The following is a 54384-nucleotide window of genomic DNA, read 5'->3' on the forward strand; positions in this document are numbered from 1 at the left end:
ATACAGCAATTTGTCATTGGTCATGCACAGGAACCTTGGCAGCCGCTGCTTGAAAAAATGCAAAATCAACCGACGACTTACATAAGTTCTACGCCGACTAAGAGTACAGACATTGCATTTTTAGCTTATACGAGTGGTACAACAGGCAATCCAAAGGCAGCGGTTCATACACATAGCTGGGGTTATGCGCACTTGCGAACTACTGCTCCAAATTGGTTAGGTGTACAAGAAGGTGACATTGTTTGGGCTACAGCAGCACCAGGATGGCAAAAATGGATTTGGACTCCGTTCCTTGCTACTTTAGGAAGTGGTGCAACAGCATTTGTTTTCAAAGGTCACTTTGATGCGGCAACATACCTTGCATTGCTTGAAAAATTTAATATAAATATTCTGTGTTGCACACCGACCGAATACAGATTTATGGCAAGTCTTGAAAATTTGCAAGACTTTAATTTAAGTACGATACGTCAGGCTGTGTCAGCGGGTGAACCTTTAAATAGTGAAGTGATAAAAGTATTTTCCGAAGTCTTTAATTTACAAGTACGTGATGGTTATGGACAAACAGAGAATACATTACTTGTTGGAACAATGGTAGGGATGGAGGCTAGAATGGGCTCAATGGGTAAGCCTACTCCGGGTAATACTGTTGAAATTATTAATGATATTGGAAATCCCACTGTAATTGGAGAAGTTGGAGATATTGCTGTACACTGTGAATCACCCGCGTTATTTAAGAAATATTTAAACGATCCCGAACGTACAAATTTACAATTTAGAGGCGATTGGTATATTACAGGAGATCGTGCATATAAAGATGAAGATGGCTATTTTTGGTTTGAAGGACGTGGGGATGATGTTATTATTTCGTCTGGATATACGATAGGCCCATTTGAGGTAGAAGATGCGTTATTGAAGCATCCAGCGGTAAAAGAAACTGCCGTAGTCGCGAGTCCAGATGAAATTCGTGGAAATCTCGTGAAGGCATTTGTTGTGCTCTCTGATGGTGTAGTTGGTGATGAAACGCTTATTAAAAAACTACAAAGCCATGTGAAAACTTTAACAGCCCCTTATAAATATCCTCGTGCTATTGAGTTTGTTACTGAGCTACCAAAGACTACATCAGGCAAAATTCGCCGTGTCGAATTACGTGAGCAAGAAAAAATCCATTATATTAATCATCGTTAATTTCCTAGGAAATAATGTCGAAAATCAAAGTTCCTGCTTTTTTTATGAACTTTGATTTTTTTTTAATATTAGATAATGTAGTATAAGTTGAATAGGTTGAGTTGGTTAAATTGGTTAAAGCTTTTGCATAGTATTGGTTATTTACTTAAATTAAGGAGTGATATTTGTTAAAACGGAACAGAGATCAACCCCTATGTTATGGTGATAAGCCATATTATTGCAATAAGTATGAAACAAATTAGGATATCAATCGTATAACGTTATGAGGAGATGGAAAGATATGAATGGTAAAAGGTGGACAGCTTTAATAATTGCAGGTGTACTATTAGTGTTTTCATTAGGGATCAACACTATCTTTGCAATATTTAAATCGAATTTCTTTAGTAATTTTGATAGCTTAATGGATGGAAACGATTTAATTGTAATGGAAAAGGTTAAAGAAGGTGGCGATATGGATAAACGTATTGCATACTTAAAGGTTGATGGAACGATTCAAAATGTTGGCTCAAGTACATTTTGGCAATCGGTTTCTTATGATCACCAATTTTTCTTAGATCAATTAGATAATATTTTAAATGACGAGACTGTGGAAGGTATCGTCTTAAGTGTTAATTCACCAGGTGGCGGTGTAAAGGAATCAGCTGAAATCTATAAAAAACTCATGAAAATTAAAGAAGAGCGACAAATTCCAATCTATGTAACTATGGATTCGATGGCAGCTTCAGGTGGTTATTATATTTCAGCGCCAGCAGATAAAATATTTGCGCAACGTGATACAATTACAGGTTCGATTGGTGTCATTATGCAATCTATTAATTATCAGGCGTTAGCAGAAAAAGTTGGTATTAAATATGAAACGTTTAAATCTGGTGAACATAAAGATATGCTTAGCCCAATGCGTGAAGTGACAGCGGAAGAGCGTGCTATGATGCAAGACATGATTAATGAAACTTATCAGGAATTCGTTCATATTGTGGCAAAAGGCCGTAATATGTCTGAAGCAGATGTGAAAAAAGTCGCCGATGGTCGAATTCTTAGTGGTAAGAAGGCTCTTGAATCGGGCTTAGTAGATGAGCTTGGCGATGAGGAAGCAGCAATTACTGCAATGCGTAAAGACTTTGGTTTAGAGGACGCAGAATTATTTGAGTATTCATATGATACGGGTGGTTGGCCATCATATGTTGGGATGAAAATTGGATCCATGTTTGGTCCCTCAGCAGAGGAAAAAATGCTGATGAAAATTATGGCAGAATATAAAGCACCAAAAATGATGTACTTATATGGCGAAAACTAAGGAGGGAGTACAATGACAAACAATGATATTGTTATGCAAGGTTCACCCTCTATGGAGAATACGTTCCTAATAGATAAGCCAATTACGAATAAAAATTATGCGTTGAAAACGGCAGGCTTTTGGATGCGTTTTTGGGCATTTTTCATAGACGGAATTATTATTGCAGCAGTAGGTGGAATTCTCGTTAACCCAATATTTTATTTAATGGATTGGTCATTATCTGACACAGTGTGGTATGCACCGATTTCGATTATATCCGCTATTCTTTATTACAGTTATTTCGTATTAATGACGAAATTTTTTGGGCAAACATTAGGGAAAATGATATTAGGATTACGTGTTATTTCATTAAAACATGAGAAGCTGACATGGTCAGACGTGTTATTCCGTGATTGGATTGGGCGTATCATCAACAGCATTTTTATGCCACTTTATATTCTTGTAGGCATTCTACCGAACAATCAAGGTATACATGATTTTTTTGCGGATACAACAGTCGTTCATGAAAAAATATATATTGAAAAAGATATTGTGCAACCATCTTTGCCAATCAAAGAGGAAAAGGTTGAATCTGTACCTCTAGAGGAAAAATCAGAACCTGAAAAGCTAGAGAAACATAACGAAGAATAATGACTAGAGCTGTCTCATTACGGTGAGACAGCTCTTTATTTTAGTGATGATAGAGGTGATTAATAGTTAGTTCGTTGGGAAAAAGATCCAATAATTAGGATGCATTTATAATAACGTATACCATGGATAAAGTTGATTGTAGTGGAGGCTTGGCGACTCCTTGGGGATTAGCAATAGAGGAACGAAGGCTAAAACCATCACGTCCTGTGATAACGCTTTCGTGACCAACCTCTTGTTGGCCCGAGACCCTGGAGCGAGCAACGCGAGTGAAGCGGCTCATCGGACGCCCCCAGGAAAGCGCCAAGCCGGAACGGAAATCAACCCTACATTATAGAGATAAGCTTGGAAAATGATGCAACCTAAATCAAATATGGATGAATAGGTTCGAAATGATTTTTTCAAAACTATTTTTGATAAGTTGTCTGAGTTGCAATTAATTCCCTCTATTTAGTAATATTATGTACATATGAAGATTAGGAGGCGTTTATATGGCACAAGTAACATTTAAAAATGGCCCAGTAACACTTGTAGGTAACGAAGTAAAAGTTGGAGACAAAGCACCAGACTTTACTGTATTAGCGAATGATCTATCACCTGTTACATTAAAAGATTCAGAGGGGAAAATTCGTTTGTTTAGCGTTGTACCATCATTAGATACTGGTGTTTGCGATGCACAAACACGTCGTTTTAATGAAGAAGCAGCAAACTTAGGTGACAATGTAGTTATCTATACTGTATCTGTTGACCTTCCATTTGCTCAAAAACGTTGGTGTGGTGCAGCAGGCATTGATGCTGTTCAAACAGTATCAGATCACCGTGACCTTTCATTTGGTGAAGCATATGGTGTCTACATCCAAGAATTACGCCTTCTAACACGTGCGGTGTTTGTTGTGGATGCAAATGACAAAGTGACATATGTGGAATATGTTCCTGAAGCAACAGACCATCCAAACTATGAAGCGGCAATTGCAGCTGTCAAAGCACTAGCATAATTTATTGATTTTAGGCTAAGATATTACTAGACAAAGGGGCTGTGACAAGTTTTTGTCACGGCTCTTTTCTGCGTGAAAGGAAGTTGTGTATGGAAAATATCGAAAAGTTATTTGGTATGCTAAATGAACATGCTGAAAAAATAGAAAAAGAACATAATGTTACATTGCTAGAAGGTATTTTAGATGGCTTAGAGGCATGGCTAGATGGGGAAGTTAATTTTTCACAAGAAGGTGCTACAAAGGAAGATGTGCGCAAAGCGATTCAAATTGCTGTTTTAAAGGGGATGAGAAAAGGTTCTCAGCCGAATCACCAAATGACACCTGATACTCTTGGGTTATTAGTTGGTTATTTTGTGGAGCAACTATTTGCGGAGCGTCTAGAAACAGAAAAAATATCTATTTTAGATCCAGCAGTAGGTACAGGAAATTTACTATTAACAGTTATGAATTTATTAGACGGAAAAACAGAAGCAACAGGTGTAGAAGTTGATGAGCTACTTATTCGTATAGCTGCAGCTACAGCTGATTTGACAGAGCAGCCAGTTTCCTTATTCCGTCAAGATGCTTTACAAGATTTATTAGTAAATCCTGCAGATGCTGTTGTTTGTGATTTACCGGTCGGGTATTATCCGAATGAAGATATCGCATTAGATTATGAACTATGCGCTTCAGAAGGAATGAGTTATGCACATCACTTATTTATTGAGCAGTCCATTAATTACACGAAGGATGGAGGCTATTTATTTTTCTTAGCACCAACCCATCTCTTCGAGTCTGAGCAGTCGAAACAACTGCATAAATACATTCAAAAGCATGCTTGGATTCAAGCCATTATTCAATTACCAGATACAATGTTCGCCAATAAAGCACTTGAAAAGAGCATTGTCATTTTGCAAAAGCAAGGTAAGGAATTCAATGCTCCAAAAGAAGTACTGTTAGCAAAAGTACCAAACATGCAAAATAAACAAGCTCTTGCTATGTTCTTTGAAAAAGTGAAGATGTGGCAAGAAGGGAAATAAGCATAAAACAGGCTGGGGCAAAACCGGTCAAAAACCTTAAAAAGCGTGAGAAATCAATTTTGAAATATGATTTCTCGCGCTTTTCTAATGTGAAATTTTTTAATTTTGCTTTAAAATATACTTCTTTAGTTTGTTGATAAAAGAATAAGTGCATTGGTTGATCTTCGTTACGACTGGGCGACTTCTTGAGGATCAGCGATAGAGGAACGAAGGCTAAAACCATCACGTCCTGTGATAACGCCTTTGTGACCAACCTCGTGTTGGCCCAAGTGGCTCATCGGACGCCCCCAGGAAGCTTTGCTCTGTGCGAAAGCGAAGCGTCAGCAACAAATGTTTTCTGTAGCGAAAGCGAAGCGTCAGCTACAAAGCGCCCAGTCGGAACGGAAATCAACCCCTCGTTTTGCAGAAGAGCCATACTTTATTTAATAGGAACTTTAATATCATTACATAATAGTTTTTCAACAATAAGAAAAAGGTATCCGAAATTGGATACCTTTTATGTAAGACAAAATTAAATTTCAGGTGTACGGATTACAAGTACGTCACATTTAGCTGAGCGTACAATTGCTTCAGATACTGAACCGATTAAGAAGCGTTCTACTGCATTTAGACCAGTTGCACCACAGATGATTAAGTCTGCGTCTACAATTTTAGAAAGCTCTTTTGTAATGATATTTTTTGGTGAGCCGTATTCAATTACAAGGTTAACATTTGTTAAGCCTTCTTCTTCAGCTTGTTTTTTGTAACCATTTAATAGCTCTTCAGAGAATGCTTGAGCACGCTCAGCAATTGAACGATCGTATGCTTCGATTGCAGCGAATGAACGTGTGTCAATAACATTTACTAAATTTAATACAGCACCTTCGTTACGTTTTGCTACATCAATCGATTTACGGAAAGCGTATTCAGCTTCCTTAGAACCATCTACTGCAACTACAATGCTTTTATATTTATTAGCCATTTGAATTACCTCCCAGATTTGTATATGTTGATTATACCAAATGATTTTCTAAAGGAAATACTTTCCGGAAGAAAAAATGTGAAGAAGTGAAGGCATTTACATTCACCCCAACAATAAATATTACTATCAAAAAGCATTTTTTTGTTTCTTACAAGGCATTCTTCAGGAAATCTCTTATCAATCGATAATAAACTTATATTTTTGTATGTTGGAAAATTACCAACTTGTTAATTGGAATATTTGCTGTTATTAGAATATTAGGAATTTTATCTATTATTATTTTAATTAAAGCATTTTTTGTTTATGTTTGGTAATATGGAAATGCAAGGGGTGCATCAATACATCGAAGAGTATGTAACAAAATGTGCTTATTTTTTAGGTAATGGAAGGGGATAGGGAAGATGAAGATTGGTATTCCAAAAGAGATTAAAAACAATGAAAATCGTGTAGCCATGACACCAGCAGGGGTTGTTACATTAACAAATGCAGGCCATGAAGTGTACATTGAATCTGGAGCAGGTTTAGGCTCAAGCTTTACAGATGCAGACTACGTTGCTGCAGGTGCTCATATTGTTGAGACAGCAAAAGAAGCATGGGCACAAGAAATGATTATGAAAGTAAAGGAGCCCGTAGCATCAGAATACGATTACTTCTATGAAGGTCAAATCTTATTTACTTATTTACATTTAGCGCCAGAGCTTGAATTAACGCAGGCACTTTTAAATAAAAAAGTTGTAGGGGTTGCATATGAAACAGTGCAATTAGCAAATGGTTCCTTACCACTTTTAACACCAATGAGTGAAGTTGCTGGTAAAATGGCAACGCAAATTGGTGCACAATTCTTAGAGAAAAACCATGAAGGTAAAGGTATTTTACTAGGAGGCGTATCAGGTGTACCACGCGGTAAAGTTACAGTAATTGGTGGCGGTATAGCTGGAACTAATGCGGCGAAAATAGCTGTCGGAATGGGTGCTGATGTAACGGTTATTGATTTAAGCCCAGAGCGTTTACGTCAATTAGAAGATTTATTTGGCCGTGATGTTCAAACATTAATGTCCAATCCTTATAATATTGCAGAATCAGTGAAAAACTCAGATTTAGTAGTTGGGGCAGTTTTAATTCCTGGAGCTAAAGCACCAAAGCTTGTTTCTGAGGAAATGATTAAGTCAATGCAACCAGGTTCAGTAGTAGTCGATATTGCTATTGACCAAGGCGGTATTTTTGAGTCATCTGATCGAGTAACGACACATGATGATCCAACTTATGTAAAACACGGAGTTGTGCATTATGCAGTAGCAAATATGCCAGGAGCTGTACCACGTACATCAACAATTGCTTTAACAAATAATACAATTCCTTATGCACTTCAAATTGCGAATAAGGGTTACAAACAAGCATGTGTTGAAAACGCAGCACTGAAAAAAGGTGTTAATACTATAGATGGACATCTTGTTTACAAGGCTGTTGCAGATTCTCAAGGTCTACCATATATAAATGTTGATGAATTAATTCAATAAATGCAAATAAGGGAGCGGTTCAATTTGATACGCTCCCTTATTATTCTAGCATTTCAATATAATATTCCAATACTAATAGATTTCCTCCCTTTAAAAGAGCGTATAGTGAATCGTTTAGTACATACAAAAAACAGAATATTTAAATTAATTGATGTTTTAGATAAATTATTGAAAGTTAAAGAGGATGAAATATGTATGCAACATGAAATAACTCAAAAAAAATCGTTTGTCGATAAGATGCTCGACACAATTGAACGTACTGGTAATAAATTGCCGGATCCGATTACATTATTTGTTATTATGGCATTATTAGTACTCATCTTATCTTGGGTTTTAGATGCTATGGGTATTTCGGCTGTAAAACCAGGAACGAATGAAACGATAGAGGTCGTTAATTTATTGAGTCGAGAGGGCTTAATTTTAATCGTTACACAAATGCAAAGTAATTTCACAGGATTTCCGCCACTTGGCTTAGTTATTGTGTCAATGATTGGAATTGGTTTGGCGGAACAGACAGGTCTGATTTCTGCGATTATGAAAAAGACTGTTATGAGCGCACCTCAGAAATTGATTGTACCAGTGATTATTTTAACAGGTTTAGTGGGCAATTTGGCTGCAGATGCGGCTTTCATTATTTTACCTCCAGTGGCGGCACTTATTTTTATGAGTATAGGACGTAACCCTTTAGTAGGTTTAATTGTGACGTATGCGGCTGTTGCTGGTGGCTTTAGTGCAAATTTATTAATTAGTTCACTCGATGTATTATTATTAGGTATTACAGAATCCGCTGCTCGTATTGTAGATCCAGATTATACAGGTCGCGCTACAATGAACTACTATTTCTTAATTGCTTCAACATTTGTTTTAATATTTATCGGTACATGGGTGACAAAAAAGTTTACAGAACCCCGCTTTGGCGATTATAAAGGAGAAATTAGCGTACTCGAACCATTAACACCGCTAGAGATGCGTGGTTTAAGGTGGGCAGGGATTGTTGCTATTATATATTCTGCAATTATTGCATATACAGTTATACCATCAAACGGTCTACTACGAGATCCTGAAACAGGCGGCTTTTTAAATTCACCATTTATGACGGGTATTGTACCAATTATGCTGTTCTTTTTCCTATTACCAGCGTTGGCATATGGTATTGCAGCAAAAGAGGTTAAGAGTGACAAGGATGTAGCAGAAAAAATATTTAAATCAATTGCAGATATGTCATCGTTTATCGTACTTGCATTTGTTGCTTCTCAAATGATTGCTTACTTCAACTGGAGTAATATTGGCTCAATTGTTGCAATTAAAGGAGCAGAATTTTTACAGGCATTGAATTTCACAGGTTTACCAATGATTATTGGATTTGTTGTGATCTGTGCACTCGTTAATTTACTGATTGCGAGTGCCTCTGCAAAATGGGCATTATTAGCGCCGATTTTTGTACCAATGTTTATGTATCTTGATTATTCACCAGCAGTTACACAAGTAGCGTATAGGGTAGGAGATTCGATTACAAATCCTATTACACCGATGCTTGCATATTTTGCTATTTTATTAGCATTTGCAAGACGTTACGATAAAAATATCGGAATCGGAACGCTAATTTCGGCGTTATTCCCATATACTATATTCTTTGCTATTGGTTGGGTTATATTATTTGCCATTTGGTTCTTATTGGGATTACCACTTGGACCAGGAGATTACATTAATATTCATTAAGTAACAGAATCCCACCTCTATAGGTGGTTTAAGTTACTTTTCAGCTGGTGTCCAAACACCTGTACCTGTCGCTACGCTTTCGGTACAAAAGACATTTGCTGAAATAGAGGAACTCACTCTAAGAACGCCACGTCCTGTGGGAACGACTGAGTGATGCAATTAGGACAAGGCATAATTGATAATAATAGGAGGGGTTTGAATGATTGCACAACACGTACAGCTTTCAACATTACTTGAACAATTTGAGGAGGAAATGATTACACTGCGTCGTCATTTTCATGAAAATCCAGAGCTTTCTTTTGAAGAGGTAGAAACCCCTAAAACAATTGCCGCATTTCATCGTGCATTAGGACATGAGGTGCGAGAAGGCGTAGGGGGTAATGGCGTTGTCGCAAAGCTTGTTGGGGACAAACCAGGTAAAACAGTGGCACTTCGGGCAGATTTCGATGCATTAGCAATTACGGAAGAGACAGGGCTACCATTCCAATCTAAAATCAAGGGTCGAATGCACGCTTGTGGGCATGATGGTCATACAGCAACACTACTTGTATTAGCGAAGGCATTAAACAAAATGCAAGCAGATTTAGCAGGAACGATTGTTTTCATCCATCAACACGCAGAAGAATTAGCGCCGGGTGGAGCAAAGTCTATGATTGAGGATGGCTGTCTAGAAGGTGTTGATGTTATTTTCGGGACGCATTTATGGGCTCCTGCAGAACTTGGTAAAGTGCAAATTGCATCTGGACCATTTATGGCTGCGGCAGATTCTATTGATATAACAATCAAAGGGAAGGGTGGGCATGGCTCTACTCCAAATGAAACGAAAGATTCGATTGTACTAGCTGCACAATTTATTACGAATTTACAACAGCTTGTAGCACGCCGAGTAAATCCGCTGCGCCCAGCTGTAGTGTCAATTGGACATATTGAGGCACTCAACCCATTTAACGTTATAGCAGATAAAGTGTATATGAAAGGAACGGTCCGTACATTTCATAACGAAGAGCGTGATCTCCTTGAACAAGAAATTGAAGAAGTACTAATAGCTACTTGCTATTTAACAAAGGCTGAGTATGAATATGAATACCGTAGAGGCTATCCACCTGTTGTGAATCATCTAGCAGAAACTGAGCATGTTATCAAGGCAGCCGAAAAGATATCTATTGTCGAAGCTGTTGAAATTGTCGATCCTACGATGGGGGGAGAAGATTTTGCTTACTATTTAGAAGAAAAACCAGGTGCATTCTTCTTTGTAGGTGCACAAAACCCTTCTTGGACGGAGGTATATCCTCATCACCATCCTAAATTTGATATTGATGAACGCTCGCTCCGCATTGCAGCAAATGTTTTAGGACAGGCAACTCTTGATTATTTGGAAAAATAATAAATGAACATAACGAAAGGAAGCACCACTGCTATAATGGTTGCTTCCTTTTTATTTCGCATTAAGGAGCATTAATTTAACTTCTTTCAGCAAATATTTTATGTAGCGAAAGCGAAGCGTCAGCTACAAATGTTTTATGTATGTAAAGTAAGGTGGAGATTAACTGCCCGTAAAAGCCCGATTGGTGAAGACTAATAATCAGTGAGGATGAAGAAAATCCCCACTGATTAAAGTTTCATTTTACCTGAGTAAATATTTTCAATTACAGTACAATCAAATCTTTAGGGAATTTTGTTAGTACTTCTACTCCGTCTTTTGTTACGACTACATCATCTTCAATACGGACACCTGTCACATCGGATTTATAGACACCTGGTTCAATTGTGAAGACCATGCCTTCTTCCATAGTCATTTCGTTTGCGCCTGTAACAGAAGGGAATTCATGTACAGAAATGCCGAGTCCATGACCAAGTCGGTGTGTGAAATATTCGCCATAGCCTGCGTCTGCGATAGTATCACGAGCGATTTTATCTAAATCCATTGCGCGAACACCTGGTTTTACAGCTGCAATTGCATTTGTGTTAGCTGATAGTACTGTGTTGTAGATTTCCTTTTGTGCCTCACTAGGTTCACCAAAGGCAACCGTACGTGTAATGTCAGAACAATAACCGTCGTAAATTACGCCAAGGTCGAATAATATCATATCGCCTTTTTCTATTTTTCGAGCACCTGGTTTACCGTGTGGAGAAGCTGTTTTGGGACCGCTCAATACCATTGTTTCAAAGGACATCTTGCAGCCTTTATCCTGAATAGCGTTTTCGATCGCAGTTAAGATTTCCATTTCTGTTTTGCCTTCAGCGATTTCTTTACAACCGATTTCAATAGCATAGTCAGCTAGTTCTGCAGCTTTACGTAATTTTTCTAATTCAGTTTCATCTTTAATTACTCGCATAGCATTGATTTTTTCGTCGAGACGAACAAAACTTGCCTGTGGGAATGATTGTTGTAGGGCTTCTAAACGCTCTACGATGAGCTGAGCTTTTTCAATAGCAAACGTTTGTGGGTTAACATTACGAGCTTTAATAGCTTGGGCAAGAACTTCCATTGAATTTTCAGTATCTTGGTGACCGATGACCTCATAAGGCCAACCTGCATCCTTCGCATCTGGGATTTCCATTTTGGGGCAAATTAAAAAAGGTTCTGCCTCTTTAAAAATCATCACGCCAAGTAATCTCTCATGCGGATTACTTTTAAAGCCTGAAACGTAAAAAACATTGTCAGGTGTCGTTACGAAAGCGGCATCAATTTGGTTTTGTTGTAAATAGTTTTGAATTTCTTCAACCTTTGACATACACAGTTCCTCCTCTTTTTGCATTGAAAAAAATTTCAAGTGCTTGGCTAAATTTATAGCCTCCCCGGTATGGGGCTTCAACGGAATGAATAATTGTTTCCTACAAGGTATACCTCTGTTGGGAAAGAATCTATTATTCTCTGTACTAGCATATCAAAAAAAGGGAAAAATCGCATGGATAGCGAATAAAAATGATGTAGCACAATATGTACTGCTAGGAGGAAATTTAGATGGAAATTAGTTATCATGGACATTCAGTTGTTAAAATTCAATCAAATGGGAAAACAATATTAATAGATCCATTCATTAATGGGAATGGGCTAACAGATTTAAAGGTAGCTGATGAAGCACCAGATATCATTTTACTGACACACGGCCATAATGATCATGTCGGTGATACAGTGGAGCTTGCGAAGAAAAAAGATGCGCTGGTCATTGCACCAAATGAGCTAGCCAATTGGATTTCTTGGCAAGGAGTGAAAGCGCATCCAATGCATATAGGGGGAGCTAAGGAATTTGATTTTGGTAAAGTGAAGTTTACTCAAGCGTTCCACGGTTCGTCATATGTAACAGAAAATAATGAAATTATTTATATGGGAATGCCTGCTGGAATTTTATTATTTATCGAAGGATTAACAATTTATCATGCAGGGGATACAGCTTTGTTTAGTGATATGAAATTAATTGGAGAACGCCATCCTATTGATATTGCGTTTTTACCAATTGGTGACAATTTCACGATGGGACCAGAAGATGCAGCTTGTGCAGTTTCATTTTTGAAGCCGAAAATTGTCGTACCAGTTCATTACAATACATTTCCTCCAATCGAGCAGGATCCACAAATTTTTGCGGATTTAGTGCAAAATGCAGAGGTTCAAATATTAAAAGCGGGTGAAAAAGTAAACTGTTCCTAATTAGTGACACTGCTGTACTATATGAGTTGGCACCACGTGCGTAGTTGAAACGATGGGAAAAGTAAAACAAATTCATCACTTTATATTAAATATTTTTATAAAAAATATGGTACACTAAGAGCAGAATTTGATGCTTGAGAAATAGGTGATATTTTGTCTACAAAACATGAGAGAATTTTGCAATACATCGAATCATTACCCGTGGGTGATAAAATTTCAGTACGTCAAATTGCAAAGGAAATGCAAGTGAGTGAAGGAACGGCATACCGTGCCATTAAAGAAGCGGAAAATCGCCGTTTAGTAAGCTCTATTGAACGTGTTGGAACAATTCGTATTGAGAAGAAAAAGAAAGAAAATATTGAGCGATTAACCTTCGCTGAAATAGTTAACATTATAGACGGCCAAGTTTTAGGTGGAAAAACAGGTCTACATAAAACGTTAACGAAATTTGTTATTGGTGCCATGCAATTAGAAGATATGATGCGTTATACAGATGCAGGAAGCTTGCTCATCGTTGGTAACCGTATTAAAGCACATGAAAATGCACTGCGAGCTGGTGCAGCTGTTTTAATTACAGGGGGCTTTGATACAACCGAGGAAAACAAGTTACTCGCAGATTCTTTGGACTTACCGATCATTTCAACAAGCTATGATACCTTTACTGTGGCAACAATGATTAACCGTGCAATTTATGACCAATTAATCAAAAAAGATATTTTATTTATTGAAGATATTTTTGTGCCAATGACGGATACTTCTGTTCTTCGAAATGATGAAACAATTCAACATTTCCATAAGTTAAATGAACGAACAACTCATGGTGCATTTCCTGTTGTGACAGCAAACAATAAGCTTGTTGGGATGATTACCGTAAAAGACGTTATTGGTCGAGAAGAAAACGAGCTTATTGATAAGGTTATGACTAAAAATCCGATTGCTGGATCGATGAAAATGAGCGTTGCCTCTGCAGGACATCGTATGATTTGGGAAGGGATTGACCTATTACCAATTGTTGATGATGACAATGTTTTGCAAGGTGTGATTAGTCGACAAGATGTACTAAAAGCGCTTCAGCTTGCTCAAAGACAACCGCAGCATGGTGAAACGATTGATGATTTAGTGAAAAACGAGATGAAGGTACTTGGCGATGAAGAATTAATCGTAGAATTTAAAGTAACACCACAAATGACAAATCAATATGGGGCAATTTCTTATGGAGCATTTACAACTTTGTTAGCGGAAGTTGGCTCATTCGCATTAAAACGCCGTAAACGTGGGGATGCAGTTGCCGAAAACATGACGATTTATTTCATCAAGCCTGTGCAAATGGAAAGTACACTTACTGTAAAGCCTCGAATATTAGACATGAGTCGTAAGTTTGTGAAAATGGACTTCGAAGTGTTTAATCAACAAATGCTTGTTGGGAAGGCTATGATGATGTTCCAACTACTGGAACGTTAAGAAAACACAAAAAGGGATGGTCTAGGGTAAATGCTAGACCATCCCTTTCACTTCTTTCAGCGGGTGTCCAAACACCCGTCGGAGGCATATTTGATTATTTATTGGTTAATTCGGTACTCTTCGTCAACAAATTGACCGTAGTGACGAACCCTTTTAATATTTTCCATAACAACAAAGATGCCTAAAACGACAAGAATTGCTACAATAATAAATGTATATAACCCAGGGAATAAATAGGCTTGGTTTAAACCAAATAAAAGAATAAATGCACCGAAACTTACATTAGCTTTACTTTTGTACCAATTTTTAGCGATTGGTAGTGAAGAACGAAACTGTTTTGTTTTAAAATAAAAATAAAAAACAAATGATATGATTATTGTAAACACAAATATTAAATTGAGCATAGTAAACCTCCTAGCATAACTAGTCATTATTGTAACGATAATTAAAGAAAAATGCTAACGGTTATTACTATCATTTTGGGGGAAATTAATTTGAAAAGACAAATCATCGACACAATTGCTTCATATGAAACAATCATTATTCATCGCCATGTGCGTCCAGATCCAGACGCATATGGATCTCAGCAAGGGTTAAAAGAGCTTATTTTAGCAAATTATCCAGAAAAGAAGGTTTTTGCTGTAGGTGAGCATGATGAATCTTTATCATTTTTAGCAAATCCAGATCATATTACGGATGATAAATACGACGATGCTTTAGTTATTGTGACAGATACGGCTAATACTGAACGTGTAGACGATCAACGCTATACAAAAGGTAAAATGATCATTAAAATAGATCACCATCCAAATGATGATCCGTATGGCGATTTACTTTGGGTGGATACGAATGCGAGCTCATGTAGCGAAATGATTTATGAGCTTTTTGAGGAAGGAAAACAAGTAGCAAACTGGATTCTACCTGATGCCTCCGCTAGATTATTATTTGCCGGTATTGTAGGGGATACAGGACGTTTCCAATTCCCTAGCACGACCGTAAAAACGTTTAAAATTGCAGGAGAGCTTATTACATATAATTTTGATCGAAATCAAATTTTCGATGGAATGTATGAAATGGAGCAAAAGCTATTAAATTTACAGGGCTATATTTATCAAAATTTCAAAATGGATGAGTATGGAGCAGCACATATCAAGCTGACAAAGGAATTGCTGGCAGAATTCAATGTTGTACCGTCAGAGGCGTCACTGTTAGTTGGCTGTCTTGGAAGTGTGAAAGGTATTTGTGCATGGGTGGTCTTCATTGAAGAGGCCGATCAAATTCGTGTGCGTTTACGTTCAAAAGGTCCTATCATTAACACTTTGGCGAAGGAATTTAACGGTGGAGGACATCCGCTTGCATCTGGGGCTACAGCTTACACATGGGAAGAAGCAGAGCATGTTATAACGAGATTACAGGAAATTTGTAAGGCATATCAATAAACATGATTATTTGGGCTCATCACTAAAATTTATGGATGACATTTGTTAAACGTATGCCATATATAAGTTGATTGGAGTGGAGGCTGGGCGACTCCTTGGGGATTAGCGTCACAGATGAGACCCTGCAGCGAAGCGAAGCGGCTCATCGGACGCCCCCAGGAAAGCTCTGCTCTGTGCGAAAGCGAAGCGTCAGCTACAAAGCGCCCAGCCGGAACGGAAATCAACCTCTCATTATGGTGATTATCCAATATTTGGCGATGATTTGTAAACTCAATAGAATAAGAACGTGCTTCTACCATAATAATAAAGCTTTGAAATTAACATTTTTTAATACCTAGAAAGGAAGGGATTCATTTGACACATGTATACACGAAAATGCATACGAGTGCGGATTTATTGAAAAGTACGATTCGGCTTGAACAATTGATCCCTTTTTTACAAGAGCAAAATACTCAGGCCTGTGCAATCGTCAATTCAAAATTGTACGGGCTTTTGCCTTTTTGTAAAGCATTGCAGCAAGCGAACATTCATGCTGTATTAGGGCTCACGATAAATGTACAGTGGCAAGCAAGAAAGGTTCCACTTGTGCTCTATGCTCAGACCCAAGAAGGCTACCGGCATCTTTTAAAGATTAGTAGCGCAGTTTCAATTCGAGAGGACGATGCACTTCCTTGGAAATGGCTTGAAGGATATGCAGCGGGCTGTGTGGCATTACTTTCTTCGGATGACTTAATAGAAATTGAGGATTGGACAGAAGTAGCAAGTGCTCTAAACAAGGTGTTTGGTAAGCGTTTGTTTATGGGGATAGCAAGACCTGCAGGGATGATAACTGAAAAAGAGGAAACGTATGTAGCATGGTGTGAAACTATGAACATAACACTGGTTGCCTCTCAGAGCTGCTATTTTTTACGCCCAGAAGATCATTTTGCCTTTGAGGTTGCAAGAGCGATAGATTCAGGTGACAAGATTACCGATACAATGTTATCAGCTCATTTACAAGGTTATTTCGCTCCAACGAAAGAGGAATGGCGAAGTTGGTTTGCTGATCATCCAGAATGGCTTGAGTCTAGTGCAATGATGCTTGCTAGCTGTACGGCGGAAATTCCTGAAATGCACGTTCAAATGCCTAAATTTCCTGTGCCAACAGGGGAAACGGCTGAAAGCTTGCTTGTCAAAGAGGTTTTTGCAGGATTGGCAGAACGTTTAAAGCAAACTGAAATTCCTCAAGTTTATCGGGAGCGACTTCAATATGAGCTTGAAATTATTTGTTCAATGGGCTTTGCAGATTATTTTTTAATTGTTGCAGATTTCATGCGTTTTGCTAAAGAAAATCGTATTTTAACAGGTCCTGGTCGTGGTTCATCGGCAAGTTCTCTTGTTGCTTATAGCTTATCTATTACGCAAGTAGATCCATTAGTTTACGGCTTATTATTTGAACGGTTTTTAAACCCTGAACGTGTTACACTGCCAGATATAGATATCGATTTTGTCGACAGTAAAAGACAAAAAGTTATCCATTATGTCACTCAAAAATATGGGAAGGCAAATGTAGCGCAAATTATTACGTTTGGCACTTTATCTGCTAAGGCGGTTGCTAGAGATGTTGCCCGTGTTTTTGGTTTTGACGCTGAAACATTGGAGAAAATCTCAAAAATGATTCCGAATAAACCTGGGATAACATTGCAAAAAGCACTGGCTGAATCACAAAGTTTACAAGGCTGGCTAGCCGAGGATGAAAAACATCGTCGCTGGTTTGAAGTGGCGTTAAAACTAGAAGGGTTGCCAAGAAATTCTTCTACTCATGCGGCTGGGATTGTGCTGTCACCTGCACCATTAGTCAATACGATACCGATTGAAGAAGGACATGATGGAATATATTGTACGCAATGGCCGATGGGAGATGTAGAAGCTAGTGGACTTGTCAAAATGGATTTTCTAGGATTGCGCAACCTGACAATTTTAGAGCAGATACGTTGGTCGATTTATAAAGCTGGTGGTCCTTGGATAGAGTTTGAGCTTATTCCAATGCAAGATGAAAAGACATTTGAACTTCTTCAAAAGGGAGATACACTAGGGATTTTTCAATTAGAATCGGAAGGTATGAAGCAAGCTTTACGTGATATTCATCCAAATCATTTTTTAGATATAGTGGCAGTCAACGCGTTATATCGCCCTGGTCCGATGGATTTTATTCCTGTATATGCAAGACGAAAAGCAGGAAGGGAATCGGTTACTATGCCACATCCAGCTTTAGAACCCATTTTACGAGAGACGTTTGGTGTCATAGTTTATCAAGAACAGATCATGCAAATTGCTTCGGTGATGGCTGGTTTTACGATGGGACAAGCGGACTTACTGCGTCGGGCGGTAAGTAAGAAAAATCGTCAAGTATTAGAGGAGCAACGTGCCGCATTTGTAAAGGGGGCAATGAAGCAAGGCTTTGACGTTCATGTGGCAGAAGAAGTGTATGCATTAATTGTGCGCTTTGCAGACTATGGTTTCCCTAAAAGCCATGCTGTCGCATACAGCGTTATTTCCTACCAAATGGCTTATTTAAAAGTACATTTCCCACAAAGCTTTTATACAGCACTTTTATCAAATGCTACAGGGAATGTGGAGAAAATCCTACAGGTTGTGAGTGAGGCGAAAGAGAAGGGGATTCCATTTTATCCACCGTCATTGAAACAGAGTACAAAATTTTTTACTGTTGAAAAGGATGGAATTCGCTATAGTTTATCCGGAATAAAGGGTGTACCTCATACATTTATAGAGACAGTGAATGCCTTACGCCAAACGAATGTAGAAGCATTTGATAATTTATTTGACATGGCAGTTGCCTTAAGTGCACAGCAATTTAAACCAAAAGTAATGGAAGCTTTAATTTTCGCCGGAGCTCTCGATTATATAGGGAAAGATCGTGCTGTACTAATAGCAACATTGGAGGCAGCCTTAAAGCAAGCTGAGCTGCTAAGACCAACTGAGGATATTGATATAGAATCGGCTACTGCCTTTAGCTTTGGTAAGCCGAAGTATATGGAAGCGGAAGCGATGCCACAAAAGGAAAAATTACTTCATGAAAAGGAAAGTCTTGGTTTTTATATTTCTGCACATCCGGTCTCAGAGGAAAGAGCTTTTTGGAATGAAGTAAATAGTACATGCCGAGAGTTGAAGCATGCTCGTGAGGGAACGTATGTAAAAATGATTGGCATAATAGAAGAAATAAAAAAAATACGCACAAAAAAAGGTGAGCAAATGGCTTTTGTTCAGCTTCAGGATGAGTTTGGAACGGTATCTGTAACCTTATTCCCGCAAGTCTTTCATCTTGTTCAAGAGCTGTTACTCGAAGATGAATTGCTTTACATTGAAGGAACGCTTGAAAGACGCTTTGGTAAACCTCAAGTGAAAGTAAAACATGCACAGACGACGAAAAGAATATGAAATTGAAGAAAATTATAGAAACTGCATAAATTTTTATGCAGTTTTTTCTTTACTTTTTAATAATTATTTTGTAAGCTAGAGTCAATGTTAAAAAGTGGTCAGACCACTTTTGCCTTCATTCGGTAGGAGATGCCATCTTCTGAAGGTGGTGGATTTAGTTAGGTATCCAAACACTTACTGAAATAGAGGAACTTAGTCTAAGAACGCCACGTCCTGTGGCAACGACTGAGTGACCAACATCATGTTGGCCCAAGCCTTTGGACGCATTGATTATCTGAGCGAAGGATAAGCGACAGCAACAAATGTTTTCTGTGCGAAAGCGAAGCGACAGCAACAAATGTTTTCTGTGCGAAAGCGAAGCGACAGCAACAAAATGTTTTCTGTGCGAAAGCGAAGCGGCAGCAACAATTAGGCCAAGGCGAAATTGATAGAACGAGGAGTTGATCGTATGGATAAAAAAACCGAACAAAAGAAAGTTTTTTTAGATATCGTCCAACAATTACGACAACTTATTAAAATGGAAAAAATACAGGCTGGTGAAAAGCTACCTTCCGAACGAGTCCTTTCAGAACGTCTAGGTGTCGGGCGATCCTCCGTGAGAGAGGCATTGCGAAGCTTAGAGTTGTTAGGTCTTATTGAAACGAGACATGGGGGAGGTACCTTCCTAGCTTCCACACAAAAGCATCAGCTCGTAGAAATATTGTCGATGTTTATATTAGAAGATGAAAAATCAAAAAAGGATGTCGAATTAACGCGAGAAATTCATGAAAAGGAAGCCATTCGCGTAATAAGTTGTACAGAGACTCTGAGAACACTGCCTGTGTGGGAAAGTTTTTTTGTAAAGCTTGAGATAGAAAGCGCGATTAATTGTCGAGACGTTTTACGGGAAATAATAATCACGTCAGGAAATCGTCTTTCACTAAAAGTATGGTTTCAGTTAGCAGTTTATGACGGTGACCGTTTAAATCGAAACTCAACAGAAGAAGAAAAATTAATCATTCAAACTATGTTGAAATCGATGCAGCTCGGCTATGAAAAAGAAGCATTACAAGCTTACGAGCAGTGGATGAAGACTGTACGAAGTAATTAGACAACAAAGGGGGAGTCAAACATGGCAATTCGCAGCCTATTTACTAAAAAGAAAGAGGATGGACAAGAAAAGGGATTTCCAGAAGGACTTATGACAAAATGTCCAGAATGCCGTCATATTCAATTAACGAAGGAATTAGAAAAAAATCATAAAGTATGTTCAAAATGTGACCATCACTTCAAAATGACAGCGCAGGAGCGCGTAGCGGATTTTTTAGATGAAGGTTCATTTGTTTCAATGGACGATCATTTACAAACAAGTAACCCTCTTAATTTCCCTGCTTATGTAGAAAAAATTTCAGCGGATCAACAAAAAACGGGATTAAGCGAAGCTGTGATAACTGGTTTAGGTACCCTGGACGGAGAAGAAATTGTTGTAGCAATTATGGATTCTCATTTCCGTATGGGCTCAATGGGCTCAGTTGTCGGAGAAAAAATCACACTCGCAGTTGAAAAAGCTACTGAATTACGTCTACCATTTATTATCTTTACTGCTAGTGGTGGAGCGCGCATGCAAGAAGGTATTCTATCATTAATGCAAATGGCAAAAACGAGTGTGGCATTAAAACGCCATAGCGATGAAGGGCTATTGTTTATTTCTATCTTAACGCATCCTACAACAGGTGGCGTTTCTGCAAGCTTTGCCTCTGTTGGAGATATTAATATTGCTGAACCACAAGCATTGATTGGCTTTGCTGGTCGCCGTGTCATTGAAGAAACAGTAAGAGAAAAACTGCCAAGTGATTTTCAAACGGCAGAATTTTTATTAGCTCATGGTCAGCTTGATGCCATCTTCCATCGAAAAGATTTACGAAACCAAGTAGCAGTGCTTGTGAAAATGCATACGAAAGGCGGCGTGCAACATGTCTAAAAATTTAGCTTTTGAAGAACCAGTAGTACAATTACGTGAAAAAATTGATGAGTTAAAAACGATTGCTGCCGATGCAGATGTAGATATGACAGGCGAAATCGAAACTTTAGAAACACGTCTAACACAGTTAGAACAATCCATTTATGCCAATATGAAGCCGTGGGATCGTGTACAGGTTGCTAGACATCCAGAACGACCAACGACATTACAATATATAGAGGCTATGTGTGAAAACTTTATTGAGTTACATGGTGATCGTACGTTTGGTGATGATGCGGCTATTCTTGGAGGAATTGCTCTTTTTGAAGGTCAGCCAGTAACAATTGTTGGACATCAACGCGGAAAATCAACGAAAGAAAACATTCGTCGGAATTTTGGTATGCCACATCCAGAAGGATATCGTAAGGCATTACGTTTAATGAAACAGGCCGAAAAATTTAAGCGCCCAATTATTTGTTTTATTGATACGAAAGGTGCTTATCCCGGTAAGGCTGCTGAGGAACGAGGTCAAAGTGAAGCGATTGCCAGAAATCTAGTTGAAATGGCGGGCTTAACAGTGCCAGTTATTAGTATTGTTATTGGAGAAGGCGGTAGTGGAGGTGCGATTGCATTAGGTGTAGCGAATCGTGTCTTTATGTTAGAAAACTCAACGTATTCGGTTATCTCGCCGGAAGGGGCTGCATCGATTTTATGGCGTGATGGTAGCCTAGGAAAGCAAGCAGCAGAAGCAATGCGTATAACAGCACCTGACTTAAAAGAGCTTGGCGTTATCGATGGAATTATCCCTGAGATAACAGGTGGAGCTCATCGCAATGTAGCGAAGCAAGCACTTTATATAAAAGAATGTATAAGTGACACACTAAAAGTATTGAGCTCTTTAAATGGCGAACAATTAATTGAGGACCGTTATGAGAAATTCAGAAAGATTGGACAATATACAGAAGCTTAAATTACAGTTTTAGGTTTTTGGATATGTAAATTTGCTCGAAAATAGTTAAAAATTGTGATTCGTATTAATAAAAAAAAATAGAGTGAATAGCACGAGAAATAAGGAATAAATGTTAAATTTAGGATGTTTTTGACTAGAAAGAGTGTGTGAAAGCGCATTCTTTTTATTTTTTATGTAAAAGTTATGTTTTTCTAGCCTCAGAACCCTTACATAGTTTGTTTTTTCATGTTAATGTGAATAATAATAGTATCTGCAGGAGGTTCGACAATGAAAAAAATTGCGGTATTAACAAGTGGTGGAGATGCGCCAGGAATGAATGCAGCTATTCGTGCAGTCGTTCGTAAGGCAGCATATCATGGAATTGATGTTGTCGGAATTAAGCACGGCTATGATGGCTTAATAAAAGGAAGTATGGAAAATCTTGATTTAGGTTCGGTAGGTGGCATTATTCAACGTGGTGGTACACATTTAAATTCTGCAAGATGTCCCGAATTTAAAGAAGACGCTGTTCAGCAGCGAGGCATTGACAATATGCGTGAAGCTGGCATTGAAGGACTAGTCGTTATTGGCGGTGATGGTTCTTACCGTGGAGCTATGGATTTAGTGAAAAAAGGCTTTCCTGTTGTTGGCGTACCAGGAACAATTGATAACGACGTACCAGGAACCGAGTATACGATAGGATTCGATACTGCACTAAATACGGTTGTGGAATCTATTGATAAAATCCGCGATACAGCAACTTCCCATGAAAATTCCTTTATCGTTGAGGTGATGGGGCGAGATGCAGGGGACATTGCTTTATGGGCAGGTCTTGCAGCTGGAGCTGAAACAGTTTTAATTCCAGAAGAAGATTATAATTTGGATGATATTGTGGCACGCTTAGACCGTGGTGCAGCTCGCGGGAAAAAGCATAGCATTATTATCGTCGCTGAGGGTGTCATGTCTGGTAACGAATTGGCAAAGCTATTATATGAAAAAACAGGAAAAGAAACGCGTGTTTCTGTTCTTGGACATATCCAACGTGGTGGTTCACCTACTGCGCGTGATCGTGTTCTAGCGAGTCAATTTGGTGCACATGCAGTTGAATTGCTAATGGAAGGAAAGTCTGGCAGGGCGGTAGGTATCCGTAATCATCAAGTGATTGACTATGATATGCCTGAGGCTTTCGAAAAAAATCATGAGGCAGATGTAAGCTTATATACTTTAATGAAAGAACTATCAATATAATTTGTTATAAAAACGGAGTGGGCAGAAAATGAGAAAAACAAAAATCGTATGTACAATTGGTCCAGCAAGTGAGTCACCAGAAATTTTAGAGAAACTAATTGAAGCAGGTATGAATGTTGCCCGCTTAAACTTTTCGCATGGTTCCCATGAGGAGCATGAAGTACGTATTAATTTAATTCGCGAAGTAGCACAAAAATTAGGGAAACCAGTTGGGATTTTACTCGACACAAAAGGCCCTGAAATTCGTACACACAATATGAAAAACGGAGAATTGCATTTAGCAGCAGGGCAAGTCATTGATATTTCAATGACTGAAGTGGAAGGAACGGAGTCAAGCTTCTCTGTAACGTATGATCGTTTAATCGAAGACGTTGAACAAAACTCCATTATTTTATTAGATGATGGACTAATTCAACTACGCGTATTAGCAAAAGATATGGAAAAAGGTCTTATTCATACGATTGTAGAAAATTCAGGTGTCTTAAAAAATAAAAAGGGTGTTAACGTTCCAGGTGTTTCTGTACAACTTCCTGGAATTACAGAAAAAGATGCACAGGACATTCTATTCGGTAGTAAGCAAGGTGTTGACTTTATTGCAGCCTCGTTCGTTCGTCGAGCAAAGGATGTACTAGAAATTCGAGAATTACTTGAACAAAATGGCGGTAGCCACATTCAAATTATCCCGAAAATCGAAAACCAAGAGGGTGTCGATAATATCGATGAAATCATCTTAGTTTCAGATGGATTAATGGTAGCACGTGGTGACCTCGGTGTAGAAATCCCAGCAGAAGAAGTACCACTTGTACAAAAGAAATTAATTTTAAAATGTAATCAAGTAGGTAAACCAGTTATTACAGCTACACAAATGCTAGATTCGATGCAGCGTAATCCACGTCCGACACGAGCAGAGGCTAGTGACGTAGCAAACGCAATTATTGATGGTACAGATGCAATTATGCTTTCTGGTGAAACTGCAGCAGGGCTTTATCCAGTAGAGTCCGTACAAACAATGAATAAAATCGCACTGCGTACAGAAAATTCATTAGACTATAAGGCAATCGTCTCTACACGTAGTCGTGAAAAAGAGGCAAATATGACTGAGGCGATTTCTCAGGCAGTAGCATACACTTCGATTAACTTAGGCGTAAAGGCAGTACTTGCACCAACAGAAAGTGGTAACACAGCTAGAATGATTGCAAAATATCGTCCTGGTGTACCGATTGTCGCTGTAACAGGTTCAGCTAATACAGCTCACGCATTAACACTAGTTTGGGGTGTGAACCCAGTTGTTTGTCAACGAGTTACGACAACAGATGAAATTTTAGAGCTAGCTGTTGATGAAAGCTTGAAACATGGATTTGTAACGCATGGTGATGCAGTTGTCATTACAGCAGGTGTACCAGTAGGTGAAGCAGGTACTACTAACTTAATGAAGGTACACATCATCGGCGATTTATTAGCTCGTGGTCAAGGAATCGGTAAAGCTTCTGTAGTAGGTAAAACAGTTGTTGCTAAAAATGCAGCAGAGGCACTAGCTTATGACACAGACGGATGCATTATAGTAACGGTTGGTTCCGATCGTGATATGATGCCAGCACTTGAAAATTGTATTGGTTTGATTACAGAAGAGGGCGGGCTAACAAGTCATGCAGCGGTTGTAGGACTAAGCCTTGGTATCCCTGTTATCGTCGGGGTAAAAGAAGCCACTACATTGATTCGCCACGGTCAAGAAATTACAATGGATGCTGAAACAGGAGTTATTTACAAAGGGCATGCAAGTGTTCTTTAATCTATAATAAAAAGCTCTAGTGCAACTTATTTGCACTAGAGCTTTTCTTATAGTAAAGAAGTAATTGCGGTCTTTCAACGAAATCTAGGGATGACATTTTATTAAAAAGTATGTCGTGTGTATAAGTTGATTTGAGTGGAGGCTGGACGCCCTCAGGAAAGCGCCCAGCCGGAACGGAAATCAACCCCGCGTTATGGTGATGAGCTAATTTTGCCTAGTTTAAACTTACTTTACTAAATAAAAATTATTCCCTTTCTCTCATGGAACGAGATTTACTATAAAAAGAATAGCGTCGTCATCTCTTAAATAGGACCCATTGTTTTTTTAATGAAACTTATTGGGCTATAATAACGTATATAAGGTATAGCTTTTTTTAGCTAGAAAGGAGAAAAATATGAGAAAAGTTTTTCTTGGTTTCATTGTCTATGCATTAGCCGAGTTGGCGTTATTAATAGTAATTGGTCAAAATATTGGTGTTCTAAATACATTATTGCTTATAGTCGCTACGAGTATTATAGGTATTTATATAGTGAAAAATAAAGGTATGAATTCTGTACAAAAGGTAAAAAATACGATAGCACGCGGAGAAGCTCCGGGACCAGTATTAGTTGACACAGTATTAAATTTCAGTGGTGGTGTACTTCTAGCATTACCAGGTTTTATAACAGATCTTGTTGGTTTATTACTGCTCATGCCTTTTTCTCGCAAAATGTTCCAGCCAATCTTTTATTATTGGATGCGGAAAAAAATGAAAAAAGGTCAATTTATCATCGTTCAAAAATAGCATTATCCTTTAGTTTAACCGCCAAAAATAAAAATATAGGGCTCAGTAAGATGCCGTAAAAACCAAATAATAAAATAGAGGCAGCACTGATGAAAAAAGTATGGAATGTACGTAATTGTAATGTATTTGACCAAAGCATGGATTCAGCTAGCTGCCTTGTTAATTGAACGAAGAGATACAAAAGTAAAATAGCTACACATAAAAAGGTATTGCCTTTTAAGTAAAAATAAATGCTCATAGGTACAAGAAATACCCCAATCCCAAAGAACGGAAGTACATCTGCAAATGCAACTATAAAAGCTTTAATGATGGCTTGTTCAAATTGGAGAATCATAAATCCCGCACAAAGGATGAGCAGTGTAATCGTGAATAGCTGAAACTCCACGTACAAAAAGTAATGAAATAGCTGCATTATTTTAGAAAAATGCTTCTGCCATTCATTGCGGAATTTTTTTGGCACATATTGAAAAAACCAATATCGGGATTTGCGAGTTTCCAATAGGGCGAAATAGTAAGCAACAAGGAATATAAATACTTCAATTACATGCTTCATGAATAGTTGGAAAATATTGGCTGTATATAAAAAGATTGAATCGAAAATGGAAAGCGATTTTTCCTTTAAAACTTGAATGAACATTGATTCATATTCATTGAAAAGTGGGAAATTTTGCAATGTATCTCTGATTTCAGGGAAGACAAGAATAATACTGTTTATCGATATGATAACGAGAAGAAAAACGCAAGCTAGTATAAGTGCTTCCACAATAATTGCTGCAAGCCAATAGGTGATTTTACAATAAGAGTGAAGGAATTTTATGATAGGATAAGTAGAAAAAGACAAAAATATCGCAAGTGATACAGGTAATACGAACCACAATATCACTAAATAGAATATAAAAAACAAAGCACTTGTAGTTCTTTCGTATGAAAAATATTTAATATTCCTCATTTTTACAAATTCACCCCGTTTCAATTGATAAATCAATATTGAAATATGCAAAAGAATCTCTTTGAAGCCCATTTATAATCGCTCGTGCACCTTTTTCTTTATTCGGAGGTTTTTCATTCACAAAGCTGTCAAAAATGATTATAATAGCAATGTAAGCGATTAACTTAATGGTTCATATGAGCAAAAAACGTAAATGCGAGCTAATAATTGCATTTACCACAAAAAAATATATTATGAGGGAGCGATAATTTATGTCAGCAACTAAAGGTTTAGAAGGTATCGTAGCAGCGGAATCTAAAATCAGTTCAATTATCGATGACACACTTACATATGTTGGTTACAACATTGATGATTTAGCAGAGAATGCGTCATTCGAAGAGGTAATTTATTTATTATGGCATACTCGTTTACCAAAAGCGGACGAGCTAGCTGAATTAAAACAACAATTGGCAGACAACATGTCTATTCCACAAGCAATCGTAGATCAATTCAAAACATACCCACTTTCAACTGTACATCCAATGGCTGCACTACGTACTGCAGTATCTTTACTTGGTGTATTCGATGAAGAAGCGGATGTTATGGATACAGAAGCTAACTACCGTAAAGCAATCCGTTTACAAGCTAAAATTGCAACAGTAGTTACTGCATTTGCGCGTGTTCGTAAAGGTTTAGAGCCAGTTGCACCAAAACCAGAATTAGGATATGCAGCAAACTTCTTATACATGCTTAAAGGTGAAGAACCAGCAGCAATCGAAGTTGAAGCATTCGACAAAGCATTAGTATTACATGCTGACCACGAATTAAATGCATCTACATTCACAGCACGTGTATGTGTAGCTACATTATCAGATGTTTATTCTGGTGTAACTGCAGCTATCGGTGCATTAAAAGGACCACTTCATGGTGGTGCAAATGAGCAAGTTATGAAAATGTTAACTGAAATCGGCTCACTTGAAAACGTTGAATCTTATATTCAAAATAAATTAGATAACAAAGAAAAAATCATGGGCTTCGGTCACCGCGTATACCGCAAAGGCGACCCACGTGCACCACACTTACGTGTAATGTCACAAAAATTAACTGAGCTAACTGGTAAACCAGAGCTTTATGAAATGTCAGTTAAAATCCATGACATGATCGTAGAACAAAAGAAATTACCTGCAAACGTAGACTTCTTCTCTGCGTCAGTGTATGATTCTTTAGGTATTGATCATGACCTATTCACACCAATTTTCGCAGTATCACGTACTTCTGGTTGGGTAGCTCATATTTTAGAGCAATATGCTAACAACCGCCTAATCCGTCCACGTGCAGAGTATGTTGGACCAGGCATGCAAAAATATGTTCCAGTCAGCGAGCGCTAATTCGGAAAATATGCTAGAATATTTGGGACTGTGTTACTGAAAACACAGTCCTATGATTATGAATTTAGGAGGCAACATCAATGTCAAACAAAATTGTAGTTGAAAATGGCGTACTTAATGTACCAAACAATCCAGTAATTCCTTTCATCGAAGGTGACGGAATTGGTCCAGATATTTGGGCTGCAGCATCACGCGTAATCGACGCAGCAGTAGAAAAAGCTTACAATGGTGAAAAGAAAATTGAATGGTTAGAAGTTCTAGCTGGTGAAAAAGCATTCAACCAAACTGGTGAATGGTTACCACAAGAAACTTTAGACAAAATTAACGAATACCTAATCGCAATCAAAGGTCCTCTTACTACTCCAATCGGTGGTGGTATCCGCTCTCTAAACGTAGCATTACGTCAACAGCTTGACCTATATGTATGCTTACGTCCAGTACGTCACTTTGATGGAGTACCTTCTCCAGTTAAACGCCCAGAAGACGTTGAAATGGTTATCTTCCGCGAAAACACAGAAGACATCTATGCTGGTATTGAATTCGAATCTGGCTCTGAACAAGCACAAAAAATCATCAACTTCCTACAAACTGAATTTGGTGTTAACCAAATCCGCTTCCCAGAAACTTCTGGTATCGGTGTAAAACCTGTATCTAAAGAAGGTACTGAGCGTTTAGTACGTTCTGCTATCGAATACGCTATTAAACATAAACGCCCATCTGTTACTTTAGTACACAAAGGTAACATCATGAAATTCACTGAAGGTGGATTCAAAAAATGGGGTTATGAATTAGCTGAAAAAGAATTTGCTGATCAAACATTCACTTGGAACCAATATGATGCTATTAAAGCTGAACAAGGTGAAGAAGCAGCAAACAAAGCACAAACTGACGCTTTAGCAGCTGGTAAAATCTTAGTTAAAGATTCTATCGCTGATATCTTCTTACAACAAATCTTAACTCGTCCAACTGAGTTCGACGTAGTTGCTACAATGAACTTAAACGGTGACTATATCTCTGACGCATTAGCTGCACAAGTTGGTGGTATCGGTATCGCTCCAGGCGCAAATATTAACTATGTAACTGGACACGCGATCTTCGAAGCTACTCACGGTACAGCTCCAAAATATGCTGGTCAAGATAAAGTAAACCCATCTTCAGTATTACTTTCAGGTGTATTAATGCTTGAACACTTAGGATGGCAAGAAGCAGCTGACATGGTTACTAAATCTGTAGAGAAAACAATCTCTTCTAAAGTTGTAACTTACGACTTCGCTCGTTTAATGGACGGCGCTAAAGAAGTAAAATGTTCAGAATTCGCTACTGAATTAATCAAAAACCTATAATTTTTTATTCTAAAATAGAAATTATAGTTAAAGCGGAAGTATATTCTGCCGATATAATTAGGGTGAAATGTAAATTTCTATTGACCTTAGCTTAATAAAATATTTACGATGAACTTGTTTAATCGAGGGAGGAGAATTTATTCTCCTCCCTTTTTTAAAGTATATAACCTAATTTTAAAGGAGCGTATTCGAATGTCTCTGAAACGAAAAAAAATCTCAGTAATCGGTAGCGGTTTTACTGGCGCTACTGCAGCATTTTTAGCGGCTCAAAAAGAACTTGGTGATGTAGTGTTAGTGGATATTCCTCAAGCTGAAAATCCAACTAAAGGTAAAGCTCTAGATATGTGGGAAGCTGCACCAGTGCAAGGCTATGATTCTTATGTTAAAGGTACTTCTAATTATGCAGATACTGCAGATTCTGATGTAGTAATTATCACTGCTGGCGTTGCTCGTAAACCAGGTATGAGCCGTGACGATCTTGTTCAAATTAACCAAGATGTAATGAAAGCTGTTTCTAAGGAAATTGCTAAGTACTCACCAAATGCAACAATCCTCGTTCTTACAAACCCAGTTGATGCAATGACTTACACAGTATTCAAAGAAACTGGTTTCCCTAAAAATCGTGTAATAGGTCAATCAGGTGTACTTGATACAGCTCGTTTCTGTGCGTTTGTAGCTGAAGAACTGAATATCTCAGTAAAAGACATCACAGGTTTTGTGTTAGGCGGTCATGGTGATACAATGGTGCCACTTACTCGCTACTCATTCGCTGGTGGTATTCCATTAGAATCATTAATTCCAGCAGATCGTCTTGAAGAGATTGTAGACCGTACACGTAAAGGTGGCGCTGAAATCGTTAACCTCCTTGGTAATGGTTCTGCATATTATGCTCCTTCAGCGGCGCTTATTGAAATGGCGGAAGCTATCATTAAAGACCAAAAACGTATACTTCCATCTATTGCATACTTAGAAGGCGAATATGGCTACAATGATTTATATCTAGGTGTTCCGACATTATTAGGTGCAAATGGTATAGAAAAAATCTTTGAGCTTGATTTAACAGACAATGAAAAAGCAGCTTTAGATAAATCGGCAGAGGCTGTCCGCGACGTTATGAAAGTTTTAGCTTAATAAGAGTTTATGAAATCGAGTAGGATTCATTCCTACTCGATTTCATGTTGTTGAAAAACTATTATGTCAATGAAATTAAAGTCATATTAATTAAAGTATGACTCTTTTGCAAAGCGAGTGGTTGATTTCCGTTCCGACTGGGCGCTTTGTTGTTGCTGTCGCTACGCTTACGCACAGATAAAACAATTGCTGCCGCTTCGCTTTCGCACAGAGCAAAGCTTCCTGGGGGCGTCCGATGAGCCGCTTCACTCGCATTGCTCGCTCCAGGGTCTCGGGCCAACACGATGTTGGTCACGAAGGCGTTATCACAGGACGTGATGGTTTTAGCCTTCATTCCTCTATTGCTGATCCCCGAGGAGTCGCCCAGCCTCCACTCCAATCAACCACTTCATATAGCATGTATTTTCTGACATATCTATTAAGCGATAAAACGAAACCTTTGCAATGTTCTGTCTGTGTAAAAGTAAAGTGCTAACGAAGCTATAGCAATAGATTTACAATTGCGTCACTGTTATATGTCTGTTCGATTTTGGTGAGTAGCCATGGCGATAATAAATGCGCTTGTAAGTATGCTCGTATAACAATGTACATTTTTGCTCACCAATGTATATTACAACTTTACTTGGATTGGCTAGCATGATAGCCTTGTTCGGCTATGTAGTCGCTGGTTTTGGCTGATATTTATGAGAGTAGAGGTTTCAATGTCAAGTTGTAAATATTCATACACATGAATATTTGAGAGAAAGTGTACATACTAAGACAAACAAAAATGTACATTTCGATGCGAACATTTATAGCGTTGAAATATATAAATTTATAAGAAATTCTACGCTATCGCTGATTGTAGTGGAAGGCTACTCGACTCCCGTGGGAAAGCGAGACAGGCGAGACCCTGCACGGAGCGAAGCGTAGGAAGCGGCTCGGCGCTCGCCCGCAGGAAAGCGAGTAGCCTGGAACGGAAATCAACCCCACGTTTTGGTAGTAAACTTTTATCAATTTCGCTTTGGTGTAATGGTAGCTGTCGCGTTCTATTTGTTACAAATAAAAAATGCTAAATGAAGATAAAATGGTTCTTCTGCTTTTCGTTGTACTTTTGGAATAAAATTGATACTATGAAGGTATATGATAGAAAAGGGGTTGGCGTATTTTTGCTTCAAAAAAACAGTAAGCTTGGTCTCACTATTGATGAAATTACAGTTGGCGAGAAGATTCATATTACCGAAAAGATAGAAGATAAGGATTTACTGCTTTATTTAGGACTTACGAATGATAATAATCCGCTTTATATTCAACATGATTATGCAGCGATGACACCTTTTCAAAAGCCAATCGTACCAACAATCATGTTAAATGGCATTATTACTTCAGCTGTGTCAAAGTATATCCCTGGACCAGGTGCACGAATTATTGAGCAACATATAAAATATTTAGAACCGCTCTATCATTACGAATTATTTGATACTCTTTTAGAGGTAACAGAAGTAAATAAATTGCAAAATACAATTACTGTATCGGTACACTCTTATAATGAGCAGAAGCAGCTTATGATTGAGGGTACTTTGCTGGTGACACCACCGCTTACTTTATAGACGTCTTGAGATTTGAAATGGGGGTTTCAAATCACTAACGGAGGCTTTAAACATGACAAAAACGATTTTAGTTGTAGAAGATGAATTTTCGATTGCGACATTATTGAAATATAATTTAGAACAGGCTGGATATCTTGTAGAAACAGCCGCAGACGGTCAAGAGGGTCTAGATAAGGCAATCGACTTACAACCAGATTTAATTTTATTAGATTTGATGCTTCCAAGGCTTGATGGTATGGAGGTTTGTAAACAGATCCGTCAACAACGTATGAATACACCTATTATTATGCTAACAGCAAAGGATGATGAGTTCGATAAAGTACTTGGTCTAGAGCTAGGAGCAGATGATTATATGACAAAGCCCTTTAGTCCGCGCGAAGTGTTAGCACGGGTAAAGGCGGTTTTAAGACGTTTTACACAAAATGTAGTGCCAGAAGAGAAGAATGGGCCACAAGAGAAAATGTTTGAATTTGGACAATTGCGTGTTTTTCCAGAGCGTTTTGAAGTATTTTTACAGGATGAGGCACTGGAATTTACACCAAAGGAATTTGAGCTACTCATTTATTTACTTGAAAATAAAAACCGGGTTTTAACACGTGATCAGCTATTAAGTGCTGTATGGAAGTATGACTTTGCTGGTGATACTCGAATTGTAGATGTACACATTAGCCACCTTCGCGATAAAATCGAAGAAAATAGCCGTAAGCCGATGTTCATCAAGACAATTCGTGGCCTTGGCTATAAATTCGAGGAGCCGAAGACGACATGAAATCAATGAGCAACCGCTTATTCTTGACATTCATGCTATTGCTTGGATCGATATTAGCTGTCCTAATGATTGTTATAGGTCAGCTTTTTCCTGTTTATATAGAACAGTACAATGAGCAAGCTAGTTCACAGGTGCAAGAATCCGTTAACCAAGTATTAGATGAACGAAAGATTGAACTATCAAAAGAAGATAGAGAGGCACTGTATACTGCTCAAAACATTGAGGCAACAGATTCTCTAATATCGACTGTTCATGCGCGACTTTATGTTGTGCTAGCGATTCTTTTTTTAATAGCGCTTATTTTAATGGCTATTGTAAGTCGCTATATGATTCGAAATTTCACTGCTCCTATTGATAACGTGACAGATACAGCACTTGAACTGGCGAAGGGAAATTACCGTGCTCGTGCCCATGAAAATGAGCATGAACGCATGATGCCACTTAGTCACTCCATCAATATTTTAGCGCGTAACTTACAGGATATTACGGCGATTCGCGAGGTAGAAGAGGAAAGGCTTAAAACGTTAATTGAAAACATGGGAAGCTCCCTCATGATGATTGGACGTGAGGGGAATATATCTATCGTGAACCGTGTATTTTTAGAGCGTTTCGGTATGCAAATTGACGATGTACAAGGGAAAGTTTTTCGTACAATTGGCTTACCTAAATCCCTGGAGCAATTTATCGACCATGTGTTTCTAACTGAAATGCCTTATCGACAACAAATTAAAATGGAGGTCCAACAGGAGCTGTACAATAAGGAAGTGTATGGAGCACCTGTTATAGGGGATCATGGTCGATGGCTTGGTGTTGTTATCGTTATGCACGATATTACAGAGCTTGTTCGTTTAGAGCAGATTCGTAAGGATTTTGTAGCAAATGTATCCCATGAATTGCGTACACCTATTACATCTATTAAAGGCTTTTCTGAAACTTTACTGGATGGTGCATATAAGGATGAAAAAATGCTGCTATCTTTTTTAGAGATCATTTATAAGGAAAGTAACCGTCTGCAGATGCTTATCCAGGATTTACTAGAATTATCGAAAATTGAACAGCATGGTTTTACCGTTAATATTATGCCGATGGGCTTGCAAGATGTACTTATACGTGGAGCAGAGCTGACTGGACCTCGTCTGGATGAGAAAAATATGAGCTTTCATGTTGATATAGAACGTGATGTTCAGGTAATGGGTGATGCGAATCGTATCATTCAAATTGTCACTAATTTAATTACTAATGCTATTACGTACTCTCCGGAAAATACAATCGTTACGATTCGATTAAAGGAAAATGAAACGTACGGTATTCTTGAAATTGAAGACCAAGGTATAGGAATTGAAAAGAATGAAATTGCCCGTGTCTTTGAACGGTTTTACCGTGTGGATCGTGCACGAAGCAGGAATTCTGGGGGTACAGGTTTAGGGCTTGCTATTGTGAAGCACTTAGTAGAGGCGCATCACGGTCGCATTCAGGTAGAAAGTGAAGTTGGCGTCGGGACAAAAATGATTGTCATGATTCCGAAAAATTAACGAATTCTTTACAATAGCACAATTTTAGATTCACAATGGGGCCTTATACTTGTCAGTAGAAACCCCTATATAATTGTTAAGACTTTAAAATAGCCAAAAAAATCTTTATATATGAGGAATGTTTAACTTCTTTCAGTGGCTGTCGAAACATCCGCTGAAAGAAGTCAAACCTTCCAGACGCAATTATGCCGATGCATAACTTATTTGTGTTGCTTAGTTATCGCCAATAGGAAGAATCTATTACCAAACTTTTTGGTGGTAGATTCTTTTTCTGTTTTACACGTAACGTAAATAGGTGTAAAGTATAGTAGCATAATATTCAACTAATAAACAATGTACTTGTTAGTTGAACCAATCGGGCTTTTACGGTCTGCACTTAGCAGAAGTGATCTATATTCTGACCGTTAAGCGGGATAAAAAATTGAAAGAAGGATGACCATGAAAATCGTCAATAGTATCGTGCAAATCGGCTATCTTTATGTAATTTTATTTATTGGGAATAGTATTGCACGTCTACTTCACTTGCCGATTCCAGGGAGCATAATTGGACTAGTCTTATTGTTTTTACTTTTGCAGTTTCATATTATTAAGCTTGAATGGATTGAGCTAGGTGCAGGTTTATTACTTAGTGAATTATTACTATTTTTCATTCCATCTGCTATCGGAGTAATCGATTATACTGCATTATTCGGTGTGCAAGGTGTGAAAGCTGTGCTTGTTATTGTATTGAGTGCCATAGTTGTAATGTTTGCAACAGGTTTCACAGCACAATTGCTAGGGCAACGAAAGAAAGGTGATACTGCATGAGCTTGTTAATAGCTATAGTAAGTTTACTAGGTACTATCGCAGTTTTTTATACTAGTAAAATGTTTTATAAAAAGTATCAGAAGGAATGGTTAACACCTATACTAATCACACCATTAGTGGCAATTATCATCTTGCTACTAACGGGTACATCCTATAAATCCTATACTGCTGGGGCCGGTATTTTATCAAATTTACTAGGGCCAGCAACAGTTGCATTTGCGGTACCAATTTATAAAAATTTTGACCTATTAAAGAAACATGCTTTTGAAATTGTTCTAAGTATTGCAGTTGGCTCAGCTGTTGCTATTACATCATCATTTATCTTTGCTGTATTAGTTGGATTAAATAATGAGCTTGTGCATAGCATAGTTCCACGCTCAGTTACTACACCAATAGCGATGGACATTTCCAATATGATTGGTGGCTCTCCTACTCTTACTGCAGTTTTCGTTATGGTAACTGGTATTTTAGGGAGTCTAATAGCACCATTAGTTATTAAAGTATGTCGTTTCCATCGACCATCCTCTAGAGGTCTACTGTTAGGAATGGGAGCACATGGTACGGGTACCTCTAAAGCATTTGAATTTGGTGAGCTAGAAGGTACTTTTGCAAGTCTTGCTATGATTGTAGCTGCATTAATTAGCATTGTTTTATCAACAACATTTTTCCCAGCATTTGAACATCTAGTTGTCAATATCCTGTTGCCTTAAATGGTAGCAGGATTTTTTTCAGTTCTATTTTATTTGGATGGTCAGTGCAGGAACGTTTGGTGAACTTGCTCCTTATGTCAAACTGCCTAAAATAAAAAATTGGTTTATTAAAATATTTTGAAACTTTTTAAGAGGTGCCCCGTATACATAAGTACTAAGCTTAAGGGAGGATAAGACATGAGTGTGAAAAGGTCACTAATGATGGTGGGACTTGGCATTTTCGGGATTGTTGCACTTATTTCGGTATTTACATCATGGTACACGGTAGATGAATCAGAACAAGCAGTTGTCATTACGTTCGGTCGTGCCGATAATACAGTAACAGAACCAGGTTTACATTTTAAATTACCTTGGCCTGTACAATCGGTTGAGGTATTATCGAAGGAAACATTTAGTTTAAAGTTTGGCTATAAGCAAGATAAAAATGGAGAATTGGAAGCTTATGATGCTGAAACGAAAATGATTACAGGGGATGAGCATATTGTTTTAACAGACCTTGTCGTTCAATGGAAGATTACAGAACCGAAAAAGTATTTATTCAGCTCACAAGATCCAGAAAAAATATTACATAGCGCTACGTCGAGTGCAATTCGATCAATTATTGGGAGTTCAAAAATCGACGCTGCGTTAACAGAGGGAAAAGCGGACATAGAAGCAAAATCACGAGATTTACTCGTTTCTCTTATTGAAAAATACGATATTGGTATTAGTGTTTTAGGGGTAAAACTACAGGATGTTGAGTTACCGAACGCAGATGTGCGAGCAGCCTTTACAGCTGTTACAGACGCACGTGAAATGAAAAATACAAAAATTAATCAAGCAAAAAAATATAATAATCAGCGTACTAATGAGGCTGAAGGTGAAAAGGATGCTATTATCTCGAAGGCTCAAGGTGAAAAAACAGCCCGTATTGAGCAGGCTCAAGGGGATGTAGCTGTCTTTAATAAAATGTATGAGCAATATAAGGGAAATAAACAAATTACACGCGAGCGTTTAATTTTAGAAACGCTTGAAAATGTTTTACCGAAAGCACAAATTTATATTATGAATGATGATGGCAGTACAATGAAATACTTGCCTCTTCAAGCTTTGCAACCTGGGAAACAGGAGACACCTGCTGCACAGGAAACACCAAAAGAGGAGAAAAAAGAAGGGGGCGGTAACTAATGGACCAAAAAAATAAGGATCTTGAAAAATTCCTCAATTTTTTATCAGGTAAATCCAAAAATACTGCTCCAAAAGAAGAGGGTACAGTGGATAATGTGGTCAAAATGTCGAAAAAAGGCCCGTTGAATCCGAAAAAATATATTTCTCTTGCCGTAACATTTACAGCGGTTTTTGCTATTGCTTTAATATTATTTACTAATGTTTATATAGTTAAAGAATCCGAATACGCAGTTGTTAGACAGTTTGGAGAAGTAGTGAAATTTCAGAGTGAGCCTGGCTTGAAGATAAAGGTTCCATTTATTCAAAGCGTAACGAAGCTACCAAAAAACCAAATGACGTATGAAGTTTCTGAAGAAGAAATTAATACAAAGGATAAAAAACGAATTATTATTGATAATTATGCAGTTTGGCATATAACAGATCCAAAGCAACTAATTTCAAACGCAGGAACAATAGAAAAAGTTGAATCACGTATGGAAGAGTTTATTTATTCAGTTATTCGTTCAGAGCTTGGTCGAATAGAATATAAGGCGATTATTAATGATGAAGATTCTTCACGTGGGAGTATCAACGATCAGGTAACTGCACGTGTCAATGAGTTGCTTTCGAATGATAAGTATGGAATCGAAGTAATAGATGTTCGTATTCGTCGTATCGACTTGCCAACTGTAAATGAGCAATCCGTTTTTACAAATATGATTTCGGATCGTGAATCAATGTCGCAAAAATACCTATCAGAAGGTGATGCGGAGAAACGCCGTATCGAAGCTCAAACAGATAAGGAAGTTCAAGAAATGCTCGCAACAGCGAAAAAGGATGCAGCATTGATTCAAGCGGAAGGTGAAGCAGAAGCGGCTAAGATTTACAATAAATCATTCTCTCAAGACCCTGAATTCTACTCATTGTACCGTACATTAGAATCATATAAGAAAACTGTAGGGGAAGATACGGTCATTATTTTACCATCCACTTCACCATATGCAAAAATATTATCAGGCTATATAAAATAACACTATTATTCTTGCAGGGATAAGCATATGAAGTCGTCTCAAACTTTTTGAGACGGCTTTTTTACATTTATGAAACTGGCGATATATTTCTACATATTAGTTACTGGTTTAAGACTCATTAACCATAACGTGGGGTTGATTTCCGTTCCGACTGGGCGCTTTGTTGCTGACGCTTCGCTTTCGCACAGATAAAACATTTGCCGCTGACGCTTCGCTTTCGCACAGATAAAACATTTGCCGCTGACGCTTCGCTTTCGCGCAGAGCAGAGCTTCCTGGGGGGCGTCTGATGAGCCGCTTCACTCGCTTTGCTCGCTCCAGGGTCTCGGGCCAACAGATGTTTTTTGCGCGAAAGCGTAGTGCTAACGTAGCGGCAGCAAAAGGGTTTCATTCTGTGCGAAAACGTAGTGCAACAAAGTGACAGCAACAGCACCGATGTTGGTCACGAAGGCGTTATCACAGGATGTGATGGTTTTAGCCTTCGTTCCTCTATTGCTGATCCCCAAGGAGTCGCCCAGTCTCCACTCCAATCAACTTATGCATGGCATACGTTTACAATAAATATAATCTCTAATGAGCAGTTTATAGAAGAAATGTTTAATGAATCCGATAATATATCTCAGTTTTCATGATATTTAGAAGGTATCGGTACTTTCGTTGATAAAAAATTCTTCAAAATAAGAAAAGTGAAGCTGCTTTTTAAGAGTGATCTAGTTATAATTGCAATCTTATATACTATTTAATTTTTCTAGTCTGGTTTTAGGGATTTTTAATCATGTTTTTATAAATATCTTTCAATTATAGATGTTATGTTATGAAAATGATAGAAATATATAATTTTGTGTTTCGTTTATGACTATTATCTGATAGAATGATATTGTTCGAGAAATAAAAAAAGGGGGTAATAGTTGTGAAGTTGCAAATTAGCAAGTGGCTCCAAAATTTGGGAATAGCCTGTAGTATTGCATCGTTATTTACACTTTTCTTCCGTCTATCAGATTTTGCATGGATCACAAAAAGTGTTTATCATATACCAGTATTTTTTGTCATTTTGTTTTTATTAGGTTTAGTTATTGCTGAGGATGTACGCAAGATATTTAAAAGAATATTTTTGTACGAGAAACGCAAGGTTAAACGTCCTATATGGCAAGTAGGGATTGGCTTTATTTTCTTCTTAGCGCAAATCGGCACTGTCATGGTGTTTAATACAGAGCTTACACATCCACAGCTTGGTGGTATGCCATTATTTTTAGTATTTGCCTTTATGAATGCCTTTATTTTGACAGTCCTATATGAAGAGATTTTTTATCGTAAAGAAAAAACTAATAAAGCCAGTGAATAACATAGATGAAGTCAATTACAACGCGTGATTGGCTTTTTTTGTGCAGTCAATCCTAAGCTATTGATGTAGAAAATTTGGCGATTTTCAACGTTATGATTGGTAAAATACCCGTTTTCTCGATAAAGTAAAAGGAAGAGGCATTTTCAAACATACGTTTTCGTTTTACAATTAAGAAGACGAAAACGCAGGAGGATAAAATCATGACAAAGGAAAAATTGCTATTATTGGACGGCAATAGTTTAGCATATCGCGCGTTTTTTGCGTTGCCATTATTGACGAATGATAGTGGAATTCATACGAATGCAGTGTACGGCTTTACAACAATGCTACAAAGAATATTAGAGGAAGAGCAGCCAACGAAAATTTTGGTTGCCTTTGATGCGGGTAAAACAACCTTCCGACATGAAACATTTACGGAATATAAGGGTGGTCGACAAAAGACTCCACCAGAATTATCTGAGCAGTTCCCTTATATACGTAAGCTTATCGATGCTTATGGTATTAAGCGATATGAGCTTGAACTGTACGAAGCGGACGATATTATAGGGACACTTGCCAAAGAAGCTTCATCACATGATATGGACGTCATCGTCGTATCAGGAGATCGTGACTTAACACAGCTCGCGACTGAGCAAGTAACAGTATATATTACTAAAAAAGGCATTACTGAAATTGAAAGAAATACACCAGAATTTATTGCAGAAAAATACGGATTAACTCCCCAACAAATTATTGATATGAAAGGTTTAATGGGGGATTCTTCAGATAATATCCCTGGTGTACCAGGTGTCGGTGAAAAAACGGCTGTTAAATTACTTAAAGAGCATGGTTCAGTGGAGTCCCTTTATGCGGCAATGGATACAGTGAAGGCTTCTAAAATGAAAGAAAAATTAGTTGCCAATGAAGAACAGGCACTAATGAGTAAAAAGCTAGCTACCATTTTTACAGAGGCACCGATTGAAATAACGCTTTCGGATCTTATTTATAATGGTCCGAATGAAGAAGAATTAATTAGCGTGTGGCAAGAGCTTGGCTTTAAATCATTGCTAGAGAAAAGTGATTTTACTGTCCAAGAAGAGGAACAAGCACCTTTTGACTATAAAATTGTACAAGAAGTAAAACAAGAGCATTTAAAAGATGTAATGGCAGTGCATTTGGAGCTAGAGGATGAGCATTATCATACATGTCAGCAACTAGGCATTGCACTAACAGATGGAGCGAAAACAATGTATGTGCCGTTTGATATTGCGGCTAAATCAGATGTCCTTCGTCTTTGGTTAGAAGATGCTACTAAAATAAAGTATATGTCTGATTCAAAAGCATCTCAGGCTGCGTTAAAACGTGCGGGAATTCGTTTGGCTGGTGTGGAATTTGACTTATTACTTGCTTCTTATATTAATAATCCTGCGCTAAGTGGAGATGATGTGGCAACACTTGCGAAAGAACTAGGTTATCGTAACGTGCAGGCAAATGAGACTGTTTATGGTAAAGGCGCGAAACGAGCTATACCTGCCATTGACGCACTTTCTGAGCATGCCAGCCGCAAAGCCTTTGCTGTGTGGTCTTTACAGCCGAAGCTTGAGGCATTGTTAAAGGAAAACGAACAGTTTGAACTCTATAAAAATTTAGAGCTTCCGCTTGCTTCTATTTTAGGGGAAATGGAAAGTGAGGGAATCACGGTCAATCGTGCCACATTAGAGAAGATGGGTCAGGAATTAAATGACAAGCTAATTGTTATCGAACAAGCAATTTATGCTGAAGCAGGAGAAGCCTTCAATATTAATTCACCAAAGCAATTAGGTGTCATCCTCTTTGATAAACTTGGTCTTCCTGTTATTAAAAAGACAAAGACTGGTTATTCCACTGCAGCAGATGTATTGGAAAAATTAAAACCAGAGCATGCCATTATTGAGCATATTCTTTTATATCGTCAGCTTGGGAAATTACAGTCAACTTACATCGAAGGCCTGTTAAAGGAAATCCATGAAGAGGATGGAAAGGTGCATACTCGTTTCCAACAAGCACTAACTGCTACAGGACGTTTAAGCTCGACGGATCCGAATTTGCAAAACATCCCGATTCGTTTAGAAGAAGGTCGAAAAATTCGTCAAGCATTTGTGCCATCGAACGAAGATTGGATATTATTTTCTGCCGATTATTCGCAAATCGAATTGCGTGTATTGGCCCATATGTCAAAGGATGAAAACTTAGTCGACGCTTTCCGTGAAGGTATGGATGTTCATACACGTACTGCTATGGATGTATTCCATGTCTCAGAAGATGAGGTCGACAGTAATATGCGCCGTGCTGCAAAAGCAGTAAACTTTGGTATTGTCTATGGTATTAGTGATTACGGCTTATCGCAAAACTTGGATATTACCCGTAAGGAAGCTTCTACATTTATCGAGAAATATTTTGCGAGTTTCCCGGGTGTAAAACAATATATGGATGATATCGTCCAAGATGCGAAGTTTAATGGTTATGTGACAACGATTTTAAATAGACGTCGATATTTACCTGACATTACGAGCTCGAATTTCAATCTGCGAAGCTTTGCAGAGCGTACTGCGATGAATACGCCAATTCAGGGAAGTGCAGCAGATATTATTAAAAAAGCAATGATTGATATGGATGCTCGTTTGAAAAAAGAAAATATGCAGGCAAAAATCCTCTTACAAGTGCATGATGAATTAATTTTTGAAGCACCTAAAGAGGAGATTGCATTGCTTGAAAAAATAGTACCAGAGGTTATGGAGAACGCAATCGAGCTTTCAGTACCATTAAAAGTAGATTTTAACTACGGTGCGACTTGGTACGAAGCAAAATAAGGAGGGGTTAAAATGCCTGAATTACCAGAGGTTGAAGGTGTCGTCCAGGCATTAAAACCTAAAATTGAAGGGCGTACAATTCAACAGGTTCAACTATCTGAAATTATTCGTTTTTCCTTTGGAGAGGGAAAGCAATGTATCGTGAAGCAAGCTGAGCCTGATGCATTTGAAATATCCTTGTCTCAAATGACGATTACAAAAGTCGAACGACGTGCGAAATACATCTTTTTTCATTTGCTAAAAGCGGATGTCCCTTATGTGCTTGTTAGTCATTTAGGGATGACAGGTGCATGGTTTGTGGTGAACTCGCCTGAGGAAATCCTTGAGGCAAAATTTAAAAAGCATATTCATGCTACATTTCAAATGGCAGATGGTGGCTATTTAATTTATTCGGATATACGCCGCTTTGGTGAACTACGTTTTTTAACAAAAATTGAAGATCATGTACCATTAACCAAAATGGCGCCAGAGCCATTCGATGAAATAGCGTGTGATTATTTTATTGCGAAATCAAAGTTACCGAAATATGAGAAAAAGGCCGTTAAGGATGTCATTATGGATGGGCAGGTTATTTCGGGCTGTGGCAATATTTATGCTACCGAAGCATTATTTGCTCAAAAAATTCATCCGGCACGCACGATGAACCGCATCAGTGAAAAGGGTAAGCGTGCATTATTCGAGGCAATTGTCGCGATTTTACGTCAAAGCATTGAAGCTGGGGGTTCAACAATTTCAGATTATCGTAATATTAATGGTGAGGCTGGAAGTATGCAGAATCGACTGCAAATGTACGGAAAGAAGATATGTTCTACGTGTGGTACTGCAACAAGCCAAATGACGATAGGTGGGCGCACATCAGTCTTTTGCCCAAATTGTCAACATTAAAGGGGATTTAACTATGATTATCGGATTAACAGGAAGTATTGCAAGCGGAAAAAGTACAGTAGTAAAAATGATGACAGCACTTGGTTTACCGATTGTCGATGCAGATATTGTTGCACGTGATGTTGTAGAACCAGGAACGGAGACTTTAAAGTTAATAGCTGAAAATTTTGGACAAGATATATTGCTAGAAGACGGTAGTTTAAATCGTGCCAAGCTTGGCGATATCATTTTTCACGAACCTGCCAAGCGTAAAATGTTAAATGATATTATGCATCCTGCTATTCGTCAGGAAATGCTACGCCAACGCGATGCTTATTTAGAGGCTGGCGAAAAGCATGTTGTGATGGATATTCCGCTTTTATTTGAAAGTCAGTTACAGCATTTTGTCGAGCGTATTATCGTGGTATCGGTCAGTGAAGAGGTACAGCTTCGTCGATTAATGGAGCGTAACAACTTATCGAAAGAAGATGCACTAGCTCGAATGCGTTCTCAGTTACCTATGTCAGTCAAAGAAAAAGGTGCCCATGCGGTTATATATAATAATGAAAATCTAGAACAAACAGAGCACCAATTAACAAAAATCCTGACATATTGGAACGTAATTAATTAAAAATTTGTAAAATCATTTGATGCGTAGCAATGACATATTGCTACGCATTTCATATTTTTTGAAAAACTATTGTGTTAATGAAATTAAGGTGTCACATTAAAAATAGTATGGCTCTTCGGCAAAACGAGTAGTTGATTTCCATTCCACATGACATACGTTTTAACAAAATGTCATCCAACTTTTGAGTTTTATCGGAACACTTTTACGTTTTATCACCAAACTTTTGAGTTTTATCGACTAACATTTACGTTTTATCGCCCAACTTTTAAACTTTATCGACTAACTTTCACGTTTTATCACCAAACTTCTGAATTTTATCGACATCCACCCGCCAAAGAGCAAAAAAAGGATTCATACACAAAACTGTGTGTGAATCCTTTTACTTTATTATGTCGGCAGTCGGAACGGAAATCACCTAATTCACATAGCATGTATCCTCTGACACGTCGTTTTATAGCAAAAAGGTTTTGTCTGTGTGAAAGCGGAGTGTTAATGAAGCGGCAGTAGCAACGCTAGCGGAGGAAGCGGCTCGACGCTCGCCTACAGGAAGCTCTGCTCTGCGCGAAAGCGAAGCGTCAGCGACAAAGCGAGTAGCCTGGAACGGAAATCACATTAAAGAGGCATGCCATTCACCGAGATTTCCTTGCCAATTTTGTTTTTTTAACAACACGAATGCGTAGCAAGAACACTTTGCTATGCATTTTTTTGTGGATTTATACCATAATAAGGATTAATTTAAGCGATTTTATTTTTCAGAAAATAAGAACTTTAATATTATGAATATATAATGTTCATCTTTTTTGAAATTGTGTTATACTATTCGCATAAAGTATATAATTAATTTGAGTATGACTCACAGGAGGATTTTATAAATGACAGTATCAGTTGCTATTAATGGTTTCGGACGTATCGGACGTATGGTTTTCCGCCAAGCGATCGTGCAAGAAAGTTTAAATATCGTTGCGATTAACGCTAGCTATCCAGCTGAAACTTTAGCACATTTGATTAAGTATGACACAAATCACGGAACATTCGAGGGTACAATTGAGCCAGCAGGCGATGCTTTAATTGTAAATGGTAAACGTGTTCAAATTATTAGCGAACGTGACCCATTAAAATTACCATGGGCAACAATGGGTGTGGATATCGTTATTGAAGCAACTGGTAAATTTAATGATCGTGAAAAAGCAGCAATGCACTTAGAAGCAGGAGCAAAGAAAGTTATCTTAACAGCACCTGGTAAAAACGAGGACGTAACAATTGTTTTAGGTGTAAATGATGAGAAACTTGATATCGCAAAACATGATGTTATTTCAAATGCTTCTTGTACAACAAACTGCTTAGCACCAGTTGCCAAAGTATTAAATGACACATTTGGAATTGAAAGCGGATTAATGACAACAGTTCACGCTTATACAAATGACCAAAAGAATTTAGATAATCCACATAAAGATTTACGTCGTGCACGTGGTTGCGCACAATCAATCATTCCAACATCTACAGGTGCTGCAAAAGCATTAAAATTAGTGTTACCAGAATTAGAAGGCAAAATTCATGGTATGGCACTTCGTGTTCCAACACCAAACGTATCATTAGTTGACCTAGTAGTTGATTTAAATACTGACGTAACAGTAGATTCTATCAATGCTGCATTTGTGAAGGCTGCTACTGAAGGTCCAATGAAAGGTATCTTAAACTTCTCAGTTGAGCCTCTAGTATCTTCTGATTACAATACAACAACTTACTCTTCTACAGTAGATGGACTTTCTACAATGGTAATGGGTAACCGCAAAGTGAAAGTGCTTGCTTGGTACGACAATGAGTGGGGCTATTCTGCACGTGTAGTTGATCTTGTTAAAAAAGTGGCAAAAGCTTTAGAAACAGTTAATGCATAATAAATCAATTATGCCTCGGCATAATTGCGTTCGAAATCGGCTTTGTGCTTGCACAAAGAACTCCTTTTTTCCGATTCAGTGACATTCATCAGAGGCTCTAACTTCTTTCAGCGGATGTTTGGACACCAGCTGAAAGAAGTTAGGCTGAAGCACATTGAAATCCAAGTGATTTCAATGTGCTTTTTTTGTTAGACAACAGAATCTATGCTTGTACTTTCTCCTTTCAAGGTTTATCATGAGCACACTAGCGTCAATGCGCTTTTCTTATACATAGGAAATTTGTTATAATAAAGATATTAAATTGTTGTGAAATCAGGAGAGTAATTATATGAGATGTCCATCTTGCCAATTTAACGGAACGCGTGTTGTAGATTCGAGGCCAGTTGATGATAATAAAGAAATTCGTAGACGTCGTGAATGTGAGTCATGTGGCTTCCGCTTTACAACGTTTGAAAAAATTGAAGAGACACCTTTAGTTGTCGTGAAAAAAGAAGGTTCGCGAGAAGAATTTAGCCGTGAAAAGGTACTTCGTGGACTTATTCGTGCTTGCGAAAAACGTCCTGTTTCTCTTGAAGTACTTGAGGGCCTAGTAATGTCCATTGAAAAAGATCTTCGCCGCATTGGGAATTCCGAAGTCCAATCTGAGGATGTTGGAGAAATGGTAATGGATCGCTTAGCGAAAATCGATGAGGTTGCATATGTGCGCTTTGCATCGGTTTATCGTCAATTTAAAGATATCAATGTCTTTATTGAAGAAATTAAAGAAATTATCCAACGTCAGACAGAACAGAAATTATAAGGTAAACAGAGAGGGTGAATGACGTTGAACCATTTGTATAAGGAATTGCAGCCAGCTGATTCTTTTGACATTCGTCTACCTCATGCACTTTCTACGCAGGAACGTCAATTAGTAACGCTTTTTTATCAGCCTTTAATTGGAGCGGAGCCAATCAGCCTTTATTTAACACTATGGGCAGAAGCTGAACAAATGTCTAAGCAGCAAATGACACATTATTATTTAATGAATGTGCTAGGGCTTCCTATTGGTAAAGTATTTGAGGCACGTATTGCGCTCGAAGCAATTGGTCTGTTACGCACATGGAAAAAAGAAGATGCTGGCCAGCGAAGCTTTTTATATGAGTTGATACGTCCACTTGATGCAGATAGCTTTATGAAAGACCCACTGCTCTCGATGTTTTTATTTAGTAAAATAGGGGAGCAAGCTTATCGGAAGTTACGTCAGCGTTTTATTCCATCTACAAGAGATGCAGAATTTAAAGATGTATCGCGTGCCTTCATAGATGTTTTTAAGCCTGTAAGTACAAATATTCCAGATGATTTACAAGTTGATACTAGTCATAAGGATAAACAGCAAAAGGTATATCCGTTTTATTTTGATCAGTTTGACTTTGAACTACTGCAAACGGGCTTATCGGAGCAACTAGTGCCGGCAAGCCTACTAACATTTGAGGTACGTGAATCAATCGCAAAATTAGCGTTTTTATATCACTTAACGGCACTTGATATGCAAAAAGTAGTGATTCTTGCATTAGATGATGATTTAGGGATTTCATTGGAACGTTTACGTAAGGCCGCTGCGGATTTTTATAAGCTAACGGTATCAAAAGAACCACCAAAACTTGCTAGAGTGAGTAAACAGCCGTCATCCATAGAGGAATCAAGCCAAAAAACAAAGGATCAGGAGCTTCAGCAATATTTAGAAACGACTCCTCCAGTGCAAGTACTGCGAGATATCAATAATGGCAAAGAACCTTTGCAGACCTCCGTGCAGCTTGCTGAGAGTTTAATTGTCCAGCATGGAATGCCAGTAGGTGTTGTTAATGCTCTTTTGGAATATGTCATGCTAACAACTGATATGAAGTTACCTAAAAAATATGTGGAAACGATTGCGGATCATTGGGTACGTAAAAATATCCAAACAGCAAAAGAAGCAATGGAACTAGCACGCCAAGAGCATGATAAATACACTACGTGGAAAAATAAGCCGCAGACACCGAGGAAAAGTAATCAAAGTGCTAGAGGGCGTTCAGGAAATCAACGTGAAGAGAAGGTACCTGAATGGTTTTACAAACGTAACGAGCAACAAGAAGAAAACACTTCAAGCACGATAGATTTTGAGCGAGAGCGTCAAAAGATATTAGAGATGCTTGGGAAAAGTGATAAGTAAGGAGGGTGAACGACAATCGAACCAATTAATGGACCATTAAAAAGAGCAATTAATGTACCATCATTTCAAGAACGTTACGAAGCGATGCGTCGAGAAATTTTAGAAAACCCTCGTGTGCAAGAATTTTTAGCAGAGCATGCAGATGAGTTAAGCTATGAATCAATTGAACGTAATTTACCGAAGCTCCACGAGTTTATTAGTCAATCTACAGTATGCTGTGGCTGCGATAATACGGAAAGTTGTACAAACTACTTAAAAGGTTTTTTACCATCTTTACGAGTAGTCCGGGGTACCGTTGAAATTGATTATGTACGATGTGAACAAAAGATGCGTGAGGAGGAACGTCGTGATGTAGCCAATATGATTGCGAGTATGCATATGCCGAAGGATGTGCTACAAGCAACCATTCAAGATTTACTCATTGACGATGAATCTCGTGTCATGATTGCTCAAAAAGCGGCACAATTTGTAAAGGCAACATTGGAAACAGGAAAGCTTCCTGCAAAGGGTTATTATTTATACGGTAAATTTGGTGTAGGGAAGTCCTTTGTACTGGGCGCACTTGCGAATGAATTAGCCTCTATCAAAATTCGTTCTGTAGTCGTTTTCGTGCCTGAATTTTTACGAGAAATGAAAAATGCAATTGGCGATAATACGTTGAATGAAAAAATAGATTATGTAAAAAAGGCACCAGTGCTAATGCTCGATGATTTAGGAGCCGAGACACTGACTGCTTGGACGCGAGACGAAATTCTAGGGACTATTTTCCATTACCGCATGGCGGAGCAACTGCCAACATTCATTACATCTAATTTTAATTATGATGAGTTGGAGCATCATTTAGCACAGTCGCAAAAGGGTGACATTGAAGTCGTGAAGGCTGGACGTATTATGGAACGTGTTAAAGCCTTGACAGAGCCAATTGAAATGCGTGGCAAAAATCGCCGTATGTAACATTGACTGTTGCATTTTGCGACAATCGAGCGTATACTGTCACATATAATAAATTACAAAATGCATTGATGAGGACATGAATTTTGTGTAGCGGCTTTTAGAGAGGGAAGTCATTGGCTGTAAGCTTCCTAGTTCGAGCACACTATTTACTACCAACTGAGCAGCGAAAGGGATAATCTTTCGCCGGTCCCTAGCCCGTTAGCTAGCCTTGAGCTTCGTCTGACTATAAAAAGTCGGAAGGAAGAAGGGTGGAACCACGAGCATACGCTTCGTCCCTTTCGTAGGGACGGAGCTTTTTTTATTTCCATTCAATGGAAAATAGTGGTGAGATGAATGCGGATGTAGTTCCTTTTCAGTGGGTGTCCAAACACCTGCAGAATAAGGATAAATTCCGGGGATTCTTGGACTTCAATCATGCATCACAACAAAACTAGAAGGAGTGCAAAAAAATGTCAGATATAATTAAATTAACTTTCCCAGATGGCGCTGTAAAGGAATTTGCAAAAGGTACATCTACTGATGACGTAGCATTATCAATTAGTCCAGGACTTCGTAAAAAAGCATATGCTGGTAAAGTAAATGGTGTCTTAGTCGATTTAAAAACACCAATTGAAGAGGATGCAACAATCTCAATTATTACACAGGATGATGAGGAATCACTGGAAATCCTACGTCATTCTACTGCACACTTAACAGCACAAGCGATTAAACGTTTATTCCCAGAAGTTAAACTTGGTATTGGTCCGGTTATTGAAGGTGGCTTCTACTACGATATCGATGCACCAACGCCAATCACTGCTGAAGACCTACCAGCAATCGAAAAAGAAATGAAAAAAATTATCGCTGAAAACCTAGAAATCGAGCGTAAAAATGTTAGCCGTGCAGATGCACAAGCGATTTATGAAGAAATTGGCGATGAGTACAAATTAGAATTACTTGAAGCAATTCCAGAAGATGAACAAGTTTCTATTTATTATCAAGGTGAATTTTTCGACCTTTGCCGTGGTATTCACGCACCATCGACTGGCAAACTTCGTGAGTTCAAACTTCTTTCATTAGCAGGTGCTTACTGGAGAGGTAACTCAGATAACAAAATGCTACAACGTATTTATGGTACAGCATTCTTTAAAAAAGAAGAATTAAAACATCACCTGCAAATGCTTGAAGAAGCCAAAGAGCGTGATCACCGTAAAATCGGTAAAGAATTAGAGTTATTTACAACTTCTCAAAAAGTTGGTCAAGGCTTACCGCTATGGCTACCAAACGGTGCAACAATCCGTCGTGTTATTGAGCGCTATATCGTGGATAAAGAATTATCTCTTGGTTATAAACATGTTTATACGCCAGTACTTGGTTCTAAAGAGCTGTACCAAACTTCTGGTCACTGGGATCACTACCAAGATTCTATTTTCCCACCAATGGAAATGGACAATGAAACATTAATTATGCGTCCGATGAACTGTCCTCACCATATGATGGTGTACAAAAACAGCATGCATTCTTATCGTAACCTACCATTACGTATTGCGGAGCTTGGTACAATGCACCGTTACGAAATGTCAGGCGCTGTTTCAGGCTTACAACGTGTACGTGGGATGACTTTAAACGATGCGCATATCTTCGTTCGTCCAGACCAAATTAAAGCGGAGTTCCAAAAAGTAGTACAGTTAATTTTAGAAGTATACAAAGACTTCGATTTAAAAGATTACTCATTCCGTTTATCTTATCGTGATCCAGCAGATACTGAGAAATACTTCGACGACGATGCAATGTGGGAAAAAGCACAAAGTATGTTAAAAGAGGCAATGGATGAGCTTGGCTTAGATTACTTCGAAGCTGAAGGTGAAGCTGCATTCTACGGTCCTAAACTTGACGTACAAGTGAAAACTGCCATTGGTAAAGAAGAAACTTTATCAACAGTTCAGCTTGACTTCTTATTACCAGAGCGCTTTGACTTAACTTACGTTGGGGAAGATGGTAAACCACATCGTCCAGTTGTTATTCACCGTGGTGTTGTATCAACAATGGAACGCTTCGTTGCCTTCTTAATCGAAGAATATAAAGGTGCATTCCCAACATGGTTAGCACCAGTACAAGTTGAAGTTATTCCAGTTTCAAATGAAGCACACTTTGATTATGCAAAACAAATTGAAGAGCAATTAACTGCAGCGGGCTTACGTGTTGAAATGGATGACCGTGAAGAAAAACTAGGCTACAAAATCCGTGAAGCACAAATGAAAAAAATCCCGTATATGCTTGTTATCGGAGACAAAGAAGTAGAGGCTGGTGGCGTAAATGTACGTCGTTACGGCTCAAAAGACTCAGAAACAATTAGCTTCCAAGACTTCTTAGCTAACATTAAAGCAGAAATTACAAAATAATTTTAATGATTTTGCCGTTGATGCGATTAATTAGAATTCGCCGGCAATTTTTGAAGGGTAATCTTAATTTTATCAAAACAATATTATTGATTTTATTACCAAATGTTGGGGTGACACTTGTTAAAACAAATGCCATTTATATAAGTTGATTGGAGTGGAGGCTGGCGACTCCTCGGGGATCAGCGATTAAGAGGAACGAAGGCTAAAACCATCACGTCCTGTGATAACGCCTTCGTGACCAACATCGTGTTGGCCCGAGACTCTGAAGCGAGTGAAGCGGCTCATCGGACGCCCCCAGGAAGCTCTGCTCTGCGCGAAAGCGAAGCGGCAGCGGCAAATGTTTTATCTGTGCGAAAGCGGAGCGGCAGCAACAAAGCGCCCAGCCGGAACGGAAATTAACCTCACGTTATGAAGATGAATCATTATAATAGTTTAGATTATAAATTTTTAGGTTACTTTATTAATAATAAGCTAAAAAATATTTGACAGCTTATAAAGTACATGCTATTATAGTTAAGGTTAATGAATACAAAGTTTGTGGTTGAAGTAGAGGCTGCCCGCTTCTCACCTGATACAACGCTCTTAGGCTGTGAACAGGTATTACACGTTGAATTGTTTTGCGCAGACTTGCGCATGCACATATAGCGGGCGGACATCTTAGTGTCCGTCCTTTTTTTATGGACATGACAAGAGGATGTACCGTTCAACCGGGCAAGGCTTTGCCCAAACCATGTATTCGCGACAACTACTTGGAGGTGGATTACTATTAGCAAAGACATGTATGTAAACGAAGGCATTCGCGCACGTGAACTTCGATTAATCGATCACAATGGTGACCAGCTTGGTGTAAAGACACGTAATGAAGCGCTAGAAATCGCCACTCGTGTAAACTTGGATCTTGTCCTTGTGGCCCCTCAAGCCAAGCCGCCAGTCGCTCGTATCATGGACTATGGTAAATTTAAGTTTGAACAGCAAAAGAAAGACCGTGAAATTCGTAAAAATCAAAAGGTCATCGTAATGAAAGAGGTTCGTCTGAGCCCATCAATCGATGAGCATGATTTCCAAACGAAGCTACGTAATGCGATTAAATTCCTTGAAAAAGGCGATAAAGTAAAATGTAGCCTACGTTTCAAAGGTCGTGCGATTACACACAAAGACATTGGTCAACGTGTATTAGATCGTTTTGCTGAAGCTTGTGCTGAAGTATCGACGGTTGAACAAAAACCGAAGATGGAAGGCCGAAGCATGTTCTTAGTTCTTCAACCAAAGAACGAGAAATAATATTAGACGAACAGTTTAGGAGGAATTCGACATGCCAAAAATGAAAACTCACCGTGGAGCTGCGAAACGTTTCAAAAAAACGGGTTCAGGTAAATTAAAATATGACCGTGCTTATGGAAGCCACTTATTCGCAAACAAATCTACAAAACAAAAACGTCACCTACGTAAAGCAAACATCGTTTCATCTGGTGACTTCAAACGCATCAAATCTTTACTTGTTTACATGAAATAATTGACTAAAAAATACTAACATTCATTTTTAAATGAAAAGCAGGAGGTAATTCATATGCCACGCGTAAAAGGCGGAACAGTGACGCGCAAACGTCGTAAAAAAGTATTGAAATTAGCTAAAGGTTACTATGGTTCAAAACATACATTATACAAAGTTGCTAACCAAGCAGTGATGAAGTCAGGTCAATATGCATACCGTGACCGTCGTCAGAAAAAACGTGATTTCCGTAAATTATGGATCACTCGTATTAACGCAGCTGCTCGCATGAACGGTCTTTCATACAGCCGCTTAATGCACGGTTTAAAAGTTGCTGGTATCGAAGTTAACCGTAAAATGTTAGCTGACCTAGCTGTAACTGATGCAGCAGCATTCACTCTATTAGCTGAATCTGCTAAAAAAGCTGTTGCTAAATAATTAGTGATATAATGCTTTCACAAGACTGATGGATTTATTCGTCAGTCTTTTTTGTGTTAGAGTAGTAGTAAATAGTAAAAATAAAGGAGTACTTAACAATGGGGCAAGTATTATTGGCCTATATGGCAGTTGTTTCTATAGTTCTGCTCGTGATGATGGGTAACTAAACTGTTACAACAAATTTAAACCAAACTATACAAACCTGTATAGAAACATAGATTTATAACAGAATACCCTTCGTATCAAGCGATTGGTGCGAACTCCACGTTAATTGCTTTTAACTCCTAAAGCCTTGTGACCAAAGCGGAGCTGGAAACGGCAGACGTAACGGTGCGAAAGCAGAAAAAACAACAAGGATGGCATAAGCTGAAAAAAATTACTCAGTGTCCGTAAAGGATCATCGTGACAACGGAAAACGGTAGCGCTAAGTGCTTTGGCAATGGATGTTTAGCAGCGAAACTCCTAAATCTCTAATGAGATAAGGAAGACGTTCAACGACTATCTCCTTGAGGGAGAGTAAAACCGCAAGCGAATGGCGGAAGAAAAATGTGGCTCTTATTAGAAGATAAGATGAAGATATAGTCTGCACTTATGTGAAAGCATAAGAGGTCTACTCGTGAGAGAAAGACTGCATGAAGGGTTGCGCCTTCGTGTGAACAAGAAAAATATATACAACTATAAAAATGTTAGCAACCTCTCTAAATAGGGTAAAGTGATTTTATCATATTGAAAGAGAGGTGGTACGCATGGAATGAATGTCCATTGGGAAATTTGCTAAACGTGTTGGTGTAAATGTTGAAACGCTAAGAAGAATGGAAGCGAAAGGCGATTCGAACAAATCATTTACATCAATGTTCTAATGAGATTGTGAAAACCAAGCCATCTCGTATTGTAATGGAACATTTAAATGTAAAAGGGTTGATGAAAAATAAACATCTGGCGAAGGCGGTAGCCGAGGAAAAGATATATGAATTCAAACGGCAAATTCA

The 54384-nt window shown here is 38.3% G+C and carries 47 protein-coding genes and 2 pseudogenes (1 of these 49 running past the window's edge); 44 read left to right on the plus strand and 5 right to left on the minus strand.

Features of this window, described 5'->3' with window-relative positions:
• From mbcS to ACQKOG_RS11705, 3 genes are all read left to right on the plus strand, one after another.
• On the plus strand, window positions 1–1185 hold the 3' portion of the coding sequence (gene mbcS, locus ACQKOG_RS11695) for an acyl-CoA synthetase MbcS (RefSeq protein WP_402868360.1). Its footprint begins 405 nt before the window's first position; only the last 1185 of its 1590 coding nucleotides appear in the window; the start codon falls outside the window, past its left edge; the stop codon is at window positions 1183–1185.
• 280 nt (window positions 1186–1465) lie between these two features.
• A complete protein-coding gene (gene sppA / locus ACQKOG_RS11700; RefSeq protein WP_370075715.1) occupies window positions 1466–2479 on the plus strand; it encodes a signal peptide peptidase SppA in 1014 nt (337 codons plus the stop codon).
• A 12-nt stretch (window positions 2480–2491) separates the two neighbouring features.
• A complete protein-coding gene (locus ACQKOG_RS11705; protein ID WP_370075713.1) occupies window positions 2492–3109 on the plus strand; it encodes an RDD family protein in 618 nt (205 codons plus the stop codon).
• Between the two features lie 94 nt (window positions 3110–3203).
• Here ACQKOG_RS11705 and ACQKOG_RS11710 read toward each other — a convergent pair whose 3' ends face one another.
• Entirely contained in the window at window positions 3204–3389 is a 186-nt protein-coding gene (locus ACQKOG_RS11710; protein ID WP_402868363.1) for a hypothetical protein, read from the minus strand.
• A 208-nt stretch (window positions 3390–3597) separates the two neighbouring features.
• Here ACQKOG_RS11710 and tpx point away from each other — a divergent pair, with 208 nt between their 5' ends.
• Together tpx and ACQKOG_RS11720 are read left to right on the plus strand one after the other, a co-directional pair.
• Window positions 3598–4101: a thiol peroxidase gene (gene tpx / locus ACQKOG_RS11715; protein WP_337989065.1), complete on the plus strand. Its 504-nt coding sequence runs from the start codon at window positions 3598–3600 to the stop codon at window positions 4099–4101.
• A gap of 89 nt (window positions 4102–4190) precedes the next feature.
• Window positions 4191–5120, plus strand: coding sequence for a class I SAM-dependent methyltransferase (locus ACQKOG_RS11720; RefSeq protein WP_370075711.1), 930 nt, complete (start codon window positions 4191–4193; stop codon window positions 5118–5120).
• A gap of 511 nt (window positions 5121–5631) precedes the next feature.
• On the opposite strand, the gene ACQKOG_RS11725 is transcribed toward ACQKOG_RS11720, so the two are convergent.
• Window positions 5632–6081, minus strand: a complete 450-nt coding sequence (locus ACQKOG_RS11725) for a universal stress protein (protein ID WP_100544912.1) — start codon at window positions 6079–6081, stop codon at window positions 5632–5634.
• A 401-nt stretch (window positions 6082–6482) separates the two neighbouring features.
• On the opposite strand from ACQKOG_RS11725, the gene ald reads away from it, so the two are divergent.
• The 3 genes from ald to ACQKOG_RS11740 all read left to right on the plus strand — a co-directional run bounded on the left by ald (window position 6483) and on the right by ACQKOG_RS11740 (window position 10701).
• A complete protein-coding gene (gene ald, locus ACQKOG_RS11730) occupies window positions 6483–7598 on the plus strand; it encodes an alanine dehydrogenase (RefSeq protein WP_402868365.1) in 1116 nt (371 codons plus the stop codon).
• 195 nt (window positions 7599–7793) lie between these two features.
• Window positions 7794–9317, plus strand: coding sequence for an AbgT family transporter (locus tag ACQKOG_RS11735; RefSeq protein ID WP_427446604.1), 1524 nt, complete (start codon window positions 7794–7796; stop codon window positions 9315–9317).
• 199 nt (window positions 9318–9516) lie between these two features.
• Entirely contained in the window at window positions 9517–10701 is a 1185-nt protein-coding gene (locus tag ACQKOG_RS11740; RefSeq protein ID WP_402868369.1) for an amidohydrolase, read from the plus strand.
• A 262-nt stretch (window positions 10702–10963) separates the two neighbouring features.
• On the opposite strand, the gene ACQKOG_RS11745 is transcribed toward ACQKOG_RS11740, so the two are convergent.
• Window positions 10964–12052 carry a M24 family metallopeptidase gene (locus ACQKOG_RS11745; protein WP_370075703.1) on the minus strand — a complete coding sequence of 363 codons (1089 nt, stop codon included), beginning with the start codon at window positions 12050–12052 and terminating at the stop codon, window positions 10964–10966.
• Between the two features lie 85 nt (window positions 12053–12137).
• On the opposite strand from ACQKOG_RS11745, the gene ACQKOG_RS11750 reads away from it, so the two are divergent.
• The 3 genes from ACQKOG_RS11750 (at window position 12138) to ACQKOG_RS11760 (ending at window position 14427) form a co-directional block, all read left to right on the plus strand.
• Window positions 12138–12293, plus strand: a complete 156-nt coding sequence (locus ACQKOG_RS11750; RefSeq protein ID WP_402868371.1) for a hypothetical protein — start codon at window positions 12138–12140, stop codon at window positions 12291–12293.
• The gene (locus ACQKOG_RS11755) at window positions 12283–12966 is read left to right on the plus strand and encodes a metal-dependent hydrolase (RefSeq protein ID WP_370075701.1); all 684 of its coding nucleotides are present in this window, start codon (window positions 12283–12285) and stop codon (window positions 12964–12966) included. Before ACQKOG_RS11750 ends, ACQKOG_RS11755 begins: the two co-directional genes overlap by 11 nt.
• Window positions 12967–13119: 153 nt before the next feature.
• Window positions 13120–14427, plus strand: coding sequence for a DRTGG domain-containing protein (locus tag ACQKOG_RS11760; RefSeq protein ID WP_370075699.1), 1308 nt, complete (start codon window positions 13120–13122; stop codon window positions 14425–14427).
• 98 nt (window positions 14428–14525) lie between these two features.
• Here ACQKOG_RS11760 and ACQKOG_RS11765 read toward each other — a convergent pair whose 3' ends face one another.
• Entirely contained in the window at window positions 14526–14831 is a 306-nt protein-coding gene (locus tag ACQKOG_RS11765) for a YtpI family protein (protein WP_370075697.1), read from the minus strand.
• 90 nt (window positions 14832–14921) lie between these two features.
• On the opposite strand from ACQKOG_RS11765, the gene ACQKOG_RS11770 reads away from it, so the two are divergent.
• From ACQKOG_RS11770 to ACQKOG_RS11805, 8 genes are all read left to right on the plus strand, one after another.
• Window positions 14922–15866: a DHH family phosphoesterase gene (locus tag ACQKOG_RS11770; protein ID WP_370075695.1), complete on the plus strand. Its 945-nt coding sequence runs from the start codon at window positions 14922–14924 to the stop codon at window positions 15864–15866.
• A gap of 354 nt (window positions 15867–16220) precedes the next feature.
• On the plus strand, window positions 16221–19304 hold the full coding sequence (dnaE, locus tag ACQKOG_RS11775; RefSeq protein ID WP_427446588.1) for a DNA polymerase III subunit alpha: 3084 nt from the start codon (window positions 16221–16223) through the stop codon (window positions 19302–19304).
• A 448-nt stretch (window positions 19305–19752) separates the two neighbouring features.
• The gene (locus ACQKOG_RS11780; protein ID WP_370075691.1) at window positions 19753–20394 is read left to right on the plus strand and encodes a FadR/GntR family transcriptional regulator; all 642 of its coding nucleotides are present in this window, start codon (window positions 19753–19755) and stop codon (window positions 20392–20394) included.
• A 21-nt stretch (window positions 20395–20415) separates the two neighbouring features.
• Entirely contained in the window at window positions 20416–21264 is an 849-nt protein-coding gene (gene accD / locus ACQKOG_RS11785) for an acetyl-CoA carboxylase, carboxyltransferase subunit beta (RefSeq protein WP_427446591.1), read from the plus strand.
• The gene (locus ACQKOG_RS11790) at window positions 21257–22213 is read left to right on the plus strand and encodes an acetyl-CoA carboxylase carboxyltransferase subunit alpha (protein ID WP_370075687.1); all 957 of its coding nucleotides are present in this window, start codon (window positions 21257–21259) and stop codon (window positions 22211–22213) included. The genes accD and ACQKOG_RS11790 overlap by 8 nt, the downstream gene beginning before the upstream one ends.
• A 267-nt stretch (window positions 22214–22480) precedes the next feature.
• Window positions 22481–23440: a 6-phosphofructokinase gene (pfkA, locus tag ACQKOG_RS11795; protein ID WP_370075685.1), complete on the plus strand. Its 960-nt coding sequence runs from the start codon at window positions 22481–22483 to the stop codon at window positions 23438–23440.
• A gap of 28 nt (window positions 23441–23468) precedes the next feature.
• Complete coding sequence (gene pyk, locus ACQKOG_RS11800) at window positions 23469–25229, plus strand: pyruvate kinase (protein ID WP_370075683.1); 1761 nt, start codon at window positions 23469–23471, stop codon at window positions 25227–25229.
• A gap of 394 nt (window positions 25230–25623) precedes the next feature.
• The gene (locus ACQKOG_RS11805) at window positions 25624–26013 is read left to right on the plus strand and encodes an FxsA family protein (RefSeq protein ID WP_402868379.1); all 390 of its coding nucleotides are present in this window, start codon (window positions 25624–25626) and stop codon (window positions 26011–26013) included.
• Here ACQKOG_RS11805 and ACQKOG_RS11810 read toward each other — a convergent pair.
• Entirely contained in the window at window positions 25997–26962 is a 966-nt protein-coding gene (locus tag ACQKOG_RS11810; protein ID WP_402868381.1) for an AI-2E family transporter, read from the minus strand. The two genes, ACQKOG_RS11805 and ACQKOG_RS11810, sit on opposite strands and share 17 nt — an antisense overlap.
• 251 nt (window positions 26963–27213) lie before the next feature.
• Here ACQKOG_RS11810 and citZ point away from each other — a divergent pair, with 251 nt between their 5' ends.
• From citZ to ACQKOG_RS11935, 25 genes and pseudogenes are all read left to right on the plus strand, one after another.
• Window positions 27214–28329, plus strand: coding sequence for a citrate synthase (gene citZ, locus ACQKOG_RS11815; RefSeq protein WP_370075677.1), 1116 nt, complete (start codon window positions 27214–27216; stop codon window positions 28327–28329).
• Between the two features lie 80 nt (window positions 28330–28409).
• On the plus strand, window positions 28410–29672 hold the full coding sequence (gene icd, locus ACQKOG_RS11820; RefSeq protein WP_370075675.1) for an NADP-dependent isocitrate dehydrogenase: 1263 nt from the start codon (window positions 28410–28412) through the stop codon (window positions 29670–29672).
• Window positions 29673–29864: 192 nt separating this feature from the next.
• Window positions 29865–30803: a malate dehydrogenase gene (mdh, locus tag ACQKOG_RS11825; protein ID WP_370075673.1), complete on the plus strand. Its 939-nt coding sequence runs from the start codon at window positions 29865–29867 to the stop codon at window positions 30801–30803.
• A gap of 1148 nt (window positions 30804–31951) precedes the next feature.
• On the plus strand, window positions 31952–32392 hold the full coding sequence (locus tag ACQKOG_RS11830; protein ID WP_402868386.1) for a MaoC/PaaZ C-terminal domain-containing protein: 441 nt from the start codon (window positions 31952–31954) through the stop codon (window positions 32390–32392).
• Window positions 32393–32444: 52 nt separating this feature from the next.
• Window positions 32445–33161: a response regulator transcription factor gene (locus ACQKOG_RS11835; RefSeq protein WP_370075669.1), complete on the plus strand. Its 717-nt coding sequence runs from the start codon at window positions 32445–32447 to the stop codon at window positions 33159–33161.
• Complete coding sequence (gene pnpS / locus ACQKOG_RS11840) at window positions 33158–34693, plus strand: two-component system histidine kinase PnpS (RefSeq protein ID WP_402868388.1); 1536 nt, start codon at window positions 33158–33160, stop codon at window positions 34691–34693. The genes ACQKOG_RS11835 and pnpS overlap by 4 nt, the downstream gene beginning before the upstream one ends.
• A 438-nt stretch (window positions 34694–35131) precedes the next feature.
• Window positions 35132–35500, plus strand: a complete 369-nt coding sequence (locus ACQKOG_RS11845; RefSeq protein WP_370075665.1) for a CidA/LrgA family holin-like protein — start codon at window positions 35132–35134, stop codon at window positions 35498–35500.
• On the plus strand, window positions 35497–36210 hold the full coding sequence (locus ACQKOG_RS11850) for an LrgB family protein (protein ID WP_370075663.1): 714 nt from the start codon (window positions 35497–35499) through the stop codon (window positions 36208–36210). Before ACQKOG_RS11845 ends, ACQKOG_RS11850 begins: the two co-directional genes overlap by 4 nt.
• 177 nt (window positions 36211–36387) lie before the next feature.
• Window positions 36388–37377 (plus strand): FtsH protease activity modulator HflK, encoded by a 990-nt coding sequence (gene hflK, locus ACQKOG_RS11855; RefSeq protein WP_402868391.1) that lies wholly within the window; start codon window positions 36388–36390, stop codon window positions 37375–37377.
• Entirely contained in the window at window positions 37377–38387 is a 1011-nt protein-coding gene (gene hflC / locus ACQKOG_RS11860) for a protease modulator HflC (RefSeq protein WP_402868393.1), read from the plus strand. The genes hflK and hflC overlap by 1 nt, the downstream gene beginning before the upstream one ends.
• Before the next feature lie 287 nt (window positions 38388–38674).
• Window positions 38675–38806, plus strand: coding sequence for a hypothetical protein (locus tag ACQKOG_RS11865; RefSeq protein ID WP_402868395.1), 132 nt, complete (start codon window positions 38675–38677; stop codon window positions 38804–38806).
• A gap of 489 nt (window positions 38807–39295) precedes the next feature.
• Complete coding sequence (locus ACQKOG_RS11870; RefSeq protein ID WP_370075657.1) at window positions 39296–39727, plus strand: DNA polymerase I; 432 nt, start codon at window positions 39296–39298, stop codon at window positions 39725–39727.
• Between the two features lie 200 nt (window positions 39728–39927).
• On the plus strand, window positions 39928–42555 hold the full coding sequence (gene polA / locus ACQKOG_RS11875) for a DNA polymerase I (RefSeq protein ID WP_370075655.1): 2628 nt from the start codon (window positions 39928–39930) through the stop codon (window positions 42553–42555).
• A 12-nt stretch (window positions 42556–42567) separates the two neighbouring features.
• A complete protein-coding gene (mutM, locus tag ACQKOG_RS11880; RefSeq protein ID WP_370075653.1) occupies window positions 42568–43440 on the plus strand; it encodes a DNA-formamidopyrimidine glycosylase in 873 nt (290 codons plus the stop codon).
• Window positions 43441–43453: 13 nt separating this feature from the next.
• Window positions 43454–44050 carry a dephospho-CoA kinase gene (gene coaE, locus ACQKOG_RS11885; RefSeq protein ID WP_370075651.1) on the plus strand — a complete coding sequence of 199 codons (597 nt, stop codon included), beginning with the start codon at window positions 43454–43456 and terminating at the stop codon, window positions 44048–44050.
• Between the two features lie 872 nt (window positions 44051–44922).
• The gene (locus ACQKOG_RS11890; protein ID WP_370075649.1) at window positions 44923–45945 is read left to right on the plus strand and encodes a glyceraldehyde-3-phosphate dehydrogenase; all 1023 of its coding nucleotides are present in this window, start codon (window positions 44923–44925) and stop codon (window positions 45943–45945) included.
• A gap of 328 nt (window positions 45946–46273) precedes the next feature.
• Complete coding sequence (gene nrdR, locus ACQKOG_RS11895; RefSeq protein ID WP_370075647.1) at window positions 46274–46744, plus strand: transcriptional regulator NrdR; 471 nt, start codon at window positions 46274–46276, stop codon at window positions 46742–46744.
• 18 nt (window positions 46745–46762) lie between these two features.
• Entirely contained in the window at window positions 46763–48133 is a 1371-nt protein-coding gene (locus ACQKOG_RS11900) for a replication initiation and membrane attachment family protein (RefSeq protein ID WP_370075645.1), read from the plus strand.
• Between the two features lie 24 nt (window positions 48134–48157).
• Entirely contained in the window at window positions 48158–49087 is a 930-nt protein-coding gene (dnaI, locus tag ACQKOG_RS11905) for a primosomal protein DnaI (RefSeq protein ID WP_370075829.1), read from the plus strand.
• 449 nt (window positions 49088–49536) lie between these two features.
• Window positions 49537–51468 carry a threonine--tRNA ligase gene (gene thrS, locus ACQKOG_RS11910; protein WP_370075643.1) on the plus strand — a complete coding sequence of 644 codons (1932 nt, stop codon included), beginning with the start codon at window positions 49537–49539 and terminating at the stop codon, window positions 51466–51468.
• A 777-nt stretch (window positions 51469–52245) separates the two neighbouring features.
• Window positions 52246–52749, plus strand: coding sequence for a translation initiation factor IF-3 (gene infC, locus ACQKOG_RS11915; protein WP_025114499.1), 504 nt, complete (start codon window positions 52246–52248; stop codon window positions 52747–52749).
• A 31-nt stretch (window positions 52750–52780) separates the two neighbouring features.
• The gene (rpmI, locus tag ACQKOG_RS11920) at window positions 52781–52981 is read left to right on the plus strand and encodes a 50S ribosomal protein L35 (protein WP_004226312.1); all 201 of its coding nucleotides are present in this window, start codon (window positions 52781–52783) and stop codon (window positions 52979–52981) included.
• A 54-nt stretch (window positions 52982–53035) separates the two neighbouring features.
• Window positions 53036–53395, plus strand: a complete 360-nt coding sequence (gene rplT, locus ACQKOG_RS11925) for a 50S ribosomal protein L20 (RefSeq protein WP_370041477.1) — start codon at window positions 53036–53038, stop codon at window positions 53393–53395.
• Between the two features lie 755 nt (window positions 53396–54150).
• Window positions 54151–54225, plus strand: a pseudogene (locus ACQKOG_RS11930) (IS607 family transposase); the annotation flags it as partial.
• Window positions 54224–54384 (plus strand): annotated as a pseudogene (locus ACQKOG_RS11935) (RNA-guided endonuclease InsQ/TnpB family protein); the annotation flags it as partial. The pseudogenes ACQKOG_RS11930 and ACQKOG_RS11935, both read left to right, overlap by 2 nt.

It is taken from the genome of Lysinibacillus sp. NPDC093216 (genome assembly GCF_050280325.1).
GTDB lineage: Bacteria > Bacillota > Bacilli > Bacillales_A > Planococcaceae > Lysinibacillus.

Excerpts from the sequence above, each read along its gene's own strand:
- sppA (WP_370075715.1), top strand. The coding sequence starts at position 1,466 with ATGAATGGTAAAAGGTGGACAGCTTTAATAATTGCAGGTGTACTATTA.
- ACQKOG_RS11705 (WP_370075713.1), top strand. The coding sequence starts at position 2,492 with ATGACAAACAATGATATTGTTATGCAAGGTTCACCCTCTATGGAGAAT.
- ACQKOG_RS11710 (WP_402868363.1), bottom strand. The coding sequence starts at position 3,389 with ATGAGCCGCTTCACTCGCGTTGCTCGCTCCAGGGTCTCGGGCCAACAA.
- tpx (WP_337989065.1), top strand. The coding sequence starts at position 3,598 with ATGGCACAAGTAACATTTAAAAATGGCCCAGTAACACTTGTAGGTAAC.
- ACQKOG_RS11720 (WP_370075711.1), top strand. The coding sequence starts at position 4,191 with ATGGAAAATATCGAAAAGTTATTTGGTATGCTAAATGAACATGCTGAA.
- ACQKOG_RS11725 (WP_100544912.1), bottom strand. The coding sequence starts at position 6,081 with ATGGCTAATAAATATAAAAGCATTGTAGTTGCAGTAGATGGTTCTAAG.
- ald (WP_402868365.1), top strand. The coding sequence starts at position 6,483 with ATGAAGATTGGTATTCCAAAAGAGATTAAAAACAATGAAAATCGTGTA.
- ACQKOG_RS11735 (WP_427446604.1), top strand. The coding sequence starts at position 7,794 with ATGCAACATGAAATAACTCAAAAAAAATCGTTTGTCGATAAGATGCTC.
- ACQKOG_RS11740 (WP_402868369.1), top strand. The coding sequence starts at position 9,517 with ATGATTGCACAACACGTACAGCTTTCAACATTACTTGAACAATTTGAG.
- ACQKOG_RS11745 (WP_370075703.1), bottom strand. The coding sequence starts at position 12,052 with ATGTCAAAGGTTGAAGAAATTCAAAACTATTTACAACAAAACCAAATT.
- ACQKOG_RS11750 (WP_402868371.1), top strand. The coding sequence starts at position 12,138 with ATGAATAATTGTTTCCTACAAGGTATACCTCTGTTGGGAAAGAATCTA.
- ACQKOG_RS11755 (WP_370075701.1), top strand. The coding sequence starts at position 12,283 with ATGGAAATTAGTTATCATGGACATTCAGTTGTTAAAATTCAATCAAAT.
- ACQKOG_RS11765 (WP_370075697.1), bottom strand. The coding sequence starts at position 14,831 with ATGCTCAATTTAATATTTGTGTTTACAATAATCATATCATTTGTTTTT.
- ACQKOG_RS11780 (WP_370075691.1), top strand. The coding sequence starts at position 19,753 with ATGGATAAAAAAACCGAACAAAAGAAAGTTTTTTTAGATATCGTCCAA.
- accD (WP_427446591.1), top strand. The coding sequence starts at position 20,416 with ATGGCAATTCGCAGCCTATTTACTAAAAAGAAAGAGGATGGACAAGAA.
- ACQKOG_RS11790 (WP_370075687.1), top strand. The coding sequence starts at position 21,257 with ATGTCTAAAAATTTAGCTTTTGAAGAACCAGTAGTACAATTACGTGAA.
- pfkA (WP_370075685.1), top strand. The coding sequence starts at position 22,481 with ATGAAAAAAATTGCGGTATTAACAAGTGGTGGAGATGCGCCAGGAATG.
- pyk (WP_370075683.1), top strand. The coding sequence starts at position 23,469 with ATGAGAAAAACAAAAATCGTATGTACAATTGGTCCAGCAAGTGAGTCA.
- ACQKOG_RS11805 (WP_402868379.1), top strand. The coding sequence starts at position 25,624 with ATGAGAAAAGTTTTTCTTGGTTTCATTGTCTATGCATTAGCCGAGTTG.
- ACQKOG_RS11810 (WP_402868381.1), bottom strand. The coding sequence starts at position 26,962 with ATGAGGAATATTAAATATTTTTCATACGAAAGAACTACAAGTGCTTTG.
- citZ (WP_370075677.1), top strand. The coding sequence starts at position 27,214 with ATGTCAGCAACTAAAGGTTTAGAAGGTATCGTAGCAGCGGAATCTAAA.
- icd (WP_370075675.1), top strand. The coding sequence starts at position 28,410 with ATGTCAAACAAAATTGTAGTTGAAAATGGCGTACTTAATGTACCAAAC.
- mdh (WP_370075673.1), top strand. The coding sequence starts at position 29,865 with ATGTCTCTGAAACGAAAAAAAATCTCAGTAATCGGTAGCGGTTTTACT.
- ACQKOG_RS11835 (WP_370075669.1), top strand. The coding sequence starts at position 32,445 with ATGACAAAAACGATTTTAGTTGTAGAAGATGAATTTTCGATTGCGACA.
- pnpS (WP_402868388.1), top strand. The coding sequence starts at position 33,158 with ATGAAATCAATGAGCAACCGCTTATTCTTGACATTCATGCTATTGCTT.
- ACQKOG_RS11845 (WP_370075665.1), top strand. The coding sequence starts at position 35,132 with ATGAAAATCGTCAATAGTATCGTGCAAATCGGCTATCTTTATGTAATT.
- ACQKOG_RS11850 (WP_370075663.1), top strand. The coding sequence starts at position 35,497 with ATGAGCTTGTTAATAGCTATAGTAAGTTTACTAGGTACTATCGCAGTT.
- hflK (WP_402868391.1), top strand. The coding sequence starts at position 36,388 with ATGAGTGTGAAAAGGTCACTAATGATGGTGGGACTTGGCATTTTCGGG.
- hflC (WP_402868393.1), top strand. The coding sequence starts at position 37,377 with ATGGACCAAAAAAATAAGGATCTTGAAAAATTCCTCAATTTTTTATCA.
- ACQKOG_RS11865 (WP_402868395.1), top strand. The coding sequence starts at position 38,675 with ATGAGCCGCTTCACTCGCTTTGCTCGCTCCAGGGTCTCGGGCCAACAG.
- polA (WP_370075655.1), top strand. The coding sequence starts at position 39,928 with ATGACAAAGGAAAAATTGCTATTATTGGACGGCAATAGTTTAGCATAT.
- mutM (WP_370075653.1), top strand. The coding sequence starts at position 42,568 with ATGCCTGAATTACCAGAGGTTGAAGGTGTCGTCCAGGCATTAAAACCT.
- coaE (WP_370075651.1), top strand. The coding sequence starts at position 43,454 with ATGATTATCGGATTAACAGGAAGTATTGCAAGCGGAAAAAGTACAGTA.
- ACQKOG_RS11890 (WP_370075649.1), top strand. The coding sequence starts at position 44,923 with ATGACAGTATCAGTTGCTATTAATGGTTTCGGACGTATCGGACGTATG.
- nrdR (WP_370075647.1), top strand. The coding sequence starts at position 46,274 with ATGAGATGTCCATCTTGCCAATTTAACGGAACGCGTGTTGTAGATTCG.
- ACQKOG_RS11900 (WP_370075645.1), top strand. The coding sequence starts at position 46,763 with ATGACGTTGAACCATTTGTATAAGGAATTGCAGCCAGCTGATTCTTTT.
- thrS (WP_370075643.1), top strand. The coding sequence starts at position 49,537 with ATGTCAGATATAATTAAATTAACTTTCCCAGATGGCGCTGTAAAGGAA.
- infC (WP_025114499.1), top strand. The coding sequence starts at position 52,246 with ATGTATGTAAACGAAGGCATTCGCGCACGTGAACTTCGATTAATCGAT.
- rpmI (WP_004226312.1), top strand. The coding sequence starts at position 52,781 with ATGCCAAAAATGAAAACTCACCGTGGAGCTGCGAAACGTTTCAAAAAA.
- rplT (WP_370041477.1), top strand. The coding sequence starts at position 53,036 with ATGCCACGCGTAAAAGGCGGAACAGTGACGCGCAAACGTCGTAAAAAA.